The organism is Candidatus Diapherotrites archaeon (genome assembly GCA_016205145.1).
GTDB lineage: Archaea > Iainarchaeota > Iainarchaeia > Iainarchaeales > JACQJH01 > JACQJH01.
Genome location: JACQJH010000001.1, coordinates 566,029 through 612,963 on the forward strand (window position 1 = coordinate 566,029; position 46,935 = coordinate 612,963).

45 protein-coding genes, 1 tRNA gene, 1 rRNA gene, 1 other RNA gene and 1 other annotated feature (1 of these 49 only partly in view) are annotated in these 46,935 nt (G+C 47.8%); of the genes, 17 read left to right on the forward strand and 31 right to left on the reverse strand.

Annotation, left to right across the window (positions count from 1 at the left end):
* Positions 1-1,867, reverse strand: partial view of an N-6 DNA methylase gene (locus HY394_02885; GenBank protein ID MBI4052958.1) — the 5' portion only. It extends 80 nt beyond the left edge of the window; the window shows 1,867 of its 1,947 coding nt (coding positions 1-1,867); the start codon lies at positions 1,865-1,867; the stop codon falls past the left edge of the window.
* A gap of 281 nt (positions 1,868-2,148) precedes the next feature.
* Here HY394_02885 and HY394_02890 point away from each other — a divergent pair, with 281 nt between their 5' ends.
* Positions 2,149-2,292 (forward strand): hypothetical protein, encoded by a 144-nt coding sequence (locus tag HY394_02890; GenBank protein ID MBI4052959.1) that lies wholly within the window; start codon positions 2,149-2,151, stop codon positions 2,290-2,292.
* Between the two features lie 6 nt (positions 2,293-2,298).
* Here HY394_02890 and HY394_02895 read toward each other — a convergent pair whose 3' ends face one another.
* From HY394_02895 to HY394_02960, 14 genes are all read right to left on the reverse strand, one after another.
* Positions 2,299-3,030: a hypothetical protein gene (locus tag HY394_02895; GenBank protein MBI4052960.1), complete on the reverse strand. Its 732-nt coding sequence runs from the start codon at positions 3,028-3,030 to the stop codon at positions 2,299-2,301.
* Positions 3,031-3,058: 28 nt separating this feature from the next.
* A complete protein-coding gene (locus HY394_02900; GenBank protein ID MBI4052961.1) occupies positions 3,059-3,457 on the reverse strand; it encodes a hypothetical protein in 399 nt (132 codons plus the stop codon).
* 4 nt (positions 3,458-3,461) lie between these two features.
* Complete coding sequence (locus HY394_02905; protein MBI4052962.1) at positions 3,462-3,899, reverse strand: hypothetical protein; 438 nt, start codon at positions 3,897-3,899, stop codon at positions 3,462-3,464.
* A gap of 102 nt (positions 3,900-4,001) precedes the next feature.
* Complete coding sequence (locus HY394_02910; protein ID MBI4052963.1) at positions 4,002-4,577, reverse strand: ribonuclease H-like domain-containing protein; 576 nt, start codon at positions 4,575-4,577, stop codon at positions 4,002-4,004.
* A 70-nt stretch (positions 4,578-4,647) separates the two neighbouring features.
* Positions 4,648-4,926 carry a type II toxin-antitoxin system RelE/ParE family toxin gene (locus HY394_02915; GenBank protein MBI4052964.1) on the reverse strand — a complete coding sequence of 93 codons (279 nt, stop codon included), beginning with the start codon at positions 4,924-4,926 and terminating at the stop codon, positions 4,648-4,650.
* Positions 4,923-5,165, reverse strand: coding sequence for a DUF2683 family protein (locus HY394_02920; GenBank protein ID MBI4052965.1), 243 nt, complete (start codon positions 5,163-5,165; stop codon positions 4,923-4,925). The genes HY394_02915 and HY394_02920 overlap by 4 nt, the downstream gene beginning before the upstream one ends.
* Before the next feature lie 34 nt (positions 5,166-5,199).
* A complete protein-coding gene (locus tag HY394_02925) occupies positions 5,200-5,388 on the reverse strand; it encodes a type II toxin-antitoxin system HicB family antitoxin (GenBank protein MBI4052966.1) in 189 nt (62 codons plus the stop codon).
* A 66-nt stretch (positions 5,389-5,454) separates the two neighbouring features.
* Positions 5,455-5,703 carry an addiction module toxin RelE gene (locus tag HY394_02930; protein MBI4052967.1) on the reverse strand — a complete coding sequence of 83 codons (249 nt, stop codon included), beginning with the start codon at positions 5,701-5,703 and terminating at the stop codon, positions 5,455-5,457.
* A 32-nt stretch (positions 5,704-5,735) separates the two neighbouring features.
* Positions 5,736-5,999 carry a DUF2683 family protein gene (locus HY394_02935; GenBank protein MBI4052968.1) on the reverse strand — a complete coding sequence of 88 codons (264 nt, stop codon included), beginning with the start codon at positions 5,997-5,999 and terminating at the stop codon, positions 5,736-5,738.
* Between the two features lie 117 nt (positions 6,000-6,116).
* Positions 6,117-6,518, reverse strand: a complete 402-nt coding sequence (locus tag HY394_02940) for a putative toxin-antitoxin system toxin component, PIN family (GenBank protein MBI4052969.1) — start codon at positions 6,516-6,518, stop codon at positions 6,117-6,119.
* Positions 6,515-6,793, reverse strand: coding sequence for an AbrB/MazE/SpoVT family DNA-binding domain-containing protein (locus HY394_02945; GenBank protein MBI4052970.1), 279 nt, complete (start codon positions 6,791-6,793; stop codon positions 6,515-6,517). Before HY394_02945 ends, HY394_02940 begins: the two co-directional genes overlap by 4 nt.
* A 231-nt stretch (positions 6,794-7,024) precedes the next feature.
* Positions 7,025-9,190, reverse strand: a complete 2,166-nt coding sequence (locus HY394_02950; protein MBI4052971.1) for a hypothetical protein — start codon at positions 9,188-9,190, stop codon at positions 7,025-7,027.
* 141 nt (positions 9,191-9,331) lie between these two features.
* On the reverse strand, positions 9,332-9,718 hold the full coding sequence (locus tag HY394_02955) for a VOC family protein (protein ID MBI4052972.1): 387 nt from the start codon (positions 9,716-9,718) through the stop codon (positions 9,332-9,334).
* Between the two features lie 49 nt (positions 9,719-9,767).
* The gene (locus tag HY394_02960) at positions 9,768-10,196 is read right to left on the reverse strand and encodes a glyoxalase/bleomycin resistance/extradiol dioxygenase family protein (GenBank protein ID MBI4052973.1); all 429 of its coding nucleotides are present in this window, start codon (positions 10,194-10,196) and stop codon (positions 9,768-9,770) included.
* 139 nt (positions 10,197-10,335) lie between these two features.
* Between HY394_02960 and HY394_02965 the strand changes: the two genes are divergently transcribed.
* The 3 genes from HY394_02965 to HY394_02975 are packed head-to-tail and all read left to right on the forward strand — an operon-like array spanning position 10,336 to position 13,555.
* Complete coding sequence (locus HY394_02965) at positions 10,336-12,273, forward strand: DUF2207 domain-containing protein (protein ID MBI4052974.1); 1,938 nt, start codon at positions 10,336-10,338, stop codon at positions 12,271-12,273.
* A 9-nt stretch (positions 12,274-12,282) separates the two neighbouring features.
* Positions 12,283-12,597, forward strand: coding sequence for a hypothetical protein (locus HY394_02970; GenBank protein ID MBI4052975.1), 315 nt, complete (start codon positions 12,283-12,285; stop codon positions 12,595-12,597).
* A gap of 13 nt (positions 12,598-12,610) precedes the next feature.
* A complete protein-coding gene (locus HY394_02975; protein ID MBI4052976.1) occupies positions 12,611-13,555 on the forward strand; it encodes a hypothetical protein in 945 nt (314 codons plus the stop codon).
* Between the two features lie 7 nt (positions 13,556-13,562).
* On the opposite strand, the gene HY394_02980 is transcribed toward HY394_02975, so the two are convergent.
* A complete protein-coding gene (locus HY394_02980; protein MBI4052977.1) occupies positions 13,563-14,201 on the reverse strand; it encodes a hypothetical protein in 639 nt (212 codons plus the stop codon).
* A gap of 165 nt (positions 14,202-14,366) precedes the next feature.
* On the opposite strand from HY394_02980, the gene HY394_02985 reads away from it, so the two are divergent.
* The 9 genes from HY394_02985 to argS all read left to right on the forward strand — a co-directional run bounded on the left by HY394_02985 (position 14,367) and on the right by argS (position 24,367).
* Positions 14,367-15,608 carry an argininosuccinate synthase gene (locus HY394_02985; GenBank protein ID MBI4052978.1) on the forward strand — a complete coding sequence of 414 codons (1,242 nt, stop codon included), beginning with the start codon at positions 14,367-14,369 and terminating at the stop codon, positions 15,606-15,608.
* A 31-nt stretch (positions 15,609-15,639) separates the two neighbouring features.
* The gene (gene argH, locus HY394_02990) at positions 15,640-16,848 is read left to right on the forward strand and encodes an argininosuccinate lyase (GenBank protein ID MBI4052979.1); all 1,209 of its coding nucleotides are present in this window, start codon (positions 15,640-15,642) and stop codon (positions 16,846-16,848) included.
* Between the two features lies 1 nt (position 16,849).
* Entirely contained in the window at positions 16,850-17,782 is a 933-nt protein-coding gene (gene argF, locus HY394_02995; GenBank protein ID MBI4052980.1) for an ornithine carbamoyltransferase, read from the forward strand.
* A gap of 26 nt (positions 17,783-17,808) precedes the next feature.
* Positions 17,809-19,002 (forward strand): bifunctional glutamate N-acetyltransferase/amino-acid acetyltransferase ArgJ, encoded by a 1,194-nt coding sequence (gene argJ, locus HY394_03000; protein ID MBI4052981.1) that lies wholly within the window; start codon positions 17,809-17,811, stop codon positions 19,000-19,002.
* Positions 19,003-19,051: 49 nt separating this feature from the next.
* Positions 19,052-20,236, forward strand: coding sequence for an aspartate aminotransferase family protein (locus HY394_03005; protein ID MBI4052982.1), 1,185 nt, complete (start codon positions 19,052-19,054; stop codon positions 20,234-20,236).
* On the forward strand, positions 20,227-21,219 hold the full coding sequence (argC, locus tag HY394_03010) for an N-acetyl-gamma-glutamyl-phosphate reductase (GenBank protein ID MBI4052983.1): 993 nt from the start codon (positions 20,227-20,229) through the stop codon (positions 21,217-21,219). The genes HY394_03005 and argC overlap by 10 nt, the downstream gene beginning before the upstream one ends.
* Positions 21,220-21,271: 52 nt before the next feature.
* On the forward strand, positions 21,272-22,117 hold the full coding sequence (gene argB / locus HY394_03015; GenBank protein ID MBI4052984.1) for an acetylglutamate kinase: 846 nt from the start codon (positions 21,272-21,274) through the stop codon (positions 22,115-22,117).
* Positions 22,118-22,216: 99 nt separating this feature from the next.
* Positions 22,217-22,579: a hypothetical protein gene (locus tag HY394_03020; GenBank protein MBI4052985.1), complete on the forward strand. Its 363-nt coding sequence runs from the start codon at positions 22,217-22,219 to the stop codon at positions 22,577-22,579.
* Positions 22,580-22,639: 60 nt separating this feature from the next.
* Positions 22,640-24,367, forward strand: coding sequence for an arginine--tRNA ligase (gene argS / locus HY394_03025; GenBank protein ID MBI4052986.1), 1,728 nt, complete (start codon positions 22,640-22,642; stop codon positions 24,365-24,367).
* Positions 24,368-24,394: 27 nt separating this feature from the next.
* Here the strand turns inward: argS and HY394_03030 are convergent, their stop codons facing one another.
* The 3 genes from HY394_03030 to HY394_03040 all read right to left on the reverse strand — a co-directional run bounded on the left by HY394_03030 (position 24,395) and on the right by HY394_03040 (position 32,022).
* Positions 24,395-27,133: a leucine--tRNA ligase gene (locus tag HY394_03030; GenBank protein MBI4052987.1), complete on the reverse strand. Its 2,739-nt coding sequence runs from the start codon at positions 27,131-27,133 to the stop codon at positions 24,395-24,397.
* Between the two features lie 58 nt (positions 27,134-27,191).
* On the reverse strand, positions 27,192-29,225 hold the full coding sequence (locus tag HY394_03035; GenBank protein ID MBI4052988.1) for a protease complex subunit PrcB family protein: 2,034 nt from the start codon (positions 29,223-29,225) through the stop codon (positions 27,192-27,194).
* A gap of 109 nt (positions 29,226-29,334) precedes the next feature.
* A complete protein-coding gene (locus HY394_03040; GenBank protein ID MBI4052989.1) occupies positions 29,335-32,022 on the reverse strand; it encodes an alanine--tRNA ligase in 2,688 nt (895 codons plus the stop codon).
* An 88-nt stretch (positions 32,023-32,110) separates the two neighbouring features.
* Here HY394_03040 and HY394_03045 point away from each other — a divergent pair, with 88 nt between their 5' ends.
* Positions 32,111-32,545 (forward strand): hypothetical protein, encoded by a 435-nt coding sequence (locus tag HY394_03045; GenBank protein ID MBI4052990.1) that lies wholly within the window; start codon positions 32,111-32,113, stop codon positions 32,543-32,545.
* A gap of 58 nt (positions 32,546-32,603) precedes the next feature.
* Here HY394_03045 and rnpB read toward each other — a convergent pair.
* Positions 32,604-32,884, reverse strand: an RNA gene (rnpB, locus tag HY394_03050) — RNase P RNA component.
* 134 nt (positions 32,885-33,018) lie between these two features.
* Between rnpB and HY394_03055 the strand changes: the two genes are divergently transcribed.
* Positions 33,019-33,666: a hypothetical protein gene (locus HY394_03055; protein ID MBI4052991.1), complete on the forward strand. Its 648-nt coding sequence runs from the start codon at positions 33,019-33,021 to the stop codon at positions 33,664-33,666.
* 21 nt (positions 33,667-33,687) lie between these two features.
* Here the strand turns inward: HY394_03055 and HY394_03060 are convergent, their stop codons facing one another.
* The 7 genes from HY394_03060 to HY394_03090 form a co-directional block, all read right to left on the reverse strand.
* Complete coding sequence (locus HY394_03060; protein ID MBI4052992.1) at positions 33,688-34,320, reverse strand: class I SAM-dependent methyltransferase; 633 nt, start codon at positions 34,318-34,320, stop codon at positions 33,688-33,690.
* 9 nt (positions 34,321-34,329) lie between these two features.
* Positions 34,330-34,698 carry a type II toxin-antitoxin system VapC family toxin gene (locus HY394_03065; GenBank protein MBI4052993.1) on the reverse strand — a complete coding sequence of 123 codons (369 nt, stop codon included), beginning with the start codon at positions 34,696-34,698 and terminating at the stop codon, positions 34,330-34,332.
* Positions 34,691-34,903 carry an AbrB/MazE/SpoVT family DNA-binding domain-containing protein gene (locus tag HY394_03070; GenBank protein MBI4052994.1) on the reverse strand — a complete coding sequence of 71 codons (213 nt, stop codon included), beginning with the start codon at positions 34,901-34,903 and terminating at the stop codon, positions 34,691-34,693. The genes HY394_03065 and HY394_03070 overlap by 8 nt, the downstream gene beginning before the upstream one ends.
* Positions 34,904-34,977: 74 nt before the next feature.
* The gene (dinB, locus tag HY394_03075) at positions 34,978-36,087 is read right to left on the reverse strand and encodes a DNA polymerase IV (GenBank protein MBI4052995.1); all 1,110 of its coding nucleotides are present in this window, start codon (positions 36,085-36,087) and stop codon (positions 34,978-34,980) included.
* Positions 36,088-36,173: 86 nt separating this feature from the next.
* Positions 36,174-36,809, reverse strand: coding sequence for a class I SAM-dependent methyltransferase (locus HY394_03080; GenBank protein MBI4052996.1), 636 nt, complete (start codon positions 36,807-36,809; stop codon positions 36,174-36,176).
* A 388-nt stretch (positions 36,810-37,197) separates the two neighbouring features.
* Positions 37,198-39,997, reverse strand: a sequence feature (possible 23S ribosomal RNA but does not have good blast hits on one or both of the ends).
* Positions 39,998-40,492: 495 nt separating this feature from the next.
* A tRNA-Ala gene (locus tag HY394_03085) sits at positions 40,493-40,565 on the reverse strand.
* A 358-nt stretch (positions 40,566-40,923) separates the two neighbouring features.
* Positions 40,924-42,411: ribosomal RNA gene (locus HY394_03090) — 16S ribosomal RNA — on the reverse strand.
* A gap of 477 nt (positions 42,412-42,888) precedes the next feature.
* Here HY394_03090 and HY394_03095 point away from each other — a divergent pair.
* Together HY394_03095 and HY394_03100 are read left to right on the forward strand one after the other, a co-directional pair.
* Complete coding sequence (locus HY394_03095; GenBank protein ID MBI4052997.1) at positions 42,889-43,362, forward strand: hypothetical protein; 474 nt, start codon at positions 42,889-42,891, stop codon at positions 43,360-43,362.
* Between the two features lie 78 nt (positions 43,363-43,440).
* Positions 43,441-44,364 carry a hypothetical protein gene (locus HY394_03100; protein ID MBI4052998.1) on the forward strand — a complete coding sequence of 308 codons (924 nt, stop codon included), beginning with the start codon at positions 43,441-43,443 and terminating at the stop codon, positions 44,362-44,364.
* On the opposite strand, the gene HY394_03105 is transcribed toward HY394_03100, so the two are convergent.
* Genes HY394_03105 through HY394_03120 form a run of 4 tightly spaced genes read right to left on the reverse strand, consistent with a single transcriptional unit; the run spans position 44,365 to position 46,781 of the window.
* Positions 44,365-45,078 (reverse strand): hypothetical protein, encoded by a 714-nt coding sequence (locus tag HY394_03105; GenBank protein MBI4052999.1) that lies wholly within the window; start codon positions 45,076-45,078, stop codon positions 44,365-44,367.
* Between the two features lie 4 nt (positions 45,079-45,082).
* Complete coding sequence (locus HY394_03110; GenBank protein ID MBI4053000.1) at positions 45,083-45,646, reverse strand: hypothetical protein; 564 nt, start codon at positions 45,644-45,646, stop codon at positions 45,083-45,085.
* Positions 45,643-46,476, reverse strand: coding sequence for a ParB/RepB/Spo0J family partition protein (locus HY394_03115; protein MBI4053001.1), 834 nt, complete (start codon positions 46,474-46,476; stop codon positions 45,643-45,645). Before HY394_03115 ends, HY394_03110 begins: the two co-directional genes overlap by 4 nt.
* Positions 46,477-46,484: 8 nt before the next feature.
* Entirely contained in the window at positions 46,485-46,781 is a 297-nt protein-coding gene (locus tag HY394_03120) for a hypothetical protein (GenBank protein ID MBI4053002.1), read from the reverse strand.
* Between the last annotated feature and the right edge of the window lie 154 nt (positions 46,782-46,935).

The window sequence follows — 46,935 nt, forward strand, 5'->3', positions numbered from 1 at the left end:
TGTCTATTTTATCTTTGCTCTGTTCTTCCGATAAGAATGCCAAGTCATGATTAGTAAGCCGCGGTATGCCAAAATTTTTTATGAATGTTTTTGCGAATGATTTGTAGCCGCCGCGATAGTCTTTGCTTGTTTTTTTTATGTAGTAATCCATAATGCTGGAATTTAGGATTTTTATAAGTACTTCTTTATCGCCTGAATAAAAAATAGAATATCCTGCATAAAATAAAGCGTCTTTTTTTGTACATAAAATGTAATTTGGGCTATTTGCAATATTTGGCGTAATTATTTTTTCCCCAAATGAATTGTCAATGCCTTGTGATCGCCCATATATATACCAGGGGGTAATGTTATTTTTACCTTTGTCTCTTTTTGCAAGCTCGTCTTTTATTGATAGAAAATATTTGTAACAATTTGGAAATATTTTTGCTAATTCATGTTCTGGTAATGCCCGATACTTTTTTCCGATTTTTTGATATGGGAAAATTATTCTTCTTTTATTTTTGATTATGTCCTGTTCATTTTTAACTATACTGGCTTTGATAATTTCTTTAGTTATGCCTTTTTCTATCACATATTTTGTTTCATTTGAATATTTTATGTAACAATCTTTTTCTAGTTTTGAAGAATCTAATAAATACAAATTATCTTTTAGGGTTGCAATACCAACACTAATCCTGGCAATTTTGCCAAGTGGTTCGCCTATTTCTTCTATTTTTTTTATTTTCATTTGGTCTTCGTGCATTAGTAGGTTCCATTTTTCTGGATTTAGTGCCTTGGTAACAATTGGTGAAAAAGTAAATGTGCCTTTTGTAAACTTATTTATGTTTTCGATTAGGGCGTAGTCAAAACTTTCTTTGTTTTTTTTATTTAGTATAGTTATAGATGTGTAAGTGCTAACATCTTGGAAAATTTGTAAATGGTTAAAGTTTACTATCTGGCGGATTAAATTTTTTGTTTGTAAAAACTTTCTTAGTTGTTTTCCCGCGAGCGATGCAAAGTAGCTATTTGGGGTAATGTATCCTAATGAGCCATTTTTATTTAATAGTTGGATGCCTAACTCAAAAAATGGAATAAATAGGTCGACATTTCCAGTACTTGCAGTGGCCCAGTTACTGCTTATTTTATTTCGCACGTTCTCTTGTAAATTTTGTATTCTAACATAAGGTGGATTCCCGATTATTGTATCGAATCCGCCATTTTTATCAAATACTTCTGGGAATTCCTTTTTCCAATTAAAAGTATTAGGGTCTAAGCTATCGCCCAGTTTTATATTGAATATTATTTCTTCTTTGTCTTCGCCATTTTCTAGTGCTAACAATGACAATATTGTTTTTGTCCTATTTACATTGCTTTCCAATATGTCTACTCCAAATATGTTATTTTCAATTATCTCGATAATTGGTTTCTTGCCTAATTTAGCTAATTTTTCTGTTGCCAATACCAAAAATGCACCGCTACCACAAGAACAATCGCAGACGATCAAATTATGTTTTTTAATCGTCTGATTATTTATGTAGTTAATTATGAATTCAGGGGTATAAAACGCCCCATTTAATTTACGATCTTTTGCTTCAATTAATAGTTCGAATATGCGTTCTATGTTTTTCAGGGTAATTTGGTTGGCATCATATGGGAGCTGTTTTTTTAGTTTTGAATAGTTTTCACTATCTATTTTTTTTAGCATGTCGAGAATTAACTTGTTTTTCGGTTTTAGAATATTGTTTGCTTCTAAAAAAAAGGTTATTAGTCCGGCCTCTATTTGATCTATGGGGAAATTTTTTTGTAACTGAATTATGGAATTTGCGTTTATCAATTTGTCACGATGATTGTTCAGGTTTCTTTTTCTTATATTTGTTTTCGGAACCATATTTCCCCTCATTTTGAATTAAATATGTTTTAAACCATTAAAAAAATCATCGTCTGCCCCACCATAAACGCCAACGCCAGTTCCCCGAACCTTGCCGCTTTTTCCGTTTGCCCGTACGCGTCGAGGAGAAAGAGAATCCAAACCAAAACCCATTGAAAAGCCCAAATTTGGGAAACGAAAAACACCACAAAACCACTTTACATATTTTATGCAATTTATGTAATTGTTTATTCTACAAAATCCTTTAAATACTTTGCATAATTTACATAATTTGACCGTTTATGCCTGAAAAAAAGAAAACCGGCGCAGTAAGGCTCTCAATTTCAGTCTCGCCGGAAGAAAAGAAGTTCTTGGACGAAAACCAGTTCAGCCCGTCAAAACTGTTTCAATGGGCGCTGGGGCAAAAAGGGTTTGGAAAAAAATAGTTTGTTTTATCGTGTGGGCTCGTTCCATCTTTCAGTAAATAAGTTTGTCATTGATGTGGCAATTTCGCTTATTTCCTTTATAGTTGTATCTTTGTTCCCCAAGTCTTTAATGCTGCTTCCGATAGTCCAGCACTTGCCATCGCAAATAATAAATCTGTCATGAATTTTTTGGTTAATTTTGACCTCGATCTTTATCCCTAATTCTTTACCTAATTTTCCTTTATAACTTTCAAATTTACTTAAATCGTATATGTTGGAGGTTAAAATTTTTAATATCTTGATTCTTCCTTTAATAGTGGCAAATGGAAAAAGCGTTTCAGGAGACACGTAAGAATCACATACCAAAATTTCTGGATCCTTTGAGTTTGTTATTGAATATAAAAATTCTTCGAATAATTTTATGGCGCTAAAATTCTGCCCAGATTTTATTATATAAACTGCCGATTTTCCAATTTGGCCCAATATTGTTCTTATTTTTTTCAATCCTTTACTTAGAAAATATAAACTTCTATTTTCCTCTTTAACAAAAGAATCTTTTTTTGCTTTGTGTAGTATTTTTCTAAAATTATCTTCTCTGCGTCCAAGATCCATAAAAAGATTTTTGCAGTCAGTATATTGTACCCCGGCGGTTTTGTTTTGATTTTCTATAAGATAAATAATCAGTAGGAGAACATCGGAATCGGATAACACGTCATCTGCGATTAGCTTATTGTGGTATTTTTGAATTAATCCGGACATTTCGGGGGGAATTTCCAAATGAATTTTATTATTTTTTTTCGATGTCATTTTCAACGAATCCTTCGCCGCTATTAGTTAGTGTCCATGTTTTTAGTTCGTCCTTTTTTTCTTTGGCTTGCATCATGTGACCTTTTTCAACATTCTTGTCTAAAGTAGCGTTTATGTTGCTGGGCACTTTTTCTTTGGCGTCTCTAAAACCATTTTCTATATCTTTTGAATTAAAATTATTTGATTCGGTGTAGTTCTCTAGGTAATATCCTATGACTAATGCTTTTTGAACATCGCCTACTGCATTTTTTGAAAGAATAAATTCTTTTATGGACATTATTTTCTTTGACTTTGTTGGTCTGGTGTTCAATTGATCTTCTAGTTTTCGTATGCGTTCCTCGTGATTATCTAAGATGTGTGTTATTTGTTGAACCTCCAATTTTTCACCTGCCCCGTGGTTCTGATTTTTGTTCCTTCTTACTGTGTTTCCTATAAAGTGAATCCAATATGTCTTCGATTTGAAATGGGGAAATAGAATATTTTCCTTTTTTTTCTCTTTTTACCTGTTTCTGTTCGACTAACTCTTTTACTCTTGCCGCAATAATTTTTTTGTTTATGTGTGTAAAATCTGACAGTTCTTCGATTGTGACAATCGGGGCAATAGTTTTGTCCAATTTGTTTGCTAAAAAGCGGCAGACAAGTACCAAGCGGATATAGTCTGAATTTGTAAATGGGTTTTTTTCTAAAAGTACTGAGCCACTTTTATCGACTTTCGCAAACAGTAGTGCTCTGTCTACCAACCCAGGCAGTTTTTTTTCATTGTATGATTCTCGGTCAACAACAAACAATTCTTTTACTTCTTTCAAACTGAAACCAGCCATAAAAATCGTATACTGTAGTCGTAGTAACAGTTTAAAAATATTCGTATCTAAAATTATGGTTTATTCGTATCTCGATTAGTGCCTTTAGATTTCAATACGTCTTCACCATCTGTCTATCTCGGTTATCTTCAGCTCTTTTGCGCGCAAATAGATTTTTTCTGTCACAATTAGGTCGTGTTCCAAGTATGTTTTGATTTTGGCGTGGTTTCCGGCCCAGAATTCTTCTGCGACCATGCTTCCGTCCATTTCGTAGTCGTGGAAGCCGAGAAAGGCCGCGAATTCTTTGAGTGTTCCGCGCACGTTGCCGTATTTGTAGGCTGAAAGCTTTTCGCGCAAGTCGATTGTTTCCTTCAAGGTGAAGGGTTCGATTGCAACGTTGTTGACAAAGCTTCTTGTGACGAGAAACGGCAAATCGAAGTTTTTGAGGTTGAAGCCCACTATTTTGAAGTTGCGATGCAGTTTTTTAAAAGCGCTGATTTCCTGCCAGAACGCTTCAAGCATGCTTTTTTCGCTTTCATCCATGAGAATGGTTGTCTTGGCGCCGTGCTTCAGGCCGATTGCGGCAACCTTGGAGTCGATGGGGTTCAACAGTTTTTTGCGCTCGGAGTCGTTTTCAACGCCCAAATACTGTTCCTTGTCGCAGGGAATTGTTTCAGTGTCCACGATTATGTAGTCCATAAGGATGGGTTTTGCGGAAAACTGCTTTTAAAGGGTTTCAGGGGAGGTTTCCCTTGATTTTGCCGCCGGTTTATTTTTTGTAGATGCTGTCGTGATGGTCGTAGTCTTCCACTATGACTGTTTTCCGGTTTTCGTCGATTGAGTAGATTAAAACGAACGGGCCATGGGCATGAACTCTTCTCAGGCCGTGCATTGGCTTTTTCAGCGGCTTGAAATTGTATGGGTTTTCGAGTATTTGCCTAAGCTTTTTCTTGATTGCCTTTTCCTGTTCCGGGTCGCGTTTCGCGGCTTTTTCAAATGCCCTTTCAACGTGTTCAAGGACTTCAAGGCTGTATGGCAATAAAATCATCTTTTGCGCAGGTTTTCAAAGTATTCGTCAATGTTTTCAACCCGCACGGCTTTTTCTTTTTTTGCCTTTTTCATCCTTTCGACGAAGTCCGGCCTGAGTTCTGGCTCAAGCACTTCTTTGTCGTATTCTTCGGCCAGCTTGTTGATTGCCTCGCTCTTGTCGTTCAGGCCATACTTTGCCTTGACAATGTTGATTACGCGGTTGGCTCGGTCGTCAAGCTTTACAATGGCGGTAGGCATATTATTCTCATATTAATGTGGCATTAATTCAATATTAAAGCGTATTGTTTTGGCAAAATGCCAGTTCTTCCGGTTCGGCGTGCTTCACGTACAGTTCTGTTGCCTCTTTGAGGTTTGCCAAGGCCTTTTCAACGGTTTTGCCCTGGCTTACGACGCCCAATTCTATGCAGTGCGCCACGAAAAAGTCGTCTTCCTTTTCAACAACCGCGGTCAGCTTGAACATGCCTTGTCCCGATAGAACATTGTCGCGTTCCATATTTAAACGGTTTTTGGGACCCTTTCCATGGATTCACTTGTATGCGTGGTCGTGGTGCGCGAATTTGTCGAAGAGTATGAAGTTTTCTTTTTTGAAGACTTTGAACAGCAGGACAAAGTGCTTTCCTATGTGGACGCGCTTGTATTCGCTCAGGCCGTGCCTGAGGTTTTTGTAGTGTTCTATTGCATATTCGTCTGAGGCGATTATTTCCCTGACTTTTTTGTTGAGCATTTCAGCGAGTTTTTTGTCCCTTTTCGCCAGGACCGGGATTTCGGCTTTCAGCTCGTCGGAAAAGTCGAAAGAAAACGCCAAGTTTAATCGCCCCTGAATAGCCTGTCAAGTTCCTTGGCGGTCATTGACCTGAAACCGTATTTTTTGATGTGCCTTTCGCATGATTCTATGACTTCCTTGACGAACTCCTCTTTCGGCTCCCTTTCCACGAATTCGTCGCCGAACATTTCGGCAAACTTGCTGAGCGCCTGGCCCTTGTCCTTGAGGCCGTATTTTTCCTTTATCACGCCCAAAACCCTGTTTGAATAATCGCTTGACCGCATGTTCATGGTAACCGTTTTTCCCATTAGACCACCTAACATAAACTTAGGCGGGCTAATTTAAAAGGCTTTTGCAAAACGCAAAGCCCGGCATACTTGGGTTTTCCGGCTTTAAGGCGGTTTTGGAGGCGCGTTTCCCGTGAATTATTGTTCGAGCATTTCAATCAGCTTTCTTGGCGCGATTATTTGTATGTTCCCGAATTTTTCGAATTTGAGGAGGTGCCGGTCGCCGGAAACGATGAAATCGGCGTTTCCTTCCACGGCGGCCTCGATTATTTTGTTGTCTTCGGGGTCGGCTTTTACCGCGTCAATCGGTTTTGTGGGAAAAACAACCAGTGAAAACCGGCGCACCCACTTTGCGCCCTCTTTCGCCCTTTCCGGGCTTTGCCTGAAATCCCTTTTCAGTATCCCCTCATATTCGTTCAGAATTTCAACGGATGTAATTGAAATTATTTCTCCGTGTGTTGCAAATTCGGTTGCCATTTTGGATGGGCCGTCCCAGAAGGAAGCGGACACGAGGACGTTTGTGTCAAAAACTACCCTCATTGCTTCCGCCCTCTGGCATAATGGATTATTTTGTCGACGTCCTTTTCCTTTATGCCGAGCTTTTTCACGATCTTTTGGCCTTCCGCATTAAATTTGCGCCAGCCGGCAATGATTTCCTCCCTTGAAGGCTTTTTTATGCGCTTCAGGATAAGGGAATCGCCGCTTCTCGCTATGGCAAAGGCTTCGCCTTCGGAAAGGCGCATCTCATTCCTTAAACTTTGGGGAATGACTATCTGCCCGCGCGAACTCATTTTGGTCATTTCGACTTCTGCCAAGGGCATCACCTCCAATAAGATGGTGCCGGCACGGCTTAATAAGTTTTGCGGAAAATAAGAAAATAAGATTTTGCCGCGCTTTTGGGTGTTCATGCAATGATTGCCGCTTTCAGGCTTTTAACCGGTTTTGCAAGTGCGTTTCCCTTGACTGCCTTATGGCTTATGCGGGTAATCTCTTGGCATCCGGCGGTTTCAAAAGGCGGATTGGGTGCTGCCGGATGGCTTGGCGGCTTATGGCGAGGTAATCGTTATGCGTGCCGACAGGTTTTCGGGCGCCGGGCCGATGGTTATCGCCATCTGCTGCTGGTCGCCGAATGAACCGGTATTCGTTGTGTCGGTCATGGTTACCGCGCCTGAACCGGGCGCGCCGTCAACGTACGTTGCTTGCGGCGGGCCGTATTTTTGCTGGTTGGAAACGTTCAACGCAACGCCTTGGCCGGAAGCGGTCTGGGTCAGCATGACGGTTTGCGTGTACGAAACGTTGTTTGACATGTCCAGAACGAAAACCTTTGACTCGCCTGAGTTAAGCGAAAAGTTGGTTTCGCCAATGCCGATTGGCTGCGAGCCGTTGCCTGTCGCGCTTGTGAACGCTTCCTTCAAATGGTAGTCTTTTGAAACGCAGCTTTGGGTTCCGGTTTCAGTCAGGGCCGGCCTGTTGTTTGTCGTGCCGCACGAATTCGCGTCGGTGCAGGTTTTTGTCCTCGTCCTTGACTGCGAGCTGTTTGAGCATTCGCCCCAGTTGCTCCACGCGCCGAATTCGCCGCATGTCCAGCTTTCAGTGCAGGAAACCGCGTCTCCGCATGCCTGGCTTCTCGGCTCGGTTGTCGCGGGCTTGTTTGCCTCGGTTTCGCATAAATTGTTGTCCTGGCAGATTCTTGTTGCAGTGCCGGTCTGGTTTCCGTTTGAGCACGCGCCCCAGCTGACGCTCCATTCTCCGCACTGCCAGTCTTCCGTGCAGTCCTCGCTTTGTTCGGTGCAGGAAACTTCCTTGAATTCGAAGTCCTCGGGCTTGTTTGCGCTTGTGCCGCAGTCGTTGGCATCGGTGCAGTCCCTTGACCTGAAATCGTTGCGTTTCCCGTTTTGGCAGATGCCTTTATGCCATGAAGTCCACTCGTTGCAGCTCCAGTCTTCCGAGCATTTTCCTGTTGGATCCGAGGTTTTTCCTCCGGTTGGGTCGACTATAACCTTGCCCGTGCCGTCGCCTGAAACTCCGATGGTCCAGTTGCCTGCGGATGTGATGTCGCATTCTTTTGGCGGTTCGGGTTTCGGCGGCAGGCATTTGACATAGGTTTTTTCAACGCAGTTGAAAGTGTAGCCTACTGTGCTGCCCCATTGGGAATCTGTGCGCCGCGCGCAGTATTCAAGCGGCTTTTCGATTTTCGTGACAATCGTCTTTTCCGGGCAGGTGGAAGGGCATTGCACGTTTTCCGCGTTGTCCTCCGCCATTTTGCGCGAGTTCAGGCACAGTTCGCCCCAGTCGATTTTTTGCCGCTGGTCTTCGGAGCACTCGCCGTTGTAGTAGACCGGCAGGCCCTTGTATTTTTCGGTTGCGGGAATGCCAAGGTCGATAAGCGTTACGGTCGAGCCGCTGATTTCGTTTATGGGAACGCCCAGGTACAGGGATGCGCATTTCAGGTTTTCGGTTGAAACCGGCAGAGTCTGAATCGTCGGCCTGTCAAAAATGTACGTTGCCGAGTTGACGGTTATGCCGTCGCCTGGCGTGGCCGGAATGATTGTTCTCGAAGCGGCCTGCAGGAACGCTGTTCCGGCCAGGGAATTTCCCGCAACGCTTTGTTTTGGCGAGGCGGCCGCGGAATTGGAGGAGCCGCAGATTCCGAAAGTCGTTTCGCCGACGCCGTTTGCTCCCGTTGTCACGCTTTTTGCGCCGGCAAGCGAGGCGCCCGCGCCTGACGACAATTCAACCTGATAGGTTTTGCCGGGCTCGCCCAGGACAATGACCTGGAATTCGGTGGGCGTTGATGAAAGGCTTAAAGGCTTGCCCAAAAACTTGTGCCCTGACAGCGAGCCGTTCTTTGCGAATTGCAATACTGTTCCCGAATTTCCGGAGAACGACTCTTCAACCAGTGGAATGCCAACTGCCTTGTGGCTTTCGTCGAACTTTTCAGCCTGGAGTTCTTCGGCTGTTTTGTCGTTTGTCGGGCCGATATTGCCTTGTTCTTCTCCGCTGCTGCCGGTTTCGGTTTTTTTCCCGGCCGCGCTTTTTTCGCCTGAAACTTTTTTTTCAGCGGTTTTTTCCGTTGCGGGCTTTTCGCCTGATTTCTGCAGATCCTTTGCGGCATCTTCGGCCTGCTTTTTCAGGGATTCAGTGCAACCGGCGAGAAGAAGAAGCGCGAATGCAAGCGCAAGCAAAGCCAGAAGTTTGCCTTTCCGGTTCATGGGTTTGTATTTGTTAGCGGCAAGGGCGTATTTAAGCGTTTTGTTCGCCTTTTTTGCATAACCCCGGCCGGCAGGGCACGGCCATTTTCCATGGAATTCGTGGCCGCGGCTGCAGGTTTTGGTTTTCATTCTGCATTTCCTTCATTTCCTGTGCATCTGCATCATGCCTGCAGTGTTGCCTTCTGTGTCCGTAAAAGACACGAATCTTCCGACGTTTGGAATGTCCATCGGCTCGCCCAAAACTTTTCCGCCGGCCTTTTCGACTGTTTTGATGTGCTCGTCGAGGTTGTCAACGCTTATGACAACCGACGGGTATTTTTGCGGGCTTGAGTTTTTCGGGAAAAAGCCGCCGTTGATTGCGCCCGGTTTCTTGGGACCGTTCTTGTCTGAATCGGTTGTCATTGCCAGGACATAGTTTCCCATGTCCTCGCCCAGCATTTCGGTTTTCCAGCCGAATGCTTTGGCGTAAAATTCCGCCATGCGCTTCCTGTCCTCTGCCGGCATTTCAAAATGTATGACGGGATTCATTTTCATTCCAACCATTCGCATCAGCTCCTTTTTGGTCTTCCAATTTCCTTCAATTTTTCCGTTTTTTCATTTCTTCCGGCATTTCGCCTTCGTCCATGTGAAAGATTTCCCATATGTGGCCGTCCAGGTCCTCGAAGTTCCTGCCGTACATCCAGCCGTGGTCTTGCGCCATGCCGAATTCCTTTCCGCCTGCTTTGATTGCATTTTCCACGATTTTGTCGACTTCCCCGCGCTTTTCCACGGCAATGCCGAGGAGCGCTTCCTTGCTTTTTGCGGAGTCGCAGATTTCTCTGCCCGGAATGAAGCCCTTGAAGAATTTTTCGGCCAAAAGCATGGCAAAAATGTTGTCGCCTATCACTATGCATGTTGCGTTTTCGTCGGAAAACTCGGGCCTGAATGAAAAGCCGAGTTTTGTGAAAAATTCCTTCGTTCTGCCGACGTTTTTGACCGGAATGTTGATGAAACTCTGCCTTGGCATTTTTCAACCCCCGAAAAAGCAAAAGATGACATATGAGGCTGGTTTCATGTTTTTAAGTTTTTTTCCAGATTCGGCAATGGATGCGACATGCGCCGCGATTCGGCAAGGAATAAATAGGCATTCCGCCATCAATTTGTGGATGGACAGGCGTTTCGCGCTTTTTGTTTTGGCTTTGCTTTTGCTCTGCGTTCCGCTGGTTTCAGCCAAATCCTATTACCTGCCGAAAGCGGAAGTTTTCATGTCGGTGCATGACGACGCTTCCATTGACGTGCAGGAAAACATAACTTTTTCGTTTTCTGGGCCATTTTCCTTTGCGTATCGGGACATTCCGAAAGGCCAATGGCAGGTCAGCGGAGTTTCGGTTTCGGAGAACGGCAGTCCCGTTGATTTCAGCTTTTTTGACAACGGTTCTGACGAGCGGATCAGGTGGAATTTTTCCGCGCAGGACGAGCAGCGCACTTTCACTTTGAAGTACCGGCTTGAACGCGCGGTAACGGCATACGACGATGTTGCTGAAATTTACTGGAAAGTCTGGAGCGCGGGCTGGGGCGTTCCGTTGAATGAATTGTACGGCTGGATTGAACTGCCGAAGGCGCCGGAAAACCCGAAAGACGTGTATTTGTGGGGCCACCCGGAAATCAACGGAAAGCTCGGCTTGGTTGAAGGCAACAAAATCCTGTTCCAGGCTTTCGGGATTCCAAGCGGCCAGTTTGTCGAAGTGCGCGCGGCTTTTCCAAGAAGCGTTTTGTCTTCAACGCGGTTTGCGGTTGTGAAAAGCGGGAACGGCCTGCAGAAGATAATCGATGATGAAAAGGATTTTGTTTACACGCCACAGGCCGCGGTTCCAAATCTGGTTGGCGGGCTTTTTTCGTTTTCTGCCATTGCGCTTTTGATTCTGTTTTTTTGGGGCTTGGCGGTGTTTTTTTCGCAGAGGTCTTTGGCAAGGGCAGTTTTTGGTGTTGTCGCCCTTGTTGTAGTTCTTTTTGCGGTTCTTCTCGTGCTGGTTGCGGTTTTGCTTAACCTTCTGAACGGCTTGCTTGCCCTTGCGCTCATTGCCGCGCCCATCCTGCTGTTTGTGGTTATCTGGCATTTTTTTGGCAGGGAACCGAAAATTGATTACAATGCAATTTACGAGCGCGAAGTGCCGTACGATTACAGTCCCGCGGTTGTAAGCGTTTTGATGAAGCAGTGGCCTTTTGCGCCCAGGCTGGACCAGATGGTCGGGGAAATCCTGCACTTGTGCCTGTTGAAAAGGCTCAAATTGGAGGAAATAAAAAAGCCGGGCCTGTTTTCGAAAGGCGAGTATAAAATCCACATTCTAAGAGGTTCGGATGAGGACCTGCCTGCAAGTGAGATAATGGTTATGGGTTTGATTCGCGGCGCCGCCGAGGGGAAGTTCGAGGGCATAATTTTCAGGCAGTTCAAGAAAGACGATTCGCCTGACGAGGTTTTGTTGTCCGAGATTGAATCCTATCTGCTCAATAACCGCGTGTTTGCAATGGTGTTTGCGCAGGGCTGGCCGAACGCTGTGAAAAAGGAATTCGACGCAATGGGATTTTCCTCGAAGTTTAACGGCATCTGGCGTTATATCGCCGGCTCGCTTGTTTTGCTTGCAATAACTTATTTCATTATGCCAGTGCTGCTGATTTTGGTGGCAATAGAATTGTTTTCGTTGGTGGTGGTTTTTCCGGGCGCTTTGCCGAACCGCAGCAGGGAAGGCGCATTGCATTACGCGAAATGGAAGAATCTGCAGGGCTTTTTGAATGATTTCAGCAATTTGAAAGAAGTGCCGCCGACAGCCATTGCATTGTGGGACCAGTACTTGGTCTATTCCATTCCGCTTGGCGTGGCGAAGAATGTGCAGAAGGCAATGGATTACGCGTTCAAGGATTATTCCGGCAGTTACAATTCAAGCATTTTCATCGGTTCGGCTGCCGGCTTTTCGGCTTCGGGTTTCGGCGCGTCAATCGGCTCGTTTTCCTCTGCCTTTGCGTCCGCTGCTTCGACTTCCGGTTCGGGCGGTTTCGGCGGTGGCGGCGGAGGGGGCGGCGGTGGCGGTGGCGGCGGGGCAGGGTAAGTGATTGGAATGGCGGGGCGTGAACCATCCGGAACAAGGCGTGCGGGCGCGCATCTTTTCCTCAAAAGTGCGTCGGTCAGATTCAGGGGCAGGAACATTCCGGTGAGGGATTTCTATTCGCACCTGCTGTCGACCGGCCCTGAAATAAGGCGGAAGCCGAACGACAAGCCATTGAACGTGCGTTTTTTTTACCGTACTCATGGACTTTCACGGGAAGAGGCTTTTGCCGCCGAAGTGAGCAGGCTTTTGGGGCAGTATCCCGGCATGGGCAGGGCGCGAATTTTGAGGCAGGCGGAAGAAAACCTTGAGGGCTACGGGGAATGAGAGGGGCGGTTCTGTGAAAAATGTTTTCCCGCAAAGGCGTGCAGCGCGAAGGCAGGCGGCGGCAAGGCGGGCGTGCGGGCAAAGGCAGAGGCTTGAACGCGAAACTGGAGAAATTCCGCTTGCAGCGCGGCATTTTGAGAACTCGCTTGACGTGTGGCGCGGCGCCTTGGATAGGCATGATTTCTTTGCGGGGCATTCTTCGGCAATAGTGTCGTTGGCTGTGGAACGGCTTTTTCCGGACGTGCACGGCCTCCGTGTTCTGGCATTGGGCGACAATTTTGGAGGCGAATATGCGAGAAACAATTTTCTGTCGGCGCTGAACAAGCGGGGCGCAAAAGGAGTTGATTTGGAGGGGCGCGTGCAGGATTTTGAGAGAAATTATGCTGGCAAAAAATTCGACCTCGTTTACGAATGCGACGTATTTAATATGGGTGCATTTGTGCATCCTGGATTTAATCCGCAAAACCTGATTTTACGCGCATATGTTGATTGGTCGAGCAATTCCAATCCGGACGCCCTAGCGGCTTTGGCTTCTCTTCCGCGCACCCCGTCACAGGAGGAATCCCGTATTGCCGCCCGCCAGGCAGTGAAAAAGCTGTTAGGATCCGTTGCATATGGGGGGTATTTCGTTTCTGTGGACAATCGTTGGGACGGCCCGCTGCTGGACAAGGAATTCCTTGAAGGCCAAGGCTTTGAGGTCAAACGATTGTTCGTTCCGAGTACGGGCGGAATGATGGATAATATCCTTCTTGTGGCTAAGAGACGCCGCCCTCCGGCGGAAAAGCGCCTGTTTGGACAGCCCAAAAAGTTTTTGCAGGCAAAAGGCGAAACCCCAAAACGTTCCGATGGCAAAAAAACCGGTTTGCGCAGCCTTGCTGAAAGGTTTCCAAGAAAGCGCAAGGCAATTCTTCCGATTGGGGGCAACCTGAAATCCGTGCAACGCAAGGAAAAAATCTGACGCAATCTCAAAACCTGAGCGCTTCCATGGCTTTCTGCACGTCTTTTTCTTCTATCACAAAAAGCGTTTCCGTCCACGAGCTGAGCGTTTCGATGATGTTTATGCCGTTTTCGCTGAAGCGGCTGTACAGGAACGCAACCACGCCGGGCGTTGATTCGATTTCGCGGCCGGTTTTGAAAATGATTTCCACCAGGCCTTTTTTTTCGGAAACAATGGCGTGGCGGAATGCCTTTGAAATTTTTTCCGAAGACTCGTTCGAGGTTATCACGGTGTAGGCGGAACTTCCATGGACCAAATGAAGGGTTTCGCCTTTTTCCGCGATTTCGTTCACGAGGCGCGTGAGCTGGGATAGCTCGATGCCGGAGTCAAGCACCACAACGCTGATCTTGTTTTTCATTTCAAGCTTGCCCTTTTTCAAAAGTGAAACGATTTTGCCTTCAAGCTGCCTGCTCGGCGCGGCCTTTTCAGCAAGGCGGCGCAGCGCAACCACGACCGCTTCGAAATCCGCCTCTTTCAGCTTCTGCTCTTTGATGATTTTGCGTGCCAATGCCGAATAGTTGACGAGGCCCTGTTTCAGGCCTTCGGCTATGAACGGCTTTTCTGAAACGAACGCCTGAACGGTTTTGGCAATGGACATTCCGGCCATGAAACAATTTGCATGGCAAAAAGCTTAAAAATGTCTAATTTTGGACAGTTTGTGTTTTTTTTGTCTTTTTTGGGGCGTCAGCTATTTAAATGCCGGGCGAGGCATTCATTGTATTGCTCATTTGCCTGCTTGCAGGTTTGGCATTTTTTTAAAGGTGGGTTTTTTATGGCTGGAAACAAAAAGGTTGTCCTGGCGTACTCCGGCGGCCTGGACACGAGCGTTATCGTGAAATGGCTTGCCGACAAGGGCTATGACGTCATAGCAGTGACCGTCGACCTTGGGCAGAACGACGATTTGAACCTGAAGGGAAAGGCTCTGGCGAGCGGGGCGAAAAAATTCTATCTCGTTGACGCAAAAGAAGAATTCGTGAAGGAAGGCGTTTTCCAGTGCCTGAAAGCGGAGGCGAAATATGAGGGACGTTACCTTCTTGGCACAAGCATTGCCCGCCCTTTCATCATGAAAAAGCTTGTTGAAATCGCCAAAAAGGAAAATACGAACATTCTGGCTCACGGCGCAACCGGAAAAGGCAACGACCAGTGCAGGTTCGAACTCACGGCCTATGCGCTCATGCCGAATGCGGAAATAATCGCGCCCTGGCGCATAAAGGAATTCCGCGATTTGATTCCGGGGCGCAAGGAAGCAATCGATTTTGCGAAAAAGCACTCGATTCCTGTGGATGCGTCACCGAAAAAGCCGTGGAGCACGGACCCGAACGTTGCGCACCGCTCGCATGAAGCCGGCTTGCTGGAAGACCCGGCTTTTGAGCATTCAAGCGAAATGTATCAGATGACAAAGGCGATGGAAAGCGCGCCTGACAAGCCGGCGTTTGTCAGCGTCGGTTTCGAGGACGGCATTCCAGTTTCGGTTAACGGCAAGAAATTGAAGCCAGTCGAACTGCTTGAAACCCTGAACAAAATCGGCGGAGAGAATGGCGTCGGCGTTGTCGACATGGTCGAGAACCGTTTCGTGGGAATGAAAAGCCGGGGCGTCTACGAGGCGCCGGGCGCAACGATTTTGTACGCCGGCCACCGCGACCTTGAAGGAATTACAATGGACCGCGGCCTGATGCATTTGCGCGACTCGCTCATTCCGCGCTACTCCGAACTGGTTTATTTCGGCTTCTGGTGCTCGCGCGAACTGCAGGCATTGAATGCGTTTGTGGACGCGTCGCAGAAAGGCGTTTCCGGTGAAGTGAAACTGAAACTCTTCAAGGGCAGCTGCATTCCGGTTGGCCGCAAAAGCCCGTACAGCCTGTATGACGAAAGCATTGCGACAATGGAAGCCGGCGGCTCTTACAATCAGGATGACGCCACGGGTTTCCTGAAAATCCAGGGCCTGCCATTGAAAATCCAGTCGAAGGTCAATGAAAAGCTTGGCATAAAATTTTTCGGGCAGGAAACGAAATGAATGAAAAAATGATTTTGGGGCATGATGCAGAATGAAACTGTGGGACAAGGGCGGAAAAGGCGTTGACCCGCAAATTGGGGCGTTCACTGTCGGCAACGATTACATCATTGACAAGAAGCTTGCCAAATTTGATGCCATTGCGAGCATTGTGCACGCTAAAATGCTTGTGAAGGCGGGCTTCCTTTCTTCGTCAGAGGCGAAAAAGCTCGAGGGCGCGCTGAAGGAAATCATTGCGCTTGCTGAGGAAGGTAAATTCGAGATTTTGCAGGAGGATGAGGACTGCCACACCGCGATTGAAAAGTTTTTGACGAAAAAGCTTGGCGAAACCGGCAAGAAGATTCACGCGTGCCGGTCGCGCAATGACCAGGTCATGGCGGCACTGCGCCTTTACTCGAAAAGCGAATGCGCGGAGATTGCGAAATCTTTGGAGAAGCTGATTGCGGCATTGAAGGAATTCGGCAAAAAAAACAACGACGTGAAAATGCCCGGTTACACGCATCTGCAGAAGGCAATGCCTTCATCGGTTTCGTTGTGGGCCGGCGCGTTTGCCGGTGCCTTGCAGGATGACCTTGCATTGCTGGAATTCTCGCAAAAGCTGGTTGACCAGAATCCTTTGGGGAGCGCTGCCGGTTACGGCGTTCCCGTTGCGATTGACCGCAAGCTGTCGACAAAACTGCTGGGCTTTTCCAAACTGCAGGAAAACGCATTGTATTGCGCGAATTCGCGCGGAAAATTTGAGGCGATTGTCCTTTCGGCGTGCGTGCAGGTTTCGCTTGACTTGAACAAGCTGGCAACTGATTTGCAATTGTTTTCCATGCCTGAATTCGGCTATTTTGAATTGCCTGAAGAATTGTGCACCGGCTCAAGCATAATGCCGCAGAAAAAGAATCCTGACGTTCTGGAACTGGTGCGCGCCAAAAGCCATGTCGTGCAAGGCGAATTGTTCAAGGTCCTCGGCATTGTCTCGAACCTGCCTTCAGGCTACAACCGCGATTTCCAGCTCACGAAAGAACCGTTCTTCAACGGCCTTGAAACAACGAAAGCTTCATTGCAGGTCATGGCATTGGCTGTTTCAAAGCTGAAGGTTGACAAGTGGAAGTGCGAGAATGCCCTCACAGCCGAATTGTTTGCAACCGAAAACGCCTTGAAAAAGGCGAAAGCCGGAATGCCGTTCCGCGAAGCGTACAAGGAAGCGGCGAAGGAACTGCTTGAAGGTAAAGGCAAGGCGAAAGGTGAATGAAATGGCGAAGGATGGCAAGGCTGTAAAAAAAACCAGTGCAATTGATTTTTTGACCGGCAAGGAATTGTCGCCGAAGCAGGCTGAAAAGCTTTTGGATTTGGCAGTGAATGTCAAAAAGAATCCGGCAAAATTTTCCGGCGCCTTGAAGAACAAGACTCTTGCAATGCTTTTCCAGAAGACTTCGACGCGCACGCGCATGTCGTTCGAAGCGGGAATGACGCGCCTGGGCGGGCATGCGATTTTCCTGGACTGGCGCACTACAAACCTCGCGCTTGGCGCGCTGAAAGACGAAGTGAAGTCGATGGAACGTTATTCCGACATTCTGATGGCGCGCGTTTTCAAGCATGAGGATATCCTTGCAATAGCAGAGGCCTCGTCAAAGCCGGTCATAAACGGCTTGTGCGACAAATGGCATCCGTGCCAGGCTCTCGCGGACTATTTGACGGTCAAGGAAAAGCTTGGCAAGGTGAAGGGCAAAAAGATTGCGTTCGTCGGCGACGGCAACAATGTGTGCAATTCCCTGATTGTGATTGGCGCCTTGCTGGGGGCAAAGGTTTCCATTGCAACGCCCAAGGGATTTGAGCCTTCGCAGGACGCGGTTTCGTTCGCAAAAGGCCTTGGCGCCGAACTGTTCATTTGCAATGATGCTAGCCTGGCGGCGAAAGGCGCGGACGTCGTTTACACTGACACCTGGGTTTCAATGGGCCAGGAAGCGGATGCGCAGAAAAAGAACGAGGCGTTCAAGCCGTTCCAGGTGACAAGGGAAATTCTTGGCAATGCTTACTTCATGCACTGCCTGCCGGCGCACCGCGGCTATGAGATGACAGACGAAGTGATTGACTCGCCCAAGTCGATTGTTTTCGACCAGGCGGAGAACCGCATGCATGCGCAAAATGCTTTGATTCTTTGGATGCTTGGAAAGGCAAAAATTTAACGAAAATGCGGTGTATGTTTGGGGTCATGAAAATGGCAAGCTTCAGGGTTTTGGATGGAAAAGGCATTACCTGCGTGAAAGGCATAAAGGCTGTAGGAAAGTTTGCGGGCATCAAGTCGAGCCGCAAGGACTTCTGCGTTGTCGCTTCAGATGCGCCCGCCGCAATGGCCGCTGTTTTCACGCAGAACACCGCGCGCGCGCCGCCCGTCATTCTCGGCTTGGAGCGCCTGAAGCATGGAAAATGCCAGGCATTGAATGTCGTTTCCGGCGTAGCGAATGCAGGCACCGGAAAGGAAGGCTTGAAAAACGCAAAACTGCAGGCGAAACTTCTGGCTGATGAACTTGGCATTTCTGAAAAGCTTGCCATGGTGGGTTCGACCGGCATTATCGGAAAGCAGATGCCCATGGCAAAAATCGAGTCCGCGATGAATGGCGTGAAAGGCGAATTGTCTGATTCGGAGAAGGCGGGGATGTCTGCGGTTGAGGCGATTATGACAACTGACACGAAGCCGAAGTTCATTGCGGTCCAGGCGAACGGTTTTGCCGTTGCGGGCATGGCGAAGGGTTCCGGCATGATCGCGCCCAATATGGCGACAATGCTTTGCTACATTTTCACGGACGCCGCCGTTGGGCAGAATGATTTGCAGGCAGGCCTTTCAAAGGCTGTTGAAAAAAGCTTCAACTGCATTTCCGTTGACGCGTGCGAGTCGACAAACGATACCGTGCTATTGCTTGCGAACGGCCTGTCCGGAAAAAGGCCTTCGCAAAAGGAATTTCAGGAAGCATTGGATTTTGTCTGCCTGGATCTGGCTAAAAAAATCGTTTTGGATGGGGAAGGCGCAAGCAAGATGTTTTCCGCGACAGTCAGGGGTGCAAGGGATTTTGGCAAGGCGAAGGAAATGGCTCTGGCCATTGTAAAGTCAGACCTTGTCAAGACCGCGGTTTTCGGCAACGACCCGAACTGGGGGCGCGTTTTGCAGGCAATCGGCCAGACGCGCATTCCATTCGAAATGGAAACGCTTGCCATTTTTTTCGGAAAGGTTCAGGTTGTGAAAAACGGCCTTGCCGCGGACTTCAATCTGCAGGCAGCGCAGACGGAAATGTCGAAAAGCGGTTTTGAGATTATCGTGATTGCGGGCAACGGAAAAGGCGAGGCAACCGCTTACGGCTGCGATCTGACTGAAGGCTACATCAAGGTCAATGCGGAGTACCCGACCTGAATTGTATTATGGGCTCTGATTGGTTTATGGGATTTTTGTTGGTGGAAGAATGGCTGGAAAAATGAAACCCGAAAAGGTTTTTGCGCTTGACCGGGAGTTTTACATGAACTGCTTCCGGCGCAAGCCGATTGTCCTGGAAAAAGGAAAAGGCTGTTTTGTGTTCGACTCGCAGGGCAAAAAATACCTTGACTTTGTCGGCGCCCTCGCGACGTGCAGCGTCGGCTACTCCAATCCTGCTGTGACGAAGGCGATTTGCATTCAGGCAAAAAAGCTCGTGAACGCGACCAATTATTATTATACTGGACCGCAGGCACTGCTTGCCGAAAAGCTTGCGAAAATTTCCGGTTTGCAGAAGGTTTTCCTGTCAAATTCCGGGACAGAGGCAATGGAGGCCGCGTTCAAGCTCGCGCGCAAGTGCACTGGAAAGACGCAGATCATTTCGACGGAGAACGCTTTCCATGGCCGCACTTTCGGCGCGCTGACTGCAACGTGGAACAAGGATTACAAGTCGATGTTCGAGCCATTGGTGCCGGGCTTCAAGACCGTTGCGTTCAATGACGCAAAGGCCCTGGAGGGAGCGATTGATGAAAACACCGCGGCATTCGTCGTCGAGCCGATCCAGGGCGAAAGCGGCATAAATGTTCCGCATGAAAATTACCTGAAAGCGGTTGCCGGAATATGCAAGGCAAAGGGCGTTCTTCTGATTCTTGACGAAGTGCAGACCGGTTGCGGCCGAACCGGCAAATTTTTCGCGTTCCAGCTTTCCGGCATCAAGCCGGACATTGTCGTCACGGCGAAGGGCCTTGCAAACGGCTTTCCCATCGGCGCGACTATTTCGCGTGAAGGCCTTGATTTTGAGCCGGGCCAGCATGGCGGAACATTCGGCGGCAATCCCCTGGCCTGCAGCGCAGCGCTTGCGACAATAAAGGAAATTGAGTCGAAAAAACTCGCGGCCGGTGCTGAAAAGAAAGGCAGGCTTTTCATGCAGAAGCTTTCGGGCCTGCAGAAAAAGTTTTCATTCGTTTCAGATGTGCGCGGAAAAGGATTGATGGTTGCGGTGCAGCTTTCCGGCGTTTCGGCAAAGGCAGTTGCCGGAAAGTGCCTTGCAAAGGGCCTGCTTGTCAACAGCATCGGCGACAACGTTTTGCGTTTCCTTCCTCCGCTGACGGTTTCGGAAAAAGAAATTTTGTCTGCAATCAAGGTTTTGGAGAAGGTGTTTGTGGAATGCGCGTAGGCATAATCGGCGCTGCCGGGTTCGCGGGATTCGAACTTGTCAAAGTGCTGTCCAGCCATCCGAAAGCCGAGCTTGTTGCGCTGAATTCGAAAACGTTTGCAGGCACGAAAGTCAAATCGGTTTACCCGGAATTCCGGGACGAGAACCTTGCTTTCACGAATTATTCCGTCGGGGAGCTGAACGCCTTGGATTTGGACGTGGTTTTCCTCGCCGTTCCGCATGGCGCATCCATGCAACTCGCACCGACACTCAAATGCAGGGTAATAGATTTGGGTTCGGATTACCGGTTTCCCGACGCGAAGCTGTTCAAAAAGGTCAACGGCATCGGGCATGCTGACAAGAAGCATTTGAATGAATGGGTTTACGGCCTGCCGGAATTGTTCCGCCCGAAAATAAAAAAGGCAAAGCTTGTCGCAAATCCGGGCTGTTATGCGACCGCCTGCATTCTTGCGGGCCTGCCTCTGGCCAAGGAAAAGCTTTTTTCCAAGGCGGTTTTCGACTGCAAGTCAGGCTACAGCGGCGCGGGAAGGGAGAAGGCGTCGGACAAGGCTTACATGCAGGGTTTGCGCGAAAACATCGTTCCCTACAAGCTTACGTCGCACAGGCACATGTTTGAAATGCAGCAGTTTTTGGGAAAAAGCGTTTCATTTTCGCCGCACGTCCTGCCGTTTTACCGCGGCATTGTAGCAACGGGCCATTTTTTCCTGAAAAAAAAACTGTCCGGCGGGGCGGTGCGCAAAAAGTTCGAAAAGTTTTACGCAAAAGAGCCTTTCGTGAAAATCGTCGAAGGCATTCCGACAATGCAGGACATCCAGAAATCCAATTACTGCCTTATCGGCGGCTTCGAGGTTGATGACAACAACCGGCTTGTCATTGTGTCTGCGCTGGACAATCTTGTCAAAGGCGCGGCCGGACAGGCCGTGCAGAACATGAATTTGATGTTCGGCTTTGATGAAAAGCTCGGGCTGGAAGTCCTGCGGTGAAACGCATGGTTCGATTTGAATCATGCCGTATGCTGTTGGTGGTTGTGGAACTATGCCGGAAATAGTGCGTTATCTCAAGGAAGCATTGCCTTACATCAAAAAGTTCGAGGGAAAGACTTTTGTGGTCAAGCTGTCAGGCAAGCTTCTGGATGATGCCGGTGTTTTGCGCGAAATCTGTGGGGACATCGTTTTGCTTGACGCCGTCGGCATTCACGTGGTTATAGTGCATGGTGCTGGCAAGCAGATTGACGTTGAAACGGAAAAGGCGGGCATTGAGAAAAAGGCCGTGAACGGCCTGCGGTTTACGGACGCCAGGACGCTTGCGATTGTCAAAAAGGTTCTCGTTTCAACCAATGCCAAAATAGTTTCCTGCATAAAAAAATCCGGGGCGAATGTGCAGGGCATTGACGGCGTTTCGCAAAGCGTTATTCTGGCGGCAAAAAAATCTTCCGGCGGCCTGGATTTGGGATTTGTCGGGGCGCCCAAAAAAGCCGATGTCAAAAAATTTGCAAGCCTGCTTGCAAACGGCGTTGTGCCGGTTGTGGCTTGCCTTGGCAAAACCAGTAGCGGGCAGGTTTTGAACATCAATGCCGACGAGGTTGCCGTGGCAATCGCAAAGGCGTTGAAGGCGGAAAAGCTCATGATTTTGTCGGACGTGCCCGGCATTTTGCGCGACAAAAACGACAGGAACAGCCTGATTTCCGAGTTGACCGTTGCGGAAGCGAAAAAGCTTATTGCTGGCGGCGTGATTGCCAGTGGCATGGTTCCCAAAACCCTTGCATGCATTGATGCGCTGAATTCAAGCGTGAAGCGCACGCACCTGATTGATGGTTTGGAACACTCGCTCCTGGTTGAAGTTTTCACGGATCTGGGAAAGGGCACGCTGATAAGGAAATGACCACTACCGCGTCTGCAAGGGGCAATGATGGGGTGAAAACCAATTTTGGTGTTTGTTGCCGGCGCAAGGTTTAAATTTCGTGTGCTGTTCTATTTGATAATGGATTTTTCAAAAAAGTTTTTTCTCGGAGTCTCGGTTCTTGCCCTGCTTTTTGTCTTGGGTTGCGCGCAGTCGAACCCAAAAATGGATTCTTTAGCCAAGTGCCTGACGGACAAGGGGGCAAAGTTTTACGGCGCCTACTGGTGCCCGCATTGCCTGGAGCAGAAAAAGGATTTCGGCGGCAGCGTTGACAAGCTCAACTACATTGAATGCGCGATCCAGGGCCAGAACGGGCAGACGCAGGCCTGCATTGACGCGCAGATAAAAGGCTATCCGACCTGGACTTTTGCCGACGGCTCAAGGCTTGAAGGCAGGCTGCCATTGCCGACGCTTGCCCAGAAAACCGGCTGTGAAGCGCCATAAACCCGGCCTTGTCGTGCGCAAAAGTAGCTTTTAAAACACCTTATTCCATTTCTTTTTTTCATGCCGGATTTTAAGGAACAGCTTGCGCTTGCCCTGGCAAAGGCGCTGGACGGAAAGCTTTCCGAAAGCGAAATTCTCGGAATGCTTGAAGTGCCACCGTCGGCCGACTTGGGCGATTTTGCGTTTCCCTGCTTCAAGCTTTCGCCTTTGCTGAAAAAAGGCCCGCAGCAGATTGCGGTTGAATTGCAGGCAAAAATTGTTTTGCCGCAGTCTTTTTTGCAGGCAAAATCCATCGGGCCATACCTCAACTTTTTTCTCAAAAAGAAGGTGCTTGCGGAAACCGTCATTGTGCGCGTTTTGAAGGAAAACAAAAAATTCGGCTTTTCAAAGGCCGGAAAAGGCAGAAAAGTGATGGTCGAGTACAGCAGTCCGAACACCAACAAGCCATTGCACATAGGCCATTTGCGCAACGATTCGATTGGCATGGCGGTCTCGAACATCCTTGAGGCAAACGGCTGCAAGGTGTTGAGGGCAAATCTTGTCAATGACCGCGGCATCCACATCTGCCAGTCCATGCTTGCATACCAGAAATTCGGCAAGGGCAAATCGCCGAAGCAGGCAAAGAAAAAATCCGACCATTTTGTCGGCGACTATTACGTTTTGTTCGCGCAGAATGCCAAGGAAAATCCTGCATTTGAAGAGGACGCAAAGGCTTTGCTGAAAAAATGGGAGGCGAAAGACAAGCCCACGATTGCGTTGTGGAAAAAAATGAACGCATGGGTTTTGTCCGGTTTCAGGGAAACCTACAAACGGTTCGGCTCGCGGTTTGACAAGTTCTTTTTTGAATCGGATTTTTATGACAAGGCCAAGCCTTTGATTGATGATGGCCTGCGGAAGGGCGTTTTCACAAAGGAATATGATGGCGCAATTGTTGCCGACCTTGAGGCATTCAAGCTTTCCAAGAAAATCGTTTTGCGCGCGGACGGCACGAGCATTTACGTCACCAATGACCTCGCTTTGACGATGCACAAGTTTGAGAAGTTCAGCATTGACGAAGCATTGTGGGTGGTTGCCTCGGAACAGAACTTTTATTTCATGCAGCTGTTCAAGATTTTCGAACTGCTCGGCTTTTCCTGGGCGAAAAAATGCAGGCACCTGAGCTATGGTATGGTTTTCCTGCCGGAAGGAAAAATGAAGAGCCGCGAGGGAAAAGTTGTCGATGCTGACGACTTGATTGTGGAAGTTGTTGGATTGGCAAAAACCGAGATTTTGAAGCGCGAGCCGCAAATTTCGAAAAAAGAGCTTGAAAAAAGGAGCCTGGCGATTGCCCTCGCGGCGATAAAGTTTTTCCTTTTGCGCGTAAGCATCCAGCAGGACATAACCTTCAATCCTGCGGAAAGCGTTTCCTTTGACGGCGAAACAGGGCCGTACGTGCAGTACACCCATGCGCGGGCGAAAAGCATTCTTGCAAAGGCGAAAGGCAGGCCGAGCGTCAAAGGGGCGGATTTTTCACTGCTCGAATCCGAAAGCGAAAAGAAGGTGCTTTCACTGCTCAACGCATATCCCGCGCTGGTCGAGAACAGCCTTCAAAGCCTTTCCCCGCACGCTGTCTGCCAGTACCTTCTGGAATTGTCCGCGGCATTCAACTCGTTTTACCATTCCGAGCAGGTTTTGAAGGCGGAAAGCAAGGGGCTTGTCAATGCACGGCTGCTGCTCGTGCAGGCAACTGCAACGGTCATTGCAAACGGCCTGAGGCTGCTGAACATCGAGCCGATAGAAAAAATGTGAAGAAAAGTTTCTCGCGTGAACTTGGAATCACTCTAAGTAGATTGCCGGCTTTCCGGGAAAAGCGTTTTTCGCCTTTGCCGCAGGGTCGAAACTTGTTTTTTCGGCTTCTTCAACCAGAACTTCCGCGCCGAATTCCGATTCAAGTTCCTTAATGTAGAAGTCAAGACATTGTTTTTCGTTTATCTGCGTTACTGCCTGCATTTCAACCGCTTTCCTGATGGCCTGCGAAACAAATGCCGGGATCTGCGGGCCGAGCTTTTTCAGTTCAGCGTCAGCCATGCACGCGCGGATCGCCTTTCCGACGTCCGGCTTTCCCTCTTTTTCGATTTCGGCTTTCACGATTTTGAGGCTTTTCCATTTCCATTCAGGCGCAACGTAAAGCACGATTTTTTTCGGCTTTTCAAGCTTGGCTATGCCGATTATCTGCATTATGTCCTGGCGCACGCTCTGGAAAAGCTCCTCGGCTTTCTCCGCCTTTTCGTCAATCAATTTTTCATCGGCCTCCGGCCAGGCAGCTTGCGCAACAAGCCCTTTTTCGCCGAGCGATTCCCACAATTCCTCGCATACGTGGGGTGCGAAAGGCGACAGCAATTGTGCGAGGGCCTTTGCGGCAAATGCGAAAGCAGGGCTTTTTTTGTCATCTAATTTCTGCATTGCTGTGGCAAGCTGCATTGTTTCCGAAATCGCGTAATTGAATTCGAATTTTTCGATTTGTTCGGTCGCGTTCCTTATCGCGCGGTTGGCTTTGCTGAGCAGAAGCTTTTCTTTCTGGTCGAAGGCTTTTCCGGAAATTTTTGTTTTACTTTTTGCCCCGGCCTTTGCCGCGCTTTTTATGGCATGGGCGTTTTCCTCGAACAGCAAATGAACTTTCGCCAAAAACTTGTACGCGCTTTCAACCCCGGCATCGCTCCATTCGAGTTCCTTTTCAGGCGAGGCCGTGAATAAGATGAACAGCCTTGCCGTGTCCGCACCGAACTTTTCGATTATCTCTTCGGGGCTGACGACATTGCCCAATGATTTGGACATTTTCACGCCGCCCTTCAAGACCATTCCCTGTGCCAGAAGGCGCGAGAACGGCTCGTCAAATTCCACCAAACCCAAATCGCGGAGTGCCTTGCAGAAAAACCTGCTGTACATCAGATGCAGGATTGCGTGCTCTATTCCGCCGATGTACTGGTCGACCGGCATCCAGTATTTGGCTTCGGCTTTTGTGAATGGCTGTTTGCTTTCTTTCGGCGAGCAGTAGCGCAAAAAATACCATGAACTGTCAATGAACGTGTCCATTGTGTCGGTTTCGCGTTTCGCTTTCGCATTACATTTCGGGCATTTAGTTTCAACAAAGCTTTTGCTCGTCGCCAATGGATTTCCTCCGGCGGAAAAATCCGCGTCCTGAGGAAGCCTGACCGGCAAATCTTTTTCCGGCACCGGAACCGTGCCGCATTTTTCGCAGTAGATTATCGGAATCGGCGTGCCCCAGTATCTCTGCCGTGAAATGAGCCAGTCGCGAAGCTTGTAGTTTGTCTTTATCCTGCCCCATTTTTTCTTTTCAAGCCATTTCGAGATTTTTTCAATCGCCTTGATGTTATCCAATCCGCCGAATTCTGCGCTGTTTGCAAGTACGCCTTCATCGACAAACGCTTCCTTCATTTCATGCGCATTAAGCGTTTTGCCTTTTGGCTGGATGACGACCTTTTTCTGCAGGGAATACTTGTCTGCAAATTCAAAGTCGCGCTGGTCGTGGCATGGCACGGCCATCACGGCGCCCGTGCCGTATTCTATCAAAACATAGTCGGCGATGAAAACCGGGCAGACGTCGCCGTTGACGGGATTTGTGAAATACTTTCCGATGAACAAACCGTTTTTGGGCTTGCCTTCAGCAGTGCGCTCTATTTCGCTGAGCCTTTTGACTTCTTCCTTGAAGCGCGCGACATCGGCTTCGTATTCCGTTCCTTTAGTCCACTTTTCCACAAGCGGGTGCTCCGGCGCCAAAACCATGTAAGTTACGCCGAACAACGTGTCCGGTCTTGTGGTAAAGCATGGAATTGTTTCCGATGAATCCTTTTCCTTGAAAAAAATTTCAACGCCCGTGCTTTTCCCGATCCAGTTGCGCTGCATTGTCCTGACGCGTTCAGGCCAGTTTTCAAGCTTGTCCAATCCGGACAGCAGTTCGTCGGCGTAGGCGGTTATTTTCAGGTACCATTGTTCAAGGTCCTTCTGCTGAACGTCGGTCTGCGAGTGCCGCCAGCATTTTCCCTGCTGGACCTGCTCGTTTGCAAGCACGGTTTCACAGGCCGGACACCAGTTGACCTTGGATTTTTTCTTGTAAACAAGGCCTTTTTTCAGCAGCTGGAGAAAAATCCACTGGTTCCACTTGTAGTATTCCGGTTCGCATGTCCTGACTTCCCTGTTCCAGTCGTAGCTGAAGCCAAGCTGTTTCTGCTGCCCCTGCATTTCCGTGATGCGCGCATTCGTCCATTCGCGCGGATGCGCCTTGCCTTGGATTGCCGCATTTTCCGCCGGCAAACCAAAGGCATCATAGCCCATTGGATATAGGACATTGAACCCGCGCTGCCGGTAGTAGCGTGCCAGCGCGTCGCCTATCGCGTAATTGCGCACGTGGCCCATGTGCAGTTTGCCTGAAGGATAAGGGAACATTTCCAGGACATAGTATTTTTTCTTTCCCTTTTCCGGTTTTGACTCGAACGCCTTTGATTCATGCCATTTCTTCTGCCATTTCGGCTCGATGGCCTTGAAGTCGTAGGGCATAGCAGAAAATAGCGAAAAACGGTTTAAAAGGATTTGCGGCGGGCGGAAAAAACACCGTTCAGGTTACCATTGTGGCCTCTGTTTTCCAGCCCAATTCAACCAGTTTTTCCACGTTTTTTCTGCCGGTTTCAGTGGAATTGTCGACCCATATTTCTATCTTGTCGCCGCGCGGGCACTGGCACGCCATGCAGACAATTGTTCCAGGCGGTGCCGGAATGTTTTTGTATGAAACAACCGGAATGCCGTGGACGATTGAATAATATTCCTTTAATATTTCTTCTTCTGTCGGCGCCCTGATGTAAACTCTGTTCAGGTCAGCATGCCATTTCTCCCACGGGTTTTCGCCGCATTGGATCGGCGCGTATGTGAGGACGGTTGTCGAAACATTTTTTTCGCCGATCGTGAATTCATCGCTTTGGGCTGTTGAGCCGTTCCCTTCCCAAATTTTTTCATTGTCATAATAGGTTATTCGCGCCTTGAATGTTCCGGTTGCCATGGTCTGCACCGGCATGGGTTCGCCGTTGACCCATTCCTTTCCGTCCCATTCTATTTCCCTTGACTGGCCCGGCTTCAGTTCGTCCGCGCTTGGCGCGCATGCCGCCATTATCAGGGGATTTGAAATCTGCACCGGCTTCCATTCCCCGTTTTCAAGGCGGATGATTGAAAGCGGCCCGCACAGCACTGTGCCGGGCTGGATGAAAACGCTTTTGTCCGAATCATTTGTCGCGGTAATTTTCACGGTTTCGCCCGAGGAATAGCTTTGCCTGTCGGTCTTGGCTTCAACTTTTCCGTTTCCGGGTTGTTCGCGTATTTTGACCAGCACATACATTTGCCTGATTTCCTTTGTCGGCTTGACGCTGTATTCAGATGGAACCTGTTCGTCGTACCAGCTTTGCGGCAGCACGTAACTCAGGCGCTGCCACGTCCCGGCATTTGTCGGATAAAACATGTTCTTGTACCAGGCATTCGCAAAAGCGTTCGCCTCGCTCTTGGTGAAGCCTTTGCTTGTCAGGTCGTTTTCAAGCAGCTTTGCGTCGGGCGTGAAATCCTTCAGTTCAAGCGCGACAGTTTGCCCGGCATCGATTTTTTCGGCTGTTGCGGCTTCGACATTCGTTTCCCAGAACCCGCCGCCGTTGCTTGCAACAAATCTTGCATTGTAAACGGCAAAATCGTTGCCGTTGGTGAGGCTTACCGAATTGCCGTTTCTCTTTGCCTTGACCCTGTTTTCGAATTGCATTTCTCCTTCGTAAAACAAAAATTTGTGCTTTTTCCCGTCGATCCACAGGTCATCCGAATCAACGTTTCCGAGTTGCGGTTCAATGGATTCGATCGGCGGGCGGTAACCCTTGCTTGTGGCAAGTGCCCTGGATGGTGTTTCCTGTTTCAGTGAAACACTGCTCCAGCCCGCGGTTTTGCCGTCTGCGGTTCCGCCGGGATAGACGTCCGTGACCTTTCCGCTTGGAAGGGTGTATTTCGCCGAAAATTTGTCAACATTTTTTGCATGAAAGTAAACAATTGGAAGTTTTACCATTGCATCCACTTCGGGCCTGCTTGTCAGAATCGCATTTGATTCGTTTTCGTGGGCTTCTATTACGCCCCACTCGTGAGCCTCGAATTTGTAATCCGTGGGTGGCGGTTCATTGTCTGGAATTTTTCCCGGATATTTTTCGAAAACAACGGGTTTTGCTGTTTTTGGAATCTTGATTATGTGATATGGCTGCACGAATGCCTGCGTGCACATTGCACCCTCCGAAGGTTCCGGCTTGTCGACAAGCGCGTAAACGTTCGACTGGGTCTGGCGCACATCCTTTATTTCAATTGTGTAACAGCCATTCGGTTTCGAACCGAGCGCTGCCGCAATGACAGTGTATTTGTCAAAATCCATTTCAGGCATCTCTGGCTGCGGCGAAACGTTCTGCTTCAATTCCGACCAAAAACCGGCGAAGGATTTGGCATCATTGAAGACAAGGTTTCTTGCAGCCTGGATTCCGGAATTCTGGCCTTTTTCAACGGTTTCAAAGCCGACTTTTTCAATGCAGCCTGCCAGAACAAGGATTGAAAGCAGTGCGAGCGCGGCCAGGATTTTTTTCATCAAACCACCATTTGTTGCATTTTTGCCTATACGCACTATGGCTTTTGGTATTTAAAGGGCTTTTTGTTTGCTTAGGTAAAAGGCTAACGCTGGAATTTGCCTTGGAAAATCAGTTGGAAAGCAGGTGCTTCAGTTTCTGTGAATTCTGCGTTGAGCCGCGCGCGATTTTCGCGTTGCCGCCGCCTTTTCCGCCGGATTCCGCGAGGATTTTCTGCAGTTCGGCCTGCGCGTTTGCACTGCTGTCCCGGCCCGCGACTATTGCAATGCCTTCTGGCGAGCCGAGCAAAACAATTGCGTCTTTTCTTTCCGAGGCGATCTGCAATGCAAGCTTGAACAGCAGTTCGGAGTTCATGTTGTCGAAGAAATGGCCGATCCTGCCGCCGTGGGTTTGCAAAAGCTTTTTGACCACAAGCTCGGAGAGCCTTTCGTTGATCTGGCTGATTTCCTTTTTCTGTTCCTTCCATTCGGAGAAAAAGCGCTGCGTCGCCTTGGGCAAATCCGGCACCGGCACGTTGAGGTTTTGCGCGGATTCTTCCAGCAATTTTTCCTGCTGGTGCGAATGCCTTATCGCGGCCTCTCCTGCAACATAGACAATTCTTTCGATTCCGTCCTGCACGCCTTCGCGTTTCACGATTTTGAATGCGCCTATTTCGCCTGTCCTTGAAACGTGCGTTCCGCCGCACGCTTCCACGTCGATGCCTTCGACCTGCACGACCCTCAATTCTTTTCCTGGCACATAGCCGCCCTGGTAGAGGCTGAAGCCGAATTTTTCCTCGGCCTTGTTGCGCGGCATGAAAGAAACTTGCACCGGCACGTTCTGCTGGATGAAAGCGTTCACCAGAAGCTCGAGCTGGTTGAGCTCTTCGCGCGAAATTTTCCTGAAATGCGTGATGTCCAGGTGCGCCTTGTCCTCGCCCTTGTGCGCGCCGGCCTGCCAGATGTGCCTGCCGAACAATTCCTTGCTTGCCGCATTCAGCAGGTGCGCGCCGGTGTGATGCGCCTTCAATTGTACCCTTCTTTTCCAGTCGATTTCCCCGAAAACCTTTTTGCCTTTCCTGAATTTTGAAGCGTCTTTGACTTCGTGCAGTACAACGCCTTCAATTTTCTGCGTGTCCAAAACCGGAACGCCGTCGATTGCGCCGGTGTCGCCGGCCTGTCCGCCGCCCTCGGCATAAAACGCGGTCTTGTCCAGAATGAGATAGTTTTCAATCGTTCCAAGAACGGTTGCATTGAAATTGCGCAGATTCTGGTCCTCGTAGTAAAGCATTTTCGTTTTTTTGAAGCCGGAAACGTTAAGCGCTTTCTGTTTCGCCTCGTCTTCCTTTTCGTTTTTCCTCGCAACCGAACCATAAAAGTCGTCGGGCGCGCTGAATTCAAAGCCGTGCTTTTTCGCAATCTCTTCCACCAGTTCGAGCGGGATGCCGTCGCTTTCATACAGCCTGACAAGCTCCTTTTCATCGATGCTTTTGCCCTCGCTTTTCTTCCTTTCAACCAGGGCGGAAACTTTTTTCTGGCTGAATTCGCGCAGTTCCGAGAACTTTTTGCGTTCTTCGGCTATGACGTCAATCGCCGTCGAAACGCCTTCGCCGACGGTGTCATCAAAGCCCTTCAATTGTTTTGCGTGCCCCGCCAGTATTTCCTCGAAATCGAGATTGAGGCCGAATTCCTCGTTGAAGCCGAAAACCCTTCTCAGAAGAAGGCGCAGGTTGTACCCTCCGCCGGCATTGCTCGGCAGCATTCCATCCGTTGCAGTGTAAAGGATTGTTTTGGTGTGGTCGGCGATGGCGTAAACCGCCTGGAGGCGGCGCATTTTGGAAAAGAGTTCTTTCTCGTCGAAGCCAAGCTGTTTTGCGATTTTCTTTTTCTGTTCGCCGATGTTAGATGCTTCGTCCACATTGAGGCTGCCGGACAGCTTTGCGAATTCAAGCAGGAGCTTTTTGTCTATGTCTATGCCGGCGGCTTTTTTCATTTTTTCCGCGACCTGTCCGAAAGTGATTTCATAGCTTGTCGGGTTTCCGTTCGTGAACCACGCCAATCTCTCCAAACCGGCGCCCATGTCAATCACGCGCGTTGAAAGCTCCTCGAACTTTCCCCCGCCGAGTTCCTTGAACTGCATGAAAACGCAGTTTCCCAATTCCAAGCCGTTGCAGAAATATTCTATGCACGGGCCGAAAGTTCCGCCGCCGGCCCAGACGTCTTCCTTGAAAATCACTTCCTCTTTTTTTGCACCCAAAACCTTTGTCACGTAAGTGAAATCATGGTGCAACGCCTCGTCTTTCCAATAAAAGTTTCCGGTCTTTTTAGAGTTGAATGCGTGCTGGCCGAACATGACAAAGCACGTGTAATGCGAACCCGTAACGCCGACATTCGTGATGTCGCCGAACCTGAGGGAAGTCTGCGGCACTATGAGGGGGTTTGCCGGCGGCTCGATTTCCCCGGAAACCACGTACGGCTGGAAGTCTATGATCGAAGCGTTTGTGAAATAGAGGTCGTCGCGCCACCTGCAGACAGTGGGATAACGCTTGATTTCGGTGTGCCCCTGCTTTTTGAAGTATTTTGCTATTTCGGCCCAGGTTTCAGTGTAACCCAGCCTTTTCGTCGGCTTGCCTATGAAACCGTAGCCCACGCATTTCGAGTCAGCGCAGATTTCCCTGCCCGAATCGAGGGTCCAGAAATGCGTTTTGCAGCTTTTGCACTGTTTGCGCGAATAGCCCTTTTCAATCAGGGTTTCAACCTTGTAGTGCTTCTGCCATTCCTCGGCAAACTTCTTGCGCAGAATGGTCTTGTCCATTGCCATGGCGGTTCACTTTTAGATTTAAATCCGGACGCTGTTTTAACCTATTAGGCGTGCAAAGATTTAAAATCATTGGATTCGAATTGTTTGCATGCGACCCAGGCGCAGGATAAACCGGCACATGATTGCGCGCAATCGTGCCACGGTGCGGGCCAGGCGCAGGGAAAAATCCCGGGCGCATGCGGAAACCTCGCACATCGAAAATCTGCGCACGGAAAGAGCTGCCGAGCATGAGCAATTTGTGATGGCTTCGGGGGACAGGACAAGCCTTCTTGAGGGCATTGAAGCAAATCTTGCCGGCATGGTGCGCTTGCTTGGGCGCGGCAGGCGGTTTTCGGACTTGCATATGCATGCTGAGGCGGCAATAGGGGGTTTTGAGCATTTGCTTGAAGTGGGCGGCCTGTCGGACTTGCAATCCCGTGCATGTTCGGACTTTATTGAAATTTTGAGGCGCGAAAACTTGTCCGCTGAGGACGTCCTGGGCGTCTGGCGGAAAACGTGCCTGCTTAAACTTGATAACTCCTGATTTTTTCCCGGTTGCAATTGGAAAAAGCGTTTGGCCGAAGATTGGGGCCAAAAGTAAGGGCAGCGGGTGGTAAGCCGCCTTCTGTTCTGAACTGGCATCCGTCTAAGCGTGCGACAAAGGCACTTGCACTGCAGCCTTTTCCGGCCGTTTCATCCTCGCGAAAAGAAGCTCAATTTTTTATCATCGTGCCTTTCCGCGGGTTCGTTTCTGTTCCGGAAAACCGGGAAACCCTTTCGGGTTCCCTTGGCTTAAGCAGTGGGCGGACTTTCCTCAGCCGAAAACCATTGAAGGTTTTTGCCGCATTGAAGCGGCTTGGCCGTGAGCCAGCCTCCCGCTACCCTATAAGAATTGGCTTTCGAGGGCTTAAAAACCTTTGTTTTTTGGCTTTTTTTCCCGCCGCAAAAAACCATCGTTATGTTTAAGTTAGATGGGTATTTAAGCCATTGTTTGAAAAAGTTGGGTTGGTGGGGGTAATGGCGAATCATAGTCTGCGCCGCGCGCGCAAGCCGGCAATTCCTGTGCTGTTACAGCTTGTAAGGGAGCCTGAAAAGGAGGTTGCCTTTGCCAGAATCGGCGGCAGGTGGCAGTATATCCGCGGCCAGGAACGCACAAGGGCGAGCGTTTCATGGTATGCGGAATACGAGCATTCCCTGCATTCGCACACCGAAGGCATCAGCGTCAGGCCGTTCAGAATCCGCGGAAAAGAATTCGAACTGCTGGAAGAGGCGCACGAGCTTTACACGAGCCCATGGGATGTCATGGACCTGCTGAATTTCGGAAAATCCGGGGACATCGCTTACATGCTCGATGGCAGGGTTGCGGCATACCTTTTCCTCAAAAAAATTCCCGGCACTCCGCTCGGCATTCCCACAAGAAAATTTTCAAAGGCCCAGAAAGCGCTTGTGAAAAACCTTCTCGACTGGTACTGCCTGAGGCGCAAAATCAGGCTGGAAGGCGTTTCCGCAAGGGATATGAAAAAGCTTTTGCAGGCCGTGCATTTCATCAGGCGCGCCAAAAACTGGGCTAAAGCAGGCCTGAAAGCCGAATGGGCGGTAAAGCACGGCTTCAGGCGCGTGAGGAACAGGCTCGGATTCGATTACATTGTCAAAGACAGGCAATAGCCTGCCTGTTTTTCCAAAGCCTTATCCTTTCTTTTCAAAACGAATGTTGTATCCGGCTTCAATGGAATTTCCCACCGGAATTTCGATGAACGTGCCGGCAACCTTGCAGCCCCAAAATCGCTTTTCCTTAGAGATTTTCTCAAGGAACCTGAACCCCTGTTCGTCCATGTTCGCATGCCACCTGTGCTCTTCGCCGACTGCAAACCAGAGCCTGACCGAAAGAAAGGCCCTGCCGCCATCAGCGAGGCAGGCGCAGATTTTTTGGAAAACCCTTTCGGTTTCGCCCACCTCATGCAATGCGCGGAAGGAAAACAGAATGTCGATGTTTTCCGGCAAATCCATTTCGACTGCGTCGCCTTGCAGGAACAAGTCAAACTGGTTGCTTTCAGGCTCAACCAAATCAACGCCAACGCAAAAAACCCTTTCGCCGAACAGCTTTTTCAGTTCGGCCATCGCCTTGCCGGAACCGCAGCCCAAATCCAAAATTCTCGCGCATTTCTTTTTCTGCAGCACTTCTTCAGCCAGCGCCTTGATTGTACTGCCTTTTGCAATCTGGTCAAGTATGCGGTCGTATTCCGCAAGAGACTGCTGCATGTCGACAATGCCGAGCGAATACTTTTTCCTCTGGTCTTCGGCTTCCGGCCTCACGTGCATCACCCCCGGTTAAATGACCGCCGCCTGCCCTGTCTTTTTGAAATGCCGGTCGCCGGTGAAAATTCTGGCCTCTTGCTCTATCGCCGTCGCCAGAATTATCGAATCAGCGAGGGAAAGGCCCAATTGCAGGCTGAGTTCTGCTGCATGAATTGCGGTCCTTTCTGTAAGTGCCAGTACAGTGGTCGAATCTATTATGTGGGCAATTGCAAGGAGTGCCTTCTTTTCGCCGGCATCCCTTTTAATCTTCTTGAAGACTTCAAAAAGCACGATCGTCGGAGTGAAATGCGTTTGCTTGGATGCCTTTTCTATAAGCGGCGCATACCTGCCGGCTTTCGGGGCATTTGCAAAATACTCTATCCAGCCACTGGAATCAATCAAAACGTTCACTTTCATCCCTTACATTTTTGTTTGAAATGCCTGCCGCCATGCCGCGCAATTCCTTCAAGGTGCCGATTTTGACAAGCTCTATCGAATTGCCTTTTTCTATTATTGCGAGCTTCTCACCCGCTTTCAGGTTCAGGTTCTGCCTCGCTTTCTTTGGAATGACAAGTTGGAATTTGCTTGATAAAGTCACAGTTTCCATAAAACCACAGCAATATTATCGGCAAAAAGGCAGATAAATCTTACCTTTTGTCTATCGAACATGTTTTGTAAGATTTATGTGAAATCGCCAAGGCTTTTCTGGGTTTTCGCACCTTGCACGTGCCGGACTTCTTTTTCCGACAGGCCCGACAACGATATTCCGGCGCGGCGCAGGGCAAGGCCCCTGTTTTGTTCGAAAAGCCTTTCAAAAAGCTCTTTTGCAGTCGCATTAATTGCCTGCAGGCCGTCAGTGGCAGCTTCCAGGGTTTTCGCGCGCGAAAACGATTCCAGTTTGTCGGAAATGCCGATTATTGACACGGTTTTGAAGGAAACGCCCTGTTTTTGCACGCGCTTATGCAGGTCTTCGGCAAGCCCTTCAATGAATTCCGCAACGTCTTTTGCATTTACGGCATCCTTTTTCATTGTGCCGATGCGCGACAACTGCTTCCTTTCATGCTCCTCGACTTCGCGTGAATCCCTGCCTTCAGCAAACTCCTTGAAAAGCAGCGCGCGCTTTTCGCCGCAGATTCCCTCAAGGCGTGCAAGGCTGAAACTGTGCAAATCCTTCACGGTCTTGACGCCTTTTTCCGCCAATGCTTCCGAAGTTTTCGGGCCGATGCCGGGAATCTTGTCAGCGGGCATCGGAAACAGGAATTCTTTCTCATGGCCGGCTTCAATGACAGTTAAGCCTGCTGGCTTCTTGAATCCGGAGGCGATTTTTGCGACCATCTTGTTCGAGGCGACGCCCACACTGCAAGTGAGCTTTTCCTTTTGCAAAAGTTCCGCCTTTATGTGTTCAGCGATTTTTTTGCCTTCGCCGATTTTGCCGTCTGCTCTTTGGGAGACATCAAGATAGGCCTCATCGATTGAAACCTGTTCAAATGCATCCGCATTTTTTCGAAAAATCGCCATTATGCGGTCGGACACCTTTTTGTAATGATCCCTGTCCGCCTTGAGAAAAGCGGTTTCCGCATTCGCCCTTTTTTTCGCGAATGCGAGCGGCATTCCGGAATGGATGCCGAGGGCGCGGGCCTCATAATTGCAGGTAGCCACTGCACCGGAAGTTTCGGTGCGGCCAGAATACATTCCCACGACAAGCGGCCTGCCTTTCAGCTTCGGGTTCCGCAGTTCTTCCAGCTGGGCATAAAAGTAGTCCAAGTCAATGTGCAGGATTATGCGCGGCATGCAAATAAATTTGGCCGCCAAAGTTTAAAATCGCGGCTGGTGCGCCTTTCACCTGATTGCGGTGCTTGTTTTTCAAACAGCCCTGATTACTTTTTAACAAAAACAAGCAATTCAGGAGATTCTCTGAATGTTCCGGCAACCAATGCGGGATTGTCCAAAAGCTGCAAAAGCCATTCCGGAGCGTTCCGTCTGGCATTTGCACTTATTTTTCCTCTAATGTTAAGTGGAATATTGGAAAACCATGCGGGGCGTTGCGTCTTGTTGTGCAGTTCTTCCATGCCATTCGCCGAAAGCACTCGTTCGCGCGCATCTGAACGCTTATTGTGCAGGTCGTGCATAATCACCAAGTGCCCGCCGGGCTTCAAAACCCTCACTGCTTCGGCAATGATTTTTTCAACTTCGGAGTTGGGCAGTTCCTTCAATTCTTCTGCATTCAGGACGTTGTTGAAGTGCACGCTGTCAAAATGGCTGTCAGGAAAGTTTAGTCGCTGTGCCTCCATTGAATGGACTTCGACCCCTTGGGACATTAGGTCTTCCCGCACATGCCTGAGCTCTGCTTTGGCGCCATGCTTTAAATGTGCGGGAATCCCGTTCAAAAAATGTCTTGAGGAATCAATCGCCACGTAATGCGTATCAGGGGGGAGACTGGCCCCGTTAAACCTGAGCCTTGTTATGAGCGGGCAGTTTCCGTGTCCCACTTCAAGAATTCTGCGTTCAGGCATTCCTATCGCTCCGGCAGTAGTATTATTGGTGCCGGCTATTTATGCTTATAGGCTTGCTTTTTGTTTTGGTTGACGCGTTTGGCCTTCCGCAGGCTAGGGCGCAAAAATTGCATGGAAGCTTTTGCTTTGCGCAAAACCTTGGAAAATGGCTTGCGCAGAAGCTTTTTTTGCATAGGCATTTATCCCAAGCGGTTCCGGACGGACTTTCGTTTCATTGTTCGCATAACAATTAACTCTGGAGAAATCCTCGAGTAATTAGTACTGCTGGACTGAAGCAATCGCCGAAGCTTTTGCCGTACATCCGCAGCCTATCAAACCCGTCTTCTACGGGCACTCTTGTCCCTACAACCAAAGCTTTGCGGGCAATGGCTTTCGGGAATGATTGTCTATTTTTAGGGGTTGCCTCAAGCTTAGATGCTTTCAGCTCTTATCAACTATGGCGTGGCTACCCAGCATCGCCTTGTCAGACGACTGGCAGACTAGTGGCCACGGCTCAGCGTTCCTCTCGTACTCACTGAACCTTCCCCTCAGACAAATCGACACTTCCAACAGATAGTATCCAAACTGGCTCGCACCGTTCTCAACCCAACTAACGTAAGGCTTTAATGAGTTAACACCTCCACCCTTGGCCGCTTATGCACGGCCAGGATGCCTTGAGACGACGGCGAGGTCTCAAACCGCGGGGTCGATGTGGACTCTCACCCGCGACCAATCAATTACCCCCAAGGTAAGTTCACTGTTAGACCAGGGACCCATTAAAGGTCACACTGACGTTCGCTAAACCCTTCTTTCGAACCCGCGTTCCTTGCTGTGTAGAACACGGTTAAGCCTGCTTTTGCTTTTCTACTCTACGGCGAATTTCTGACTCGCCTGAGCAGACCTTTGGACACCCCTGATATCTTTTCAGGGGCGTGCCGCCCCAGCCAAACTACCACATCAAATGCTGTTCCTTTGCAGGTTAGAAACACAGTCCCAAAAGGATGGTGTTACATTTTCGCTCAACAGCACCCGAAGACGCTGTCTCGACGCTCCCATCTACGCTATGCTCTCAAAACCGTGTCTCAGCATCAGATTGTAGTAAACCTCTGTGGGGTCTTCTCTTCCCGTTGGAAGTCCGCGGCATATTCACCGCGCAGAGAGTTCATCGGGCTGTGGATAGGGACATTGGGGATCTCGTTGCTTCATTGGTGCAAGCCGGCAATAAACCGGCAAGGTATTACGCTACCGTGAGAGCCTCAGAGTTAGGCCCGCTCTTCACCAGCGCTTAGGCCCCTTGAACGGGGTTTTCACGTACTGGCAGTGAGCAGAAGTCAGCCCCTATACTCACCTTTTCAGGCTTGCAGGGACCTGTGTTTTTAATAAACAGTCGGACCCCCCTTGTAACTGAGACCTGCAATGATCAATTGCAGGCACCCCTTATACCGAAGATACAGGGCTAATTTGCCGAATTCCCTTACCCACTTTGTTCCCGTTACGCCTTGGCCTTCTCAGCCAGGGGCACCCTTCCCGGTTCTTGGTACGGACACGCAAAATCCTTGCCTTTTTTCTTTTCATGGGCACCAGGCCTCGGCAAAACTTGCGCTATTCCCGGCTTTAATCCATTTCTCAACATTACGTTTCTCCATGGATTTATGCCGGTTAAACAGCCCGACGGGGCTGCTTTGCCTAGCCCAATGCGTCGAAAAAAAGCCTATCGTTACCGAAAACGTATTTGCGTGGCACAGGAGTATGAACCTGTTTCCCTTTCGTTGCATCCATGTTATGGTGCAACTTAGGACCGGCTAACCCTTAGCTAATGATTAGCGCTAAGGAACCCTTGCCCTTTCGGCGCAGCTGATTCTCACAGCTGTATCGTTATTACTAGCTCTAGGATCCATATCTCTGGCAGCTCCAGACGCTCTCACGAACGCCCTTCCGCGCCACCAGAACACCTCCTTACCGCAACATTCGACTGAATGTTGCCATGGATATCGGCAACCGGTTTAGCCCAGGTTATTTTCAAGGCCATTATCCTCGATGGGTGAGCTGTTACGCTTTCTTTAAAGGGTGGCTGCTTCTAAGCCAACCTCCCCATTGTCTTTGGACAATGACGCTTTTCTGTTTGACACTTAACCGGTATTTGTGGGCCTTAGTCCATGTCTGGGTTGTTCCCCTCTCAGACGCCAAGCTTACCCCGGCGCCCCTACTCCGGCCTTCTACGAATGCGATAGCTTCGGAGTTTGACAAAAAAGCTACCCCTTTCGGGGCAGTACTTTCTAATCAGTATCTCTACACCATCACACTTCTCCAGCCAGGCTAGCCTTAGAGCTATTTCAGGAGGAGCCCGCTATCACTAGGTTCGAATCGCCTTTCACGCCTATTCCCATGTCACCCAAGCAGATAGACTAACACTGGTTGCAGGCTTCCACCCCCCGGACGGAGGGTTTCACCTTGCAAAGGAATAGATCACCCAGTTTCGGGTCTTATGCCTGTGACTTAAGCGTTTATCACTCACAGCCTTACCCTTGCGGGCTGCGCTGTCTTGGCTTCCCTGCGGCTTCTCCCTTAAAAGGATTAGCCTCGCCACAAGCACAAACTCCCTAGATCGTGATTCAAGACGAACGGCATGACACTGATCAGCAGGCCTTGCTTGCAAAATTTCTTTTGCTCGCTTAAACCCACCTCGTTTCTTTAACGCCATGCCCTCCTATTACCGTTCAGTTTCAAGTGCTTTTCAGCTCCCGTTAGGGATGCTTTTCAACGTTCCTTCACAGTACTAGTTTGCTATCGGTCTCAAGACGTATTTAGGGTTGGAAGTTAATGCTCCCATGTTCCCACGCAATACCCGATGCGCGGTACTCTTTACAGCCGAATCATCCTCAGAGCCATTGCCTACGCGGCTATCACGCTCTACGGCACGGCTTTCCAGCCGACTTAAGCTCCTCTCCTTGGATGTACGGCCAACCACATCTCCGCAACATTGCTGCTGCGGATTCAGTTTGCCCTGTGCTGTTTTCAGTCGCTCTTACTAACAGCATCCCAATTGGTTTCTTTTCCTGCGGGTACTAAGATGCTTCAATTCCCCGCGTTCATCTTCCTTGCGGAATAATTCAGGTATCCTTGGTTCAACGTTTGCATGCAACTCGCCAAGGCTTATCGCAGCTTGCCACGCCCTTAATCACCGCTTGAGCCCAGTTATCCACTAAACGGCGTTCACGATTTTTTCCAAAGCCAGAAATAACGAACAATGAATGAACTTTCTGTTCGGAACCGCTTTGTGGGAATGCCTATGCATGGGGGCAACTTCGTTTCCCCCTATTACCCCCTTCCTCTTTTGAGAACGTAGGAGATAAAAGAAAGAAAACAATGCTACTCCCCCATAGCCTTCCCCTTGCGGAAAAAGCCATGGTTTGCTTCCATGAAAACTCCTTTCAGAGAACTAATCATGGGAGGGCCAACGGCCCAGGTAAACGCACTGATGAAAACCGCAAATGCGGAAAAAAATATGATTTTACTTCTTCGCTTTCTTCTTCGGCCAGCCCTTCGGCCTGGCTGCAGGCGCTTCAGGCTTTCCGCCAAAAACGCTTTTCACGAAATCCATGAAACCCATTGTTTCAGACTCCCTTTTTTTCTTTTTTTTTTACCCGGCACATTGCGAAAGCAATGCGCCTTGGTTTCGGCACACGCGCCCGAAAGCGCGTGCTTGGACCCGACGGGATTCGAACCCGTGGCCTCCGCGATGCAAACGCGGCGCTCTACCAGCTGAGCTACAGGCCCTGGCCGGTTTCGTCCGGCCGGTCCGAAGTTGAGGGTTTTCGCAATGCTCAAACCCTCTGCCGGCCAAAACAATATGCCAGGAAGACTTTTGCCCAAACTGGTTTTTATCTTTTGTGCCACGGGCAAAGCCCGCGAATACCTATGATTTGCCAACCATTAAGCGGAATTGCTTTGACCTAGTGCTTACTCGGCGTTTTGCGAAGCAAAACGCCTTAGTTTCGCTTCACGCAGCCGAAACTGCGTGCGGTCGAAAGCGCGTTCGGGAAATTATAGGTTTGACTCAGCAAGAAAGTATGTGCGCAGTCGGGGCCGGCCGAAGCCGGCCCTTCCTGCTTTGCCTGAATTAATCAGGCAATAAAGGAGGTGATCCGTCCGCAGGTTCCCCTACGGACACCTTGTTACAACTTAGCCCGCCTTGCAGAACCCAGAATCGATATTCTCTTGCGAGGATAGCTCATCAAGGCTCTACTCAGCTGGCTTGATGGGCGGTGTGTGCAAGGCGCAGGGACTAATTCACCGCGCGATTATGACGCGCGATTACTGGGGATTCCAAGCGTTCATGAGGGCGAGTTACAGCCCTCAATCCGAACTGCGGCTGGGTTTAGGAGATTGCCTTCCCCTTTCGGGGTTGGAGCCCATTGTCCCAGCCATTGTATGCCGCGTGTTGCCCAGGGCATTCGGGCCATACAGATCTACCGTTGCCCACTCCTTCCTCAGCATTGCTGCTGCAGTCCCAATAGAGTGCTCACCTCAAAAGAAGTGATGGCAACTATTGGCGTGGGTCTCGCCCGTTACCTGAGTTGACAGGACGCTTCATAGTACGAGCTGACGATGACCATACAACACCTCTCAGCGCGTCAGGAAAGCCCTTCAGACTGTCCATCATCCTGCTGTCGGCCCTGGTGAGATGTCTGGCGTTGAATCCAATTGAACCGCAGCATCCACCCCTTGTAGTGCGCCCCCGCCAATTCCATTAAGTTTCTATCTTGCGATTGTACTTCCCAGGCAGTGGACTTAACGCCTTCGCTTCGGCACCCCGAGTCCACTTAGGAAACGGGACACCTAGTCCACATCGTTTACGGCTGGGACTAACCGGGTATCTAATCCGGGTCGCTCCCCCAGCTTTCTTCTCTCACCGTCAGAACCGTCCTGGCAAAGCGCCTTCGCTACTGGTGGTCCTTCTGGGATCATAACATTTCACCGTTACCCCAGAAATTCCCTTTGCCTCTTCCGGTCTCAAGCCCAAAAGTTTCCTTGGCCATTCAATCAGTTAAGCTGGTTGATTTCACCAAGGACTTTTTGAGCCGGCTACAGAAGTTTTAGGCCCAATATTAGTGGGCACCACTAGTGGATTACGTGTTACCGCGGCGGCTGGCACGTATATTGCCCCCCACTTATTCGCCAAGCTGTTTGAACTTGGCAAAAGCCAGCATAGCTGGCACTCGCAATCCCCCTATCACACTTTCGTGCATTGTAAAGGTTTCGCGACTGCTGCACCCCGTAGGGCTAGGACCCTTATCTCAGTGTCCTTCTCCGGGCTACCTCTTTCAAGGCCCGTACAGATCGTAGGCTTGGTGGGCATTTACCCCGCCAACTACCTAATCTGCCGCAGACCCGTCCTTGGGCAAGAAGCAGCAGCAATAGCTGCTTTTCTTTGGGCAAAAGCACATTCCAGTTGCGATTGCCTATGTGGCATTACTCCCACTTTCGCGGGCTTAACCCCTCCCAAGGGTAGGTTATCTACGTGTTACTGAGCCGTCTGCCAAAGTCCTTGCCGGACTTTCAGACTTGCATGTCTAAATCGGATTGCGATAGCGGTACCCTCCAGCAGGATCAGCTGGCATTGGGTTTGAAACTTCAATAGAATTGGTTTGCTTGCATTTTTGGCTTGCTGAGCCAAATTGCCTATTTCCCGAGCCTTCCACTCAAACACAAACACGGTTTTTGCAAACCATGAAAGCATCTGGCAGGCATCATACCCAAAACAACTTGGGTACTCATGGAGACACGCAGCGCATTGCTTTTGCAATGCGCTTATCGCACCGTCCCGCCGAAACGGGACAGGCGTGCCTTTTGTGAGTTTAAACCAAGAGCGCCAAAAGGCACTCTTGGAATAAAAATCCCTAATTGCCATGCGTCAAATCGGACGTCATTGCATGGCAACAACAAAAACCGTACCGGTTTTTTTGCCCTATATACATGCACCACCCGCTCTTTAAAAACCTATCGGGCGGGCCGGGCTTGTTTAAAAAGTTCCAAGCGCGGGCTTTTGTTAAAAAAGCCCATAAATTGCTTTTTATGTTTTTCCGCCATAAATTTTCAAATGACTAATGCGGATAAAGGGTATAATTTAGTCAAAAAACTCGATAATGGAAAAATTGCTTGTTATCAATTTGAATTTGAAGGAAAACCTATTGCGGCATATATAGGGGTTACAGTTGCAAGTGAAAACAAAATTGGTGGAGGCGGGAAAGTGGGCGCAAATCCTCTTGACCCTTCAATAAGTGCCCAAGCTATGAAAGAAAACAAAACAGAATACCAATGGGAAAAATATACGACTTCTGCATTTGCGGCAACCCACCCAGAAATCAGAAGTAAGGAAGTAAGATTGGAATTAGATAGGAAAGTTACTCAGATTTCAGGAGTTGCTGTAATGAATGCTCCGATTCAAGAACTCCCGCCTAACCAAGCTATAATTACGCCTTCGGGGGCGCTTTTGTCTACTTCTACAGGAACACTTCAAGCCAATACTGATTTTACCCTTGATAAACTAAAAAAACATTTTACTAAATATTGAAACCATTTCTAAGCCCGCATGCAGGAGACTGCAGGAGGAAGTCTTTTAAAGAGAAACACACACCTATAGTGCAGGAGAGTGCAGGAGACAATGTACCCAACTATACCTACTTTAGCCACATTACCAGAAGGCCTTAAACAAGCAGTGGCAGAAAATGACTTGCCATTAGAGGTAGCACTCCAATTAACCAAATTGAATAACCCGTTTGTAAACGAGAAAATGGTTCAAGTGATAAAAAGAAAAAAGAAATATGAAAGAGACCTTTTGAAAAATGCTTTAGCTGCCGTTAAAAAAAGTAGCCAAATGAAAACCAAAATAAATGGATTAAAAAAAATAGTTGATTCAGGAATAACTCTCTCTTCGGTTTGGGATTTTGGTAACAGAGATAACTATGCAGGCGATGCAAATTTTTATGGAAATGCTCCAACCCAAGTCGTTGAACAGTGTATTCTGAGGCTTACTAAAGAAACTGATTTCGTTGTAGACCCTATGGCTGGTTCTGGGACAACAATCGATGTATGTAAGGCATACAACCGAAAAGTCAAAGCGTTTGATTTAACTCCGACCAGAAAAGAAGTAGTCCAAAATGATAGTAGAAATATCCCTTTGAGAGATTTTTCTACAGATTTAGTTTTTCTTCATCCGCCTTATTGGGATATGGTGAAATACTCTATAAAACAAAATGACATATCACGACTTCCTCTAAATAACTTTTTGGATAGTATGACCCAAATCATAAATGAATCTCAAAGAATTTTGAAAAAAGATAAATATCTATGTATCTTGATAGGAGATATAGTAAGAAAAGGAAAATTTATTTCACTATCAAGAAAGTTATCAAACATTTGTGAGAACGCAGGATTAGAAGATGCTGGATACGCAATTAAGATTACAAAAGATTCTACCAGCCAAAGAAGAAGAGGAAAAGCTATATACGCAGAACTTGCGGCAACAAAAAATTTGAAGCAAAATCACGATATAATTATGTTTTGGAAAAAATGATTATTCTTTTGATATTTTTACCAATTCATTTTTTTGTTGTTCGGTTTTACTTTTTTCATATTCTTTTTTTCCATTCACAAATTCTTGAACTGCATTGTCAGGCAACGGGTGTACCCCTTTCCCATCAATTCGTGCCATTTTTATTTTTCCGCCTACGTCACCATCAATACTAATTGTTTCAACCATTGTTTTAGCAACTAAAAAACACATTTCATCTACTCCATAATTTTTATCATATTCTTTTGACAGGATATAACGTGCAATGAAGGGTTTGCCTTCAGCAACTGTATTATCCCCTCTTCCCGAGAAAAACAAATTTTCACTTCTTAAAACATAAATTTTTGGCATAACTTTAGTTTTTATTTTATCTAACCCTGCGATAATTATTGTAACGCTTGGAAAACTTTTACTTCGTGGGTTTATAGTATCTGATATATGGGAAATTTCTTTTTTACAAAATCTTTTAAATTCAGAAACAACATCAGTTACATACCATTTTTTTGTTTTTGAATATTTATATTTAAAATCTTCTATTAACTGCATGGCTATCTCAGGGTCACCTGCAACTAGCGCACAAGAATAATCAGTCAATTGAATCATTTTTTGCGCAACTAAAGATTCCATTCTCGAACCGTCGTTATCTACCCACGTTCCTTTACTATCCGCAGCGAGAACTAAATAATCTTTTCCAGATACCGCAATAACAAGTGTCATACTTTCACGTTTCCTTATTTACTCTTTGTGTCACAAGACTTGTTACAATTTGATTAATAGTTTTATTTTGCTTTTTTGCTATTTTTTTTAATTTTTCAAATTGCTCATTTTCTAAGGAAACAACAACTAAGTTTAATGTGGCTTTTAGCTCCTTTGACTTTTTTAATCGATTAATTTGATTTTCTATTGAGACCCCGCGATTATTTTTTGCAAACCTTATCATATCCCTTGCATCGTGTGCACTAAGCCCAACTATTGAGTTAGCAATTCTTATTTGGTCTTCTTTGTTTTTGATTGCTAACAGCCTCCAACCCAAGTCTTGAGTAATTTTATTTTCTTTTATTAATTGCTTTATCTCTGATGGCAAATCTAAAAGTTTTATAGTAGAACGAACCATTTCTCTGGACAATGAAAGCAACTTTGCAACTTTTCCATCAGACTTATATTTATCTTTAAGCTCCTTGAATTTTTCGGCTAAAAATATCCAGTCGTGGGTTTGTTTTCCTTTTGCCTTAAAATTAGAATATATGATGGCAAATATTTCATCTTCATCAACTTTTTTAGTCATTCTTCTTGTCCCCTAACGTAACCCTTGATTATTTCGGTGAGAAGGTCTTCTATGCCAATTTTATTTTTACTATTGTTTGCAATTCCTTGAATTTTATCGAAGTCAGACCTATCAACTAAAACAGTGAGTTTAATTTTTCTGGAAGGTTTTTTTGCCTCGGCTAATATTTCTTCAATAGATGCATCTTTATTTTCCATACCCACATCTAGTATATTATCCCATTCTGGTTTTGTCATTCCTATCATATGTCTTGCAATTTTCACGATTTTTTCCGATTTTGGCCAAAAAGCAGTAGTTAATTTATAGGCTTGTTTCGGGTCAAGTTTTTTTTCAGCTACCATGTCTCTTACTTCTTTTGGTATGATTCGGTAAGAGAGATATTTAGTAACTGTTTGAAGAGATAAACCAACATCCGCAGCTACTTGTTCTAATCTCTTTGATTGCGTCCCCGTATACTTACTAAATAATTCATCACATACTCTAATAGTGTCATTATACGGCAGTTTTGTTCTATTGACATTTTCAGAGAATGAAATAATTCTTTTTGTTAACTCATTAACATTATTGATTAATATTGCTGGAATTTCTTCTCGTTTTAATTCTTCGAATGCCCTAAATCTTCTTTGCCCTACAAGAACTTTGAATTTTTTATTTCCTTTTCCTTCGGTTAAAAGTATGGGGTGGATAAGTCCGACATTTTCTATACTCGCTTTTAGCACATCTAGATTATTTTTTCTACCTTCAGTTCTAACATTTAAAGTGTCAACTTCAATATCGTTAATGTTTGCTTCAAAATATTTTCTATCTTTTATATAGTCAAGTGTAGCCATATAGTCACCTAGTGGGTGGCATTCCAATTATCTCGTAAATTTTTCCATTCTTCAATAGTTATTTCTTTTCTGCCTAATTTACTATTTATCTCAGAAATAAAATCGCCATAGTCTTTAACTTTTTTATCTTTTTGTTCAGCCTTTTCCACTTCCGAACTTAACTGTTCAATATCTTTGATGTCGTGATTTATCGAAAAGTGTTTCAGGATATCCTTAAATTCGCATTTACAAATTGGGCAAAAATTATTTGTCAATCTACCACCTTGTTTTTTGTCTTTTTGAAACCCCTTTGACTTAAAGCCCACTTAAAAAGCTTGGTTGGGCTTATTTGATTATTTTCAAGAAACTTCTTTTCATCGTTAGTTAAGGAAACGGAAACCCATTTAATTCCAGAATTAGCCATATATGCCAAATTATATAAGTTATACAATAACTTTAAAAGCTTATTATATTATATAA

What these genes read in the sequence shown, in the direction of transcription:
- argH (MBI4052979.1), top strand. Translation starts at nt 15,640, where the DNA reads ATGAAACTGTGGGACAAGGGCGGAAAAGGCGTTGACCCGCAAATTGGG.
- HY394_02920 (MBI4052965.1), bottom strand. Translation starts at nt 5,165, where the DNA reads ATGCCTACCGCCATTGTAAAGCTTGACGACCGAGCCAACCGCGTAATC.
- HY394_03035 (MBI4052988.1), bottom strand. Translation starts at nt 29,225, where the DNA reads ATGAAAAAAATCCTGGCCGCGCTCGCACTGCTTTCAATCCTTGTTCTG.
- argB (MBI4052984.1), top strand. Translation starts at nt 21,272, where the DNA reads ATGCCGGAAATAGTGCGTTATCTCAAGGAAGCATTGCCTTACATCAAA.
- HY394_02910 (MBI4052963.1), bottom strand. Translation starts at nt 4,577, where the DNA reads ATGGACTACATAATCGTGGACACTGAAACAATTCCCTGCGACAAGGAA.
- HY394_02905 (MBI4052962.1), bottom strand. Translation starts at nt 3,899, where the DNA reads ATGGCTGGTTTCAGTTTGAAAGAAGTAAAAGAATTGTTTGTTGTTGAC.
- HY394_03115 (MBI4053001.1), bottom strand. Translation starts at nt 46,476, where the DNA reads ATGGCTACACTTGACTATATAAAAGATAGAAAATATTTTGAAGCAAAC.
- HY394_03055 (MBI4052991.1), top strand. Translation starts at nt 33,019, where the DNA reads ATGGCGAATCATAGTCTGCGCCGCGCGCGCAAGCCGGCAATTCCTGTG.
- dinB (MBI4052995.1), bottom strand. Translation starts at nt 36,087, where the DNA reads ATGCCGCGCATAATCCTGCACATTGACTTGGACTACTTTTATGCCCAG.
- HY394_02890 (MBI4052959.1), top strand. Translation starts at nt 2,149, where the DNA reads ATGCCTGAAAAAAAGAAAACCGGCGCAGTAAGGCTCTCAATTTCAGTC.
- HY394_02955 (MBI4052972.1), bottom strand. Translation starts at nt 9,718, where the DNA reads ATGAATCCCGTCATACATTTTGAAATGCCGGCAGAGGACAGGAAGCGC.
- argS (MBI4052986.1), top strand. Translation starts at nt 22,640, where the DNA reads ATGCCGGATTTTAAGGAACAGCTTGCGCTTGCCCTGGCAAAGGCGCTG.
- argC (MBI4052983.1), top strand. Translation starts at nt 20,227, where the DNA reads ATGCGCGTAGGCATAATCGGCGCTGCCGGGTTCGCGGGATTCGAACTT.
- HY394_03040 (MBI4052989.1), bottom strand. Translation starts at nt 32,022, where the DNA reads ATGGCAATGGACAAGACCATTCTGCGCAAGAAGTTTGCCGAGGAATGG.
- HY394_03095 (MBI4052997.1), top strand. Translation starts at nt 42,889, where the DNA reads ATGACTAATGCGGATAAAGGGTATAATTTAGTCAAAAAACTCGATAAT.
- HY394_03110 (MBI4053000.1), bottom strand. Translation starts at nt 45,646, where the DNA reads ATGACTAAAAAAGTTGATGAAGATGAAATATTTGCCATCATATATTCT.
- HY394_02970 (MBI4052975.1), top strand. Translation starts at nt 12,283, where the DNA reads ATGGCGGGGCGTGAACCATCCGGAACAAGGCGTGCGGGCGCGCATCTT.
- HY394_03005 (MBI4052982.1), top strand. Translation starts at nt 19,052, where the DNA reads ATGGCTGGAAAAATGAAACCCGAAAAGGTTTTTGCGCTTGACCGGGAG.
- HY394_02940 (MBI4052969.1), bottom strand. Translation starts at nt 6,518, where the DNA reads ATGAGGGTAGTTTTTGACACAAACGTCCTCGTGTCCGCTTCCTTCTGG.
- HY394_02950 (MBI4052971.1), bottom strand. Translation starts at nt 9,190, where the DNA reads ATGAACCGGAAAGGCAAACTTCTGGCTTTGCTTGCGCTTGCATTCGCG.
- HY394_02925 (MBI4052966.1), bottom strand. Translation starts at nt 5,388, where the DNA reads ATGTTCAAGCTGACCGCGGTTGTTGAAAAGGAAGACGACTTTTTCGTG.
- HY394_02895 (MBI4052960.1), bottom strand. Translation starts at nt 3,030, where the DNA reads ATGTCCGGATTAATTCAAAAATACCACAATAAGCTAATCGCAGATGAC.
- HY394_02965 (MBI4052974.1), top strand. Translation starts at nt 10,336, where the DNA reads ATGGACAGGCGTTTCGCGCTTTTTGTTTTGGCTTTGCTTTTGCTCTGC.
- argF (MBI4052980.1), top strand. Translation starts at nt 16,850, where the DNA reads ATGGCGAAGGATGGCAAGGCTGTAAAAAAAACCAGTGCAATTGATTTT.
- HY394_03105 (MBI4052999.1), bottom strand. Translation starts at nt 45,078, where the DNA reads ATGACACTTGTTATTGCGGTATCTGGAAAAGATTATTTAGTTCTCGCT.
- HY394_03030 (MBI4052987.1), bottom strand. Translation starts at nt 27,133, where the DNA reads ATGCCCTACGACTTCAAGGCCATCGAGCCGAAATGGCAGAAGAAATGG.
- HY394_03020 (MBI4052985.1), top strand. Translation starts at nt 22,217, where the DNA reads ATGGATTTTTCAAAAAAGTTTTTTCTCGGAGTCTCGGTTCTTGCCCTG.
- HY394_02960 (MBI4052973.1), bottom strand. Translation starts at nt 10,196, where the DNA reads ATGCCAAGGCAGAGTTTCATCAACATTCCGGTCAAAAACGTCGGCAGA.
- HY394_02980 (MBI4052977.1), bottom strand. Translation starts at nt 14,201, where the DNA reads ATGGCCGGAATGTCCATTGCCAAAACCGTTCAGGCGTTCGTTTCAGAA.
- HY394_03045 (MBI4052990.1), top strand. Translation starts at nt 32,111, where the DNA reads ATGCGACCCAGGCGCAGGATAAACCGGCACATGATTGCGCGCAATCGT.
- HY394_03060 (MBI4052992.1), bottom strand. Translation starts at nt 34,320, where the DNA reads ATGCACGTGAGGCCGGAAGCCGAAGACCAGAGGAAAAAGTATTCGCTC.
- HY394_03080 (MBI4052996.1), bottom strand. Translation starts at nt 36,809, where the DNA reads ATGCCTGAACGCAGAATTCTTGAAGTGGGACACGGAAACTGCCCGCTC.
- HY394_02935 (MBI4052968.1), bottom strand. Translation starts at nt 5,999, where the DNA reads ATGGGAAAAACGGTTACCATGAACATGCGGTCAAGCGATTATTCAAAC.
- argJ (MBI4052981.1), top strand. Translation starts at nt 17,809, where the DNA reads ATGAAAATGGCAAGCTTCAGGGTTTTGGATGGAAAAGGCATTACCTGC.
- HY394_02985 (MBI4052978.1), top strand. Translation starts at nt 14,367, where the DNA reads ATGGCTGGAAACAAAAAGGTTGTCCTGGCGTACTCCGGCGGCCTGGAC.
- HY394_02915 (MBI4052964.1), bottom strand. Translation starts at nt 4,926, where the DNA reads ATGATTTTATTGCCATACAGCCTTGAAGTCCTTGAACACGTTGAAAGG.
- HY394_03070 (MBI4052994.1), bottom strand. Translation starts at nt 34,903, where the DNA reads ATGGAAACTGTGACTTTATCAAGCAAATTCCAACTTGTCATTCCAAAG.